General features: G+C 63.9%; 50 protein-coding genes, 1 tRNA gene and 2 pseudogenes. 16 read left to right on the top strand and 37 right to left on the bottom strand.

From position 1 onward, the window contains the following. Positions 1-12 precede the first annotated feature (12 nt). The 18 genes from AB0O52_RS05650 to AB0O52_RS05565 form a co-directional block, all read right to left on the bottom strand. Positions 13-756 (bottom strand): polyprenol monophosphomannose synthase, encoded by a 744-nt coding sequence (locus tag AB0O52_RS05650; RefSeq protein ID WP_364534585.1) that lies wholly within the window; start codon positions 754-756, stop codon positions 13-15. 437 nt (positions 757-1,193) lie between these two features. Then, positions 1,194-2,870, bottom strand: a complete 1,677-nt coding sequence (locus AB0O52_RS05645; RefSeq protein WP_364534582.1) for an amidohydrolase family protein — start codon at positions 2,868-2,870, stop codon at positions 1,194-1,196. A gap of 32 nt (positions 2,871-2,902) precedes the next feature. Next, complete coding sequence (locus AB0O52_RS05640; protein ID WP_364534579.1) at positions 2,903-5,800, bottom strand: DEAD/DEAH box helicase; 2,898 nt, start codon at positions 5,798-5,800, stop codon at positions 2,903-2,905. A gap of 24 nt (positions 5,801-5,824) precedes the next feature. Next, the gene (gene tatC / locus AB0O52_RS05635) at positions 5,825-6,619 is read right to left on the bottom strand and encodes a twin-arginine translocase subunit TatC (protein ID WP_364534820.1); all 795 of its coding nucleotides are present in this window, start codon (positions 6,617-6,619) and stop codon (positions 5,825-5,827) included. Positions 6,620-6,667: 48 nt separating this feature from the next. Further along, complete coding sequence (tatA, locus tag AB0O52_RS05630) at positions 6,668-6,934, bottom strand: Sec-independent protein translocase subunit TatA (RefSeq protein ID WP_364534577.1); 267 nt, start codon at positions 6,932-6,934, stop codon at positions 6,668-6,670. Positions 6,935-6,966: 32 nt separating this feature from the next. Then, positions 6,967-7,317: a hypothetical protein gene (locus AB0O52_RS05625; protein ID WP_364534574.1), complete on the bottom strand. Its 351-nt coding sequence runs from the start codon at positions 7,315-7,317 to the stop codon at positions 6,967-6,969. A gap of 20 nt (positions 7,318-7,337) precedes the next feature. Further along, positions 7,338-9,344 (bottom strand): WYL domain-containing protein, encoded by a 2,007-nt coding sequence (locus AB0O52_RS05620; protein WP_364534571.1) that lies wholly within the window; start codon positions 9,342-9,344, stop codon positions 7,338-7,340. A 95-nt stretch (positions 9,345-9,439) separates the two neighbouring features. After that, complete coding sequence (locus AB0O52_RS05615) at positions 9,440-9,835, bottom strand: FKBP-type peptidyl-prolyl cis-trans isomerase (RefSeq protein WP_059389230.1); 396 nt, start codon at positions 9,833-9,835, stop codon at positions 9,440-9,442. Positions 9,836-9,884: 49 nt separating this feature from the next. Continuing rightward, entirely contained in the window at positions 9,885-10,829 is a 945-nt protein-coding gene (locus tag AB0O52_RS05610; protein ID WP_364534568.1) for an FKBP-type peptidyl-prolyl cis-trans isomerase, read from the bottom strand. Positions 10,830-10,929: 100 nt separating this feature from the next. After that, positions 10,930-12,294, bottom strand: a complete 1,365-nt coding sequence (pafA, locus tag AB0O52_RS05605; RefSeq protein ID WP_364534565.1) for a Pup--protein ligase — start codon at positions 12,292-12,294, stop codon at positions 10,930-10,932. Between the two features lies 1 nt (position 12,295). Next, positions 12,296-13,003: a proteasome subunit alpha gene (gene prcA, locus AB0O52_RS05600; protein WP_364534563.1), complete on the bottom strand. Its 708-nt coding sequence runs from the start codon at positions 13,001-13,003 to the stop codon at positions 12,296-12,298. 1 nt (position 13,004) lies between these two features. Further along, positions 13,005-13,814, bottom strand: coding sequence for a proteasome subunit beta (prcB, locus tag AB0O52_RS05595; RefSeq protein ID WP_364534560.1), 810 nt, complete (start codon positions 13,812-13,814; stop codon positions 13,005-13,007). 78 nt (positions 13,815-13,892) lie between these two features. Beyond that, complete coding sequence (locus tag AB0O52_RS05590; RefSeq protein WP_234749319.1) at positions 13,893-14,096, bottom strand: ubiquitin-like protein Pup; 204 nt, start codon at positions 14,094-14,096, stop codon at positions 13,893-13,895. Positions 14,097-14,218: 122 nt separating this feature from the next. Continuing rightward, positions 14,219-15,835, bottom strand: a complete 1,617-nt coding sequence (gene dop, locus AB0O52_RS05585) for a depupylase/deamidase Dop (protein ID WP_364534817.1) — start codon at positions 15,833-15,835, stop codon at positions 14,219-14,221. A gap of 50 nt (positions 15,836-15,885) precedes the next feature. Continuing rightward, on the bottom strand, positions 15,886-17,700 hold the full coding sequence (arc, locus tag AB0O52_RS05580) for a proteasome ATPase (RefSeq protein ID WP_364534557.1): 1,815 nt from the start codon (positions 17,698-17,700) through the stop codon (positions 15,886-15,888). A 101-nt stretch (positions 17,701-17,801) separates the two neighbouring features. Further along, positions 17,802-18,851, bottom strand: coding sequence for a tRNA (adenine-N1)-methyltransferase (locus AB0O52_RS05575; RefSeq protein WP_364534554.1), 1,050 nt, complete (start codon positions 18,849-18,851; stop codon positions 17,802-17,804). Between the two features lie 118 nt (positions 18,852-18,969). Continuing rightward, positions 18,970-20,139: a site-2 protease family protein gene (locus tag AB0O52_RS05570; RefSeq protein WP_364534551.1), complete on the bottom strand. Its 1,170-nt coding sequence runs from the start codon at positions 20,137-20,139 to the stop codon at positions 18,970-18,972. Beyond that, positions 20,140-20,883 carry an HAD family phosphatase gene (locus AB0O52_RS05565; protein WP_364534549.1) on the bottom strand — a complete coding sequence of 248 codons (744 nt, stop codon included), beginning with the start codon at positions 20,881-20,883 and terminating at the stop codon, positions 20,140-20,142. It abuts the gene before it with no gap. A 119-nt stretch (positions 20,884-21,002) separates the two neighbouring features. Here AB0O52_RS05565 and AB0O52_RS05560 point away from each other — a divergent pair, with 119 nt between their 5' ends. After that, on the top strand, positions 21,003-21,908 hold the full coding sequence (locus AB0O52_RS05560) for a PAC2 family protein (protein WP_364534546.1): 906 nt from the start codon (positions 21,003-21,005) through the stop codon (positions 21,906-21,908). Positions 21,909-22,014: 106 nt separating this feature from the next. Here AB0O52_RS05560 and mshC read toward each other — a convergent pair whose 3' ends face one another. Both mshC and AB0O52_RS05550 read right to left on the bottom strand, forming a co-directional pair. Beyond that, the gene (gene mshC, locus AB0O52_RS05555; RefSeq protein WP_364534543.1) at positions 22,015-23,298 is read right to left on the bottom strand and encodes a cysteine--1-D-myo-inosityl 2-amino-2-deoxy-alpha-D-glucopyranoside ligase; all 1,284 of its coding nucleotides are present in this window, start codon (positions 23,296-23,298) and stop codon (positions 22,015-22,017) included. A gap of 16 nt (positions 23,299-23,314) precedes the next feature. Then, on the bottom strand, positions 23,315-24,148 hold the full coding sequence (locus AB0O52_RS05550; RefSeq protein WP_364534540.1) for an undecaprenyl-diphosphate phosphatase: 834 nt from the start codon (positions 24,146-24,148) through the stop codon (positions 23,315-23,317). Between the two features lie 52 nt (positions 24,149-24,200). On the opposite strand from AB0O52_RS05550, the gene AB0O52_RS05545 reads away from it, so the two are divergent. Next, the gene (locus AB0O52_RS05545) at positions 24,201-25,133 is read left to right on the top strand and encodes an aldo/keto reductase (RefSeq protein WP_364534537.1); all 933 of its coding nucleotides are present in this window, start codon (positions 24,201-24,203) and stop codon (positions 25,131-25,133) included. A gap of 48 nt (positions 25,134-25,181) precedes the next feature. Here the strand turns inward: AB0O52_RS05545 and AB0O52_RS05540 are convergent, their stop codons facing one another. Further along, a complete protein-coding gene (locus AB0O52_RS05540; protein WP_364534534.1) occupies positions 25,182-25,454 on the bottom strand; it encodes a hypothetical protein in 273 nt (90 codons plus the stop codon). 39 nt (positions 25,455-25,493) lie between these two features. Here AB0O52_RS05540 and AB0O52_RS05535 point away from each other — a divergent pair, with 39 nt between their 5' ends. Next, a complete protein-coding gene (locus AB0O52_RS05535) occupies positions 25,494-25,727 on the top strand; it encodes a DUF5703 family protein (RefSeq protein ID WP_059389241.1) in 234 nt (77 codons plus the stop codon). Between the two features lie 43 nt (positions 25,728-25,770). Here the strand turns inward: AB0O52_RS05535 and AB0O52_RS05530 are convergent, their stop codons facing one another. Together AB0O52_RS05530 and AB0O52_RS05525 are read right to left on the bottom strand one after the other, a co-directional pair. After that, positions 25,771-26,931, bottom strand: coding sequence for an acyl-CoA dehydrogenase family protein (locus AB0O52_RS05530; RefSeq protein WP_364534531.1), 1,161 nt, complete (start codon positions 26,929-26,931; stop codon positions 25,771-25,773). Positions 26,932-26,941: 10 nt separating this feature from the next. Continuing rightward, positions 26,942-28,246, bottom strand: a complete 1,305-nt coding sequence (locus tag AB0O52_RS05525; RefSeq protein WP_364534529.1) for a M20/M25/M40 family metallo-hydrolase — start codon at positions 28,244-28,246, stop codon at positions 26,942-26,944. 287 nt (positions 28,247-28,533) lie between these two features. On the opposite strand from AB0O52_RS05525, the gene AB0O52_RS05520 reads away from it, so the two are divergent. Further along, positions 28,534-28,616 (top strand) — tRNA-Leu (locus AB0O52_RS05520). A 128-nt stretch (positions 28,617-28,744) separates the two neighbouring features. Here the strand turns inward: AB0O52_RS05520 and AB0O52_RS05515 are convergent. From AB0O52_RS05515 to AB0O52_RS05505, 3 genes are read right to left on the bottom strand one after another with little or no spacing between them, the layout of a single operon-like run. Further along, positions 28,745-29,656, bottom strand: coding sequence for a MaoC/PaaZ C-terminal domain-containing protein (locus AB0O52_RS05515; RefSeq protein ID WP_364534526.1), 912 nt, complete (start codon positions 29,654-29,656; stop codon positions 28,745-28,747). Beyond that, entirely contained in the window at positions 29,653-31,005 is a 1,353-nt protein-coding gene (locus AB0O52_RS05510) for a 3-oxoacyl-ACP reductase (RefSeq protein WP_364534523.1), read from the bottom strand. Before AB0O52_RS05510 ends, AB0O52_RS05515 begins: the two co-directional genes overlap by 4 nt. Positions 31,006-31,010: 5 nt before the next feature. Next, positions 31,011-32,381, bottom strand: a complete 1,371-nt coding sequence (locus tag AB0O52_RS05505) for an acetyl-CoA C-acetyltransferase (protein ID WP_364534520.1) — start codon at positions 32,379-32,381, stop codon at positions 31,011-31,013. Between the two features lie 68 nt (positions 32,382-32,449). Between AB0O52_RS05505 and AB0O52_RS05500 the strand changes: the two genes are divergently transcribed. Next, positions 32,450-33,172: a TetR/AcrR family transcriptional regulator gene (locus AB0O52_RS05500; protein WP_364534814.1), complete on the top strand. Its 723-nt coding sequence runs from the start codon at positions 32,450-32,452 to the stop codon at positions 33,170-33,172. A 34-nt stretch (positions 33,173-33,206) separates the two neighbouring features. Beyond that, a complete protein-coding gene (locus AB0O52_RS05495; RefSeq protein ID WP_364534517.1) occupies positions 33,207-35,315 on the top strand; it encodes an acyl-CoA dehydrogenase in 2,109 nt (702 codons plus the stop codon). A gap of 179 nt (positions 35,316-35,494) precedes the next feature. On the opposite strand, the gene glgA is transcribed toward AB0O52_RS05495, so the two are convergent. Continuing rightward, positions 35,495-36,694: a glycogen synthase gene (glgA, locus tag AB0O52_RS05490; RefSeq protein ID WP_364534514.1), complete on the bottom strand. Its 1,200-nt coding sequence runs from the start codon at positions 36,692-36,694 to the stop codon at positions 35,495-35,497. 104 nt (positions 36,695-36,798) lie between these two features. On the opposite strand from glgA, the gene glgC reads away from it, so the two are divergent. Next, on the top strand, positions 36,799-38,181 hold the full coding sequence (gene glgC / locus AB0O52_RS05485) for a glucose-1-phosphate adenylyltransferase (protein WP_364534511.1): 1,383 nt from the start codon (positions 36,799-36,801) through the stop codon (positions 38,179-38,181). A gap of 106 nt (positions 38,182-38,287) precedes the next feature. Then, positions 38,288-39,739, top strand: coding sequence for an SDR family NAD(P)-dependent oxidoreductase (locus AB0O52_RS05480; protein WP_364534508.1), 1,452 nt, complete (start codon positions 38,288-38,290; stop codon positions 39,737-39,739). Between the two features lie 25 nt (positions 39,740-39,764). On the opposite strand, the gene AB0O52_RS05475 is transcribed toward AB0O52_RS05480, so the two are convergent. From AB0O52_RS05475 to AB0O52_RS05465, 3 genes are all read right to left on the bottom strand, one after another. Continuing rightward, positions 39,765-40,616, bottom strand: coding sequence for a transglutaminase family protein (locus AB0O52_RS05475; protein ID WP_364534505.1), 852 nt, complete (start codon positions 40,614-40,616; stop codon positions 39,765-39,767). Further along, the gene (locus AB0O52_RS05470) at positions 40,613-41,539 is read right to left on the bottom strand and encodes an alpha-E domain-containing protein (RefSeq protein WP_364534502.1); all 927 of its coding nucleotides are present in this window, start codon (positions 41,537-41,539) and stop codon (positions 40,613-40,615) included. Before AB0O52_RS05470 ends, AB0O52_RS05475 begins: the two co-directional genes overlap by 4 nt. Before the next feature lie 72 nt (positions 41,540-41,611). Next, a complete protein-coding gene (locus AB0O52_RS05465) occupies positions 41,612-43,168 on the bottom strand; it encodes a circularly permuted type 2 ATP-grasp protein (RefSeq protein WP_364534499.1) in 1,557 nt (518 codons plus the stop codon). Positions 43,169-43,203: 35 nt separating this feature from the next. On the opposite strand from AB0O52_RS05465, the pseudogene AB0O52_RS05460 reads away from it, so the two are divergent. The 3 genes and pseudogenes from AB0O52_RS05460 to AB0O52_RS05450 form a co-directional block, all read left to right on the top strand. After that, a pseudogene (locus AB0O52_RS05460) lies at positions 43,204-43,392 on the top strand (hypothetical protein); the annotation flags it as partial. Positions 43,393-43,423: 31 nt separating this feature from the next. Further along, the gene (pepN, locus tag AB0O52_RS05455) at positions 43,424-46,063 is read left to right on the top strand and encodes an aminopeptidase N (RefSeq protein ID WP_364534496.1); all 2,640 of its coding nucleotides are present in this window, start codon (positions 43,424-43,426) and stop codon (positions 46,061-46,063) included. Between the two features lie 513 nt (positions 46,064-46,576). Beyond that, a complete protein-coding gene (locus tag AB0O52_RS05450) occupies positions 46,577-47,194 on the top strand; it encodes a hypothetical protein (protein WP_364534493.1) in 618 nt (205 codons plus the stop codon). A 12-nt stretch (positions 47,195-47,206) separates the two neighbouring features. Here AB0O52_RS05450 and AB0O52_RS05445 read toward each other — a convergent pair whose 3' ends face one another. The 4 genes and pseudogenes from AB0O52_RS05445 to AB0O52_RS05430 all read right to left on the bottom strand — a co-directional run bounded on the left by AB0O52_RS05445 (position 47,207) and on the right by AB0O52_RS05430 (position 49,939). Further along, the gene (locus AB0O52_RS05445) at positions 47,207-48,295 is read right to left on the bottom strand and encodes a biotin/lipoate A/B protein ligase family protein (protein ID WP_364534490.1); all 1,089 of its coding nucleotides are present in this window, start codon (positions 48,293-48,295) and stop codon (positions 47,207-47,209) included. Positions 48,296-48,385: 90 nt separating this feature from the next. After that, positions 48,386-48,643 (bottom strand): type B 50S ribosomal protein L31, encoded by a 258-nt coding sequence (locus tag AB0O52_RS05440; protein WP_009358283.1) that lies wholly within the window; start codon positions 48,641-48,643, stop codon positions 48,386-48,388. Positions 48,644-48,784: 141 nt separating this feature from the next. Further along, positions 48,785-48,910 (bottom strand): annotated as a pseudogene (locus tag AB0O52_RS05435) (TrmH family RNA methyltransferase); the annotation flags it as partial. Positions 48,911-48,997: 87 nt separating this feature from the next. After that, positions 48,998-49,939, bottom strand: a complete 942-nt coding sequence (locus AB0O52_RS05430) for a LysR family transcriptional regulator (RefSeq protein WP_364534487.1) — start codon at positions 49,937-49,939, stop codon at positions 48,998-49,000. Positions 49,940-50,062: 123 nt separating this feature from the next. On the opposite strand from AB0O52_RS05430, the gene AB0O52_RS05425 reads away from it, so the two are divergent. The 4 genes from AB0O52_RS05425 (at position 50,063) to AB0O52_RS05410 (ending at position 53,670) form a co-directional block, all read left to right on the top strand. Continuing rightward, complete coding sequence (locus AB0O52_RS05425) at positions 50,063-51,055, top strand: DUF1852 domain-containing protein (RefSeq protein WP_364534484.1); 993 nt, start codon at positions 50,063-50,065, stop codon at positions 51,053-51,055. A 19-nt stretch (positions 51,056-51,074) separates the two neighbouring features. After that, on the top strand, positions 51,075-52,121 hold the full coding sequence (locus AB0O52_RS05420; RefSeq protein WP_364534481.1) for a methionine synthase: 1,047 nt from the start codon (positions 51,075-51,077) through the stop codon (positions 52,119-52,121). 2 nt (positions 52,122-52,123) lie between these two features. After that, complete coding sequence (locus tag AB0O52_RS05415) at positions 52,124-52,696, top strand: flavin reductase family protein (protein WP_364534478.1); 573 nt, start codon at positions 52,124-52,126, stop codon at positions 52,694-52,696. A 260-nt stretch (positions 52,697-52,956) separates the two neighbouring features. Then, the gene (locus tag AB0O52_RS05410) at positions 52,957-53,670 is read left to right on the top strand and encodes a YoaK family protein (protein ID WP_364534476.1); all 714 of its coding nucleotides are present in this window, start codon (positions 52,957-52,959) and stop codon (positions 53,668-53,670) included. A 186-nt stretch (positions 53,671-53,856) separates the two neighbouring features. On the opposite strand, the gene AB0O52_RS05405 is transcribed toward AB0O52_RS05410, so the two are convergent. Genes AB0O52_RS05405 through AB0O52_RS05395 form a run of 3 tightly spaced genes read right to left on the bottom strand, consistent with a single transcriptional unit; the run spans position 53,857 to position 56,347 of the window. Continuing rightward, positions 53,857-54,750, bottom strand: coding sequence for an RNA methyltransferase (locus tag AB0O52_RS05405; protein WP_364534474.1), 894 nt, complete (start codon positions 54,748-54,750; stop codon positions 53,857-53,859). 6 nt (positions 54,751-54,756) lie between these two features. After that, on the bottom strand, positions 54,757-55,542 hold the full coding sequence (locus AB0O52_RS05400; protein ID WP_364534472.1) for a sulfite exporter TauE/SafE family protein: 786 nt from the start codon (positions 55,540-55,542) through the stop codon (positions 54,757-54,759). Positions 55,543-55,561: 19 nt separating this feature from the next. After that, entirely contained in the window at positions 55,562-56,347 is a 786-nt protein-coding gene (locus AB0O52_RS05395; protein ID WP_364534470.1) for an ABC transporter ATP-binding protein, read from the bottom strand. A 124-nt stretch (positions 56,348-56,471) separates the two neighbouring features. On the opposite strand from AB0O52_RS05395, the gene serB reads away from it, so the two are divergent. Further along, positions 56,472-57,365: a phosphoserine phosphatase SerB gene (gene serB / locus AB0O52_RS05390; RefSeq protein ID WP_364534468.1), complete on the top strand. Its 894-nt coding sequence runs from the start codon at positions 56,472-56,474 to the stop codon at positions 57,363-57,365. Positions 57,366-57,392 lie beyond the last annotated feature (27 nt).

The raw sequence follows: 57,392 nt of genomic DNA, 5'->3' as shown, positions 1-57,392 counted from the left end.
TGTCTGTTCGGCCTACTTCGAAACCGGAGTCTTCTTCCCGGTCAACGTGGCCCAACGGGCCGCCAGGCCCCACTTGGTGACGTTGATCATGGCCTCAACAACAATGTTGCCGCTCATCTTGGACGCCCCGAGCTCGCGCTCAACGAACGTGATGGGGCGTTCGACGATCTTCAGGCCAAGCTTGGCGACCCGCCAGGCAAGGTCAACCTGGAAGCCGTAGCCGACCGAATCGACGTCGTCGAGCTTGAGTGCTTCAAGGGTGCTGCGGCGGAAGGCACGAAAGCCTCCCGTGATGTCCTTGATCTTCAAGCCAAGCATGAGCCGGGCATAAGTGCTGCCCGTGCGTGAAATCGCCTGACGGTAGAGCGGCCAGTTCACAGTGCCGCCGCCCGGGACCCAGCGCGAGCCCATGGCGAGGTCGGCGCCGTCGTTGATGGCCTCCAACAGGAGCGGGAGCTGCTCGGGCTGGTGCGAACCATCGGCATCCATCTCAACGAGGACGTCGTAGCCGGCCGCCATGCCCCATTTGAATCCGGCAATGTATGCGGCTCCGAGTCCTTCCTTGCCCTTGCGGTGCAGGACATGGACCTGGCTGTCCTCGGCGGCGATGCTGTCGGCCAGCTGTCCCGTGCCGTCAGGGCTGTTGTCGTCGACAACCAGGACGTCTGATGCGGGCACAGCCGCACGCAGCCGTCCGAGGGTCTTGGGTAGCGATTCCAGCTCGTTGTACGTGGGGATGATCGTCAGGACACGCAAGAAGAGGCCTTTCCTTGATGGAGCGGTCAGTGGGCCGGAGCAGCAGCGTGGCTGGCATTCAGGCGCAACTCTCCATTATAGGACGACAACTTGACGTACCTGCGGCCACCTGTGGCGTCCGCCACACGGGTCGTGCTTGGCCGCGGGCAGGTCCACTAGCCCAGGTCCAGTGCCGGCCCGTGTGTTGAACTCGCGGCCGAACCGTTTTCTGCGGCACAGTGGACCTGCCCACTACGAGTGCCACGGTTTTGGAAAACGGGTCCGTTGACGGTTTTTGGCAGCAGACCCCACCGCGGCCAGACAACCAGGTGTTCCCTGTGGAAGCCTGTTGACCCTAAATGCTACGGAGTTCACAAATCCTGTCAAGCACCGTCTGAGCTGGGGCTTTATCTATACACGCAGGTCAGGGGCCCGCCGGACCGCCACGCTGCCTGCAACTATGACCGCAAAGTTTCACTCGCGAAGATCTCCTGGCCTTCGCGCACGGTCTGCAGGCAAGCGGGATCGCTACCGCTGTCCAGCGCGGGGAGGAGCGGCGTTCGTGCACGCGGATCGGTGGACCACGACTGGACGCGGTCATCGGCCACCTGCACCATCAGCTCTTCGACTTCCCACACTGCGAAACTCGCAGGGGCCCCGGGGACCAATTGCCCCATGAGCGGATTCCGCTCTTTGCCGGCCCGCCAGCCGGCCCGGGTGTGTCCGAGGAAGGCTGCCCGCGCCGAGATGCGTTGATCCGGATTGCTGTGCTCCAAACATGCCCTGACACTGGACCAGGGGCGCAACGGGGTGACCGGGCTATCGCTTCCAAAGCAGACAGGCACGCCGGTGGAGTAGTAGGAAGCGATTGGGTTCATGGCCAGGCTTCGCGCCCCCAGGCGCTGCTCGTACAGTTTTCCCGCCCCGCCCCACCTGGCATCGAAGGCGGGCTGTGCGCTCACTGTAATCGAATACTTCGCAAGCCGGGCGAGATCGCCGGCATCCGCCATTTCCACATGCTCCAGGCGGTGCGCAGCGGCACGGACGCGCTGCTCCCCTACTTCCGACGCGGCAAGGTCCAAGGCATCCAGCACCGTCTTCAGTCCGGCGTCGCCGATGACGTGGAAACCTGCCTGGATACCAAGCGCTGAACAGGCCGCAATGTGGCCGGCGGCTTCGTCCACGGAGACATAGAGGCTTCCGTGGTGGCCCGGCGCGTCTGCGTAGTCTTCGCTGAGCGCAGCCGTTCGCGAACCGATGGAACCGTCGATGTTCAAATCACCGGCCAAGCCAAGAACGGGTACGCCCAAGCCTTCCAGGATGGCAGCGGCATGCTCGGCCGATGTGGCGAGTTCGCCCCAATAGGGAAGGATCCGGGGGACGCCCGCGCTGCCCTCTTTCCACGATGCGGAGTTCCACGACGAAGACATCCGAAGGTCCTCGACACTGCAAATGTGCGGGGCCGCCATTTCGGCCAATGCGACGTAGCCGTTGGCCGCGGCCTCTCGAAGGGCGAGTTCCTGGTAGCGGCGGCGTTCGGTGTCGGGGAACTGCCGGGCGACCAGCCGGGCCGCGGTGTGGGCAGCCCGCAGGACGTGGGCGGAACCGTCGTACCCATCAAGGCCGTCCAGGCCCGCGTCGGATGCCAAGCAGGATGAGGCGAGGCCAGAGTGCGCGTCGACCCGCGCCAGGTACACCTTGCGCCCGCCCGCGGCCCGGTCGAGCTCCTCCGGCGTGGGGAGCGTCTTGTCCTGCCAAAGCGAGTCATCCCAACCGTGGCCAAGCACGGCGCCGGTGGTGCCAAGAGTCCCGGCGGCCTGCGCGACGGCGTCGAGCAGTTCCCGTGCCGTACGGACCCCGGCGAGCTGGAGGGAATCGGAAGCAATTCCGGTCTCCGTGACGTGCATGTGGGAGTCCACGAAACCGGGCGCCAGCAAGGCTCCCCGGAGATCGATGATTTCCATCGAAGAATCGGCAATCGACGTGGCTGCCTGCTCCGAACCAACCCACGCAACCGTGTCTCCGTCAACCAGCATTGCCGTCGCGAAGGGATCAGCGGCTGTGTAGACGGAGCCGTTCCGGTACATTGTGACCTTGCGGGGCCGGGTATCGGCGGGCACGCCTGGATGAGTCATGGATATGCTCCTTGCTGGGAATCTGTGGTGTGTCAGGAGACGTTGGAGTACGCGACGACGCCGCGGCGGACCAGATCGATCGCATCGCGGCACGTCTTGGTTTGGCGCCGATCAAGCCCTGGAATCTTTGCCATCTGGTCCAGCAAGTCGATGACCTGCTTCGCCCAACGCACAAAGTCGCCTGCAGCGAGGTCGGTGCCGCTGAGGACCTCTTGCAAATGGCGGCCCTTCGCCCATTTGAAGATGGGCCAGACGAGTCCCAGCTCCGGCTCGGCAGTCAACGGGAGCCTGTTCTTGTCCTCGATGTCCTCCAGCGCAGACCACTCACGCACCACGATGTCCACGGACGTTTCAAGCGATACGGACGGCATTTTGGGTCGCAGGCCGCGATCGTCCCGCTTGGCTTGGTAGACCATCGTGCTGGCCAGCGCGGCCAGCTCCGCGGCATCGAGGTCCTTGATGGCCCCCTGGCGGATGGATTGGGAGATCAACAGGTCTTTTTCGCCGTAGATACGGCGCAGGCGCTGCCCGTCCGCGCTGATGGTGACATGGCCGGCGTCGGACGTCTGGAGGTAACCGTAGGCAGCGAGGACATCGCACACGCGGTCGAATGTCTTCGCGATGGTATTAGTACGGCCCTGGATCTGCCGGACGAGCCCGTCAGTCTCATGGCGCAATTTCCACCAGCGCTCGGCCCAGCGGGCGTGGTCCTCGCGTTCGCTGCAGCCGTGGCAGGGATGGGCGCGCAATGCGCGGCGAAGGTCTGCGATCTTCTTTTCCTGGTCCGGCAGGTAGCGGGCACGGCCAAAGTCCTCGCTTCGGTTCGTGCCGCGGGCCGGCGGACGTCCCTCGCGCACAGCGTTCCGCATGGCGGAGGCCAGGTCACGACGGGATTTGGGCAGCTTCGCGTTGAACGATTTCGGAATCCGGATCCAGGACACGGGAGCGACCGGACCTTCGACTTCGTGGGCACCGATCCTGTGCAGCTGGTTGTCTTCCGTGAGGACCGCGGGGCGCGGTTCCCGCGAGTTGGGATCGGCATTGAGCACGACGGCGTAACCCGGCGTGCGTCCGCCCGGAACCTTGACGATGTCGCCGGGCATGAGCCTGGCCAGCGAGTCCACGGTCAATGATTTGCGGGCCCGCGAAGTGCTCCTCGAGGCAAATTGCTCGGCCTCGCTGAGGTCCCGCCGGAGTTTTGCGTACTCGGTGAAGTCGCCCAGGTGGCACTTCATGGATTCCGCATAGCCGGCCAGCGACTCTTCGCGGCTTCGAACCTGCCGGGCCAGCCCCACTACGGAACGGTCCGCCTGGAACTGGGCGAATGAGGATTCGAGGATTTGCCGTGCCCTGGGCCGCCCGAACTGAGCAATCAGGTTGATGCTCATGTTGTAGGTAGGGCGGAAGCTCGAGTTGAGCGGGTAGGTGCGCCGCGAAGCGAGGCCGGCGACGGCGGCAGGGTCGGTACCCGGTTGCCAAAGGACCACGGCGTGGCCTTCGACGTCGATTCCCCGCCTTCCCGCTCGGCCGGTCAATTGCGTGTACTCCCCCGCGGTGATGTTGACGTGGGCTTCACCATTGAACTTGTCGAGCTTCTCCAGGACGACGCAGCGGGCGGGCATGTTGACGCCCAAGGCGAGGGTCTCCGTGGCGAAAACAGCTTTCACCAGGCCATCGGCGAAGAGGGTCTCCACGACTTCCTTGAAGGTCGGCAGCAAACCGGCGTGGTGCGCCGCGAGCCCCCGGAGCAGGCCGTCACGCCAACTCCAAAAGCCCAGGACATCGAGGTCGTCGGCTGGAATCTCGCGGCTCGCCTCATCCACCCGGGACGCGATGATCTGTTGTTCGCGCTCCGTCGTGAGCCACAGCCCGGCGGCGGCACACTGCGCGACGGCCCCGTCGCAGCCGGCACGGGAAAAGATGAATGTAATGGCCGGTAGTAGCCCTTGGCGGTCCAGGCTCGCAATGATCTGGGGCCGGCTGGCCTTGCGCACCGGGCTGCGCTGCTCGCCGGCAGTGTTGTCACGCTGACGGTCCTGCCGGCGGCGGCTGCGTCCGCCATGGCCAAAGCGGCCACGGAAGTTCATCTGGCTTTCCGCCCGGGCCATCGACAGCAGCTCCGGGTTGACCTCGAATTCCCTCCGCAGGGGATTGCGCTCCGGCTCCCGTATTGCCTCCAGCGCGGGCCTTTCGCCGTCTGGTGCCCCTGGAGCGATCTCGTCAAAGCTCGTATCACCCGCGAAGAGATCGACGATCTCACGCCCCACCATGACGTGCTGCCACAAGGGGACGGGACGGTGTTCGGAGACAATCACGTCAGTGTGTCCGCGCACAGTGTCCAGCCACGCGCCAAACTCCTCCGCATTGGACACGGTGGCGCTGAGGGAAACCACTTGCACCTCGCTGGGCAGGTGGATGATCACCTCTTCCCAGACGGCGCCGCGGAAGCGGTCTGCCAGGTAGTGCACCTCGTCCATCACCACGTAGCCAAGGTCCCCCAGGGTGTCCGAGTCCGCGTACAGCATGTTCCTCAGGACCTCAGTGGTCATCACCACAATCGGAGCCTCGCCGTTGATGGTGGTGTCACCGGTCAGCAGTCCCACGCTTGAGGCACCGTACTTCGCCGAGAGTTCGGAGAACTTCTGGTTGCTTAGTGCTTTGATGGGCGTCGTATAAAACGCCTTGAGCCCGCGTTCGAGCGCCAGATAGATGGCGAACTCGCCGACGATTGTCTTCCCGGCGCCCGTGGGCGCCGCCACGAGCACTCCCTTGCCTTCCTGGAGCGAACGGCACGCGTCCCGCTGGAAATCGTCCAGCTCGAACTCCAGTGTCCGGGCGAAGGTACCAAGATAGGTTTTCGACTCAGCACTCCGCTGCGCTGCGGCTTGAAAGGCTTCTGAGGGCGAAAGGGCCCCTGAATTGGAGGACATGCTTCAAGCCTAGTGGCCGTGAGACTACAGATTCTCCAGATCGGAAGCAGGAGTGGCGACGTCGGCCGTGGCTTCCGTCTCGGCGGTAATCTTCGACTGCCGGCGCTCGCGCCGTTTGTCGTTCAAGATGCAGAGTCCGATCGCGGCGAAGAACAGCACCAGGAGGGGACCGGCGAGCATGAACATCGACAGCGCGTCCGCACCGGGCGCGGCCACCGCCGCAAGGACAAACACGAGGAAGACCGTGATGCGCCAGGCCTTGAGGATGGTCCTGCCGCTCAAGACGCCTGCCATGTTGATGCCCACCAACACCACCGGCACCAGGAAGGCGATGCCGAGGAAAAGAAGCATGTGCGTGGCAAACGTCAAGTACTGGGATGCGTCGATGTTGTTGGCACCGTTTTGCGGCGTGAACTGCAGGAGCGCACGCACGACATTCGGGATGACCGTCCATGCAACATACACGCCAACCAGGAACAACGGCACCGCCGCGGCCATGTACCCGAGCGTGTAGCGGCGCTCCTTCTTGGTCAGGCCCGGAGTGATGAATGCCCAGACCTGATAGATCCAGATGGGGCTCGAGAGCACCAAGCCGATCTGGATGGCAATCCGGAGCTTGAAGTCGAACGGATCCCCCACGCTCGCGAAGTTCAGGACCGCGGTCCGTTTGGTCTCCTGAGCGATCTTGATCAACGGATCCGACAGGCTGTTGACCACGGGCTCATAGAGGAACCACCCTGCCACGGCGCCTACGAGAACGCCGATGGCAGACTTGATCAGCCGATTCTTGAGCTCCTTCAGGTGGTCTAGGAGCGCCATCCGCCCTTCGGGGTTGGCTTTGCGGCCCGTCTTCGTTGCCACTACTGCTTAGCTACGGGCTGCAGGCGGAACGTCAGTGTCGTTGCCGCTCTTGTTGGCTTCGGGGTAATTGATCACTTTGCCTTCAACGGGGTCCGAGTCGTCCTTGGCCGCCGGCTTTCCGTCGTTCTTCATTTCCTTGACTTCGGATCTGATGATGCGCATCGACTGGCCGAGGCTGCGGGCCATAGCGGGGAGCTTGGGTGCCGCGAACAGCAGCAGGGCCACGATGATGATAATGACAATTGGCCAAGGGCCATCAAATAGTCGTCCCACGGGAAGTCCTTTCGTTGGAATACATCCTACGTCTAACTGAATTCGATGTCGTGCAGAGACTGGGGTTGACCCCGTTCTGCTTTGCGCTTAACGCGCTTTTGGCGACGCACTTCCCGGCGGGAGGCCTTGGCCGTCACGTAATCATGACGCATCTGTTCCGGTGAGGCAAAAACGGCCGCGCCAAACACTTTCGGCGACGCATCGCCGTCGTCGTCGGCATGTTCGCGAAGGTGCGGGTGATGACCGAGCCGCTCCCCCGCTGCGCTCAGTTCATGGACCGTGGCCATGAACTTCCGGAAAAGCCGGATGCCCAGCAGGACATAGCAGAGCAGCGACACCGCAATCAGCGCGAGCCACAAAAGGATCCAGGACCACCAAGGCATTTGAGTAGTCTAACCAGCCTTCATTTCTTGTACTGCGCAAGTGCGGCAGCCACCCAGGCTTTCGAGGCGTCGGCTAGCTCTGCGGGCTGAAGTATGCGTGCCGCACCGCCGTGCTGCGCCACGAACATCGGCAACCAGTCGGCATTTCCGAACCTGACCTCGGCGAGCAAGCCGCCGTCAGGGAGCACAGCCGTGCGCTCCGCATAATAGTCGTCCGCCAGCCCGACGCCCTGCCGGGTCAATTGGAGGACGACCACGACGTCGTCGTCGTTGGGCGTGTACAGCTTCACCGGGACGCTTTCCCCGGCGCCGGCGGTCTCGGAAACCGGACGCCCGTTGGGCGCGATCTCCTCGATGCGGTCGAGGCGGAAGTTCCGCAGTCCGGCTTTGCTGTGGCAGTACGCCTCGAAGTACCAGGTGTTGTCCAAGGAATAGAGCCGGAAAGGATCGACGTCGCGTTCGGAAACCGAATCGCGTTGCTGTGAGAGGTAGCGAAGCCGCAGTTGATGACTCGACTGGATCGCCCGTGTGATGGTGTCGAACGCCGCGGCGTCGGCCGGGGCCACTGGCGGCCCGGCGACGGCCGCCGCCAAACGGCCGGCCTCCCCCGCCGCGCCGGTGAGCTTCAGGGTCACGGACTCCAGGGCTCCGCTTTGCTCGTCTTCCGACATTCCGGCCTGGGCGGGAAGTCCGCCGAGGGTCGCCAGGCCCGTCAGCAGGGCGCAAGCCTCATCAACGCTGAAGCCGATGGGCCGGTTGAGGTCGAGGTGCTCGCGGATGTAGACGTGCTCGTTCTCCCAATCGATATCGAACAAGTCATCCGGATAGCCTTCGGGGCGACCGGAGCAAATCAGGATCTTCAGGTCCTCGACGAGTTCCTCGCGCGTGACCCCGAAACGGTCCGCCACCTCCTGGATAGGCAGGCCTTGGTTGTGGACAAGGAAGGGAACCAGTTGGAGCATGCGGTTGAGTTGGTCTTCCGAAGTCCGCTTGCGCGTCCGCGGCGCTGGGCCCGTGCCGGAGAAGCGGACCTCGACGGCGGGGCCCGACGCGAACGCGGCGGCAGCTTCAAGGCGGCGGATCACGGCGTCGCGCAGCTCGGGAGGTCCGGCCACGAGCACGTGGGGACCATAGGAGGCAAGTTCTTCGGCGAGCAGCTCACTATCCCGGAAGGGCACAGAGAGGCGGTCCCTGCCCGCTTGGGGGCCGCCGGCGCCGCCGGCTAGGTTGACACTCACCGCGCGCTTGCGAAGACCCAGCAAACGCCCTTCGACCACGTCGAGGTGGGCCTCCTGCAGGGGAAGTTCATTGAGGCTGTCCAGTTCGGCGCGGGTATCAAACCCTGGAGGTGTCTCGAAGTGAAATCCGGTCTCAATTTGGACATCGCTTGTCATCCGGGACAGCCGGAAGAAGCGTTTCGCGTTCCGGTCGCGGTCGAAGCCCACCAGGTACCACTGGCCGAACCGGCTCCCGAGGCCCCACGGCTCTACCATGCGGCGTTCGTCTTTGCCTGTGCTCGCGGCACGGTAGCCGAAACTTACGGGGTGCTGGCCGTTCATGGCCACGATGATGTCGTCAAATGCCTGGCCGGCGGGCTTGATGCGCGGCTGGACGCCGGCGGGGAGTTCGACGTCGGCGAGGTCGCCGGAAGCCTGCAGCTTCCGTAGCGCGCTTGCGGCGGCCGAGCCGAGCGCTGCACGTTCCCACAGCTGCGCGGCCAGGAGCAAGACTGTGCCCTCGGCAGGCGTCAGGTGCACATACGGCAGGCGATTGGATTCCTTGCCGATGCGGTAGCGGGTCGAAGCGGGATCGTCCGAGCCGAACCCGTGGTCAAGGAGTGTTTCGATCTCGAAGCCAAACCGCTTCAGCTCTGACTTGTCCCGTTCAAACATGCGTCCGAACGCGACGTCGCTGTCGCCGGCGTCGTGATAGACCTTCTGCCTGAGAACGGCCCGGGACAGCCCGTATTTCGTGTTCAGAAGGGCGATCAGCAGGTTCAGGAGTCGTTCGGTACGTGATGCGGACACGATGGCTACGTTACTAAATTCCTCCGGCAAAGGCGGAAGGCGCGTCTGCGGCCGGATTTCTCCTGCTGCAGGCGCGCCTTCCCATGCTGTGAAACCTAGCGGACTGCCACGAGGTCCACCACGAAGATGAGGGCTTCGTTGGGCTTGATGGCCCCGCCCGCGCCACGGGAGCCGTAGGCAAGCTCGGAGGGGATTTCAAGGCGACGGCGGCCGCCGACCTTCATGCCAAGCAGTCCCTGGTCCCAGCCCTGGATGACCTGGCCGACGCCCACGCGGAAGTCCAGCGGTGCGCCGCGGCCCCACGATGCGTCGAATTCCTCGCCGGTGGACCAAGCAACGCCGACGTAGTGGGTGGAGACGGTGTCGCCGGCCTGGGCCTCGGCGCCGTCACCAACGATGATGTCCTTGATAACGAGTTCCGTCGGGACGTCGCCCTCGGGGAAATCGATCTCCGGCTTAGTGCGGTCGTAATCACGCTGACCAAATGACATGGGTACTCCTCAATTTGATAGGGACGGTGTTATGGAAGTTTACGGAATGCTACTGGGCGCCCAGGATGTCCACGACGAAGACGAGGTCGCCTGCCGGCTGGCCCTGGGCTGCGGCGGCGTCGCCATATGCGAGGCTCTTGGGGATAACCAGGAGGACACGCGAACCGACCGTTTTGCCGGTGAGGCCTTGCGTCCAGCCCTTGATCACGCCGTTGAGCGCGAAGCTGGCGGTCTGGCCCTTGTCGTAACTGGAGTCGAACTTCTTGCCATCAGCCAAGGTGACGCCGACATAGTTGACCGTCAGGGTGTCCGTTTCCTTGACGACTGCGCCCTTGCCCTTGATGAGGTCCTGGGAGACGAGGGCCTGCGGGGCCTTCGCGCCGTCAACGGAGATCTGCGGAATTCCCTTGTCATCGACCTTGACCGTGGGGAGGCCGGCGGGCGGAGTGACGGTGTCGCCCTCGGGCTTGGCCAGGGGTTTGACTGCGTCCTTGACGCCGGTGATCTTGAAGACCACCAGCTGGGATGACGTTGCCGCTGCTTCAGCCGACGCCGCAGTTCCGGGGACGGCGAAAGCGATGTCAGCGCCCACCTTCGCACCGACGAGCGCGTTGTAGAGCACAGCGCTGCCGGTCTTGAGCTGGTCGCTCAGTTCGACGGGCTGGGACCCTGTCGGGAAGGTGTCTTCGAGGGTCTTGCCGTCCTTGCCGTCGACGGCGATGTAGGTGATCTGCGCCACCTGTCCGGCCTTCACCTTGTCGCCGGTGCCGTCGCTGACCATTTTGATGGTCGGCTGCGTTACGTCCAGCGGCTTGTTGAATTCCAGGCCGGGTGCCTTCTTGTCTCCATTGTCGGAGACCTTGAGGGAATCCAGCTTGGCGACTTCGCCGGCGGACTGACTGGTGGGCTCCGGGGTCGCTGTTGGTGCCGGGCTTCCGCCGCAGGCGGTGACCAGCAAGAGGCCGGGGATGAGAATTGCTAGTAGACGTCGCACAAATTGAACTTTCGTCGGGGCAAAAGGAGGGCATGGCCGGGCCACGCGCGTAGCGGCCTGCTAGAAGGCCAACCTCCAGAGTAGCTGGTGAAGCTGGGAGTCAGCTCATCGAGTCCAGGAGGGCATCTACTCTTTCGTCGACGCTGCGGAAGGGATCCTTGCACAAAATCGTCTGGTGAGCGCGGTCGTTCAGCTTCAGGTGGACCCAGTCCACGGTGTAGTCACGGCCGAGTTCCTGCGCGCGCCGGACGAAGTCGCCGCGGAGTTTTGCCCGGGTGGTCTGCGGCGGCGCATCCACGGCATCCTTGATGTCCGTGTCGGCAACCAGGCGGCGCGCCGCGCCGCGGGACTGGATCAGGAAGAACAGGCCGCGCTTGCGCGAGATGTCGTGATAGGTCAGGTCCAATTGCGCGATCCGCGGGGAGTCGAGGCCGAGTCCATGGCGACGCATGTACCCATCCATCAGCTTCTTCTTGATGGCCCAGTCCACTTCCGTGTCGATTCCGCTGGTATCGCCGCTATCGATCGCGTCCAGCGTCCGTTCCCAAAGATCCAGGATGAGCGGTACGTGCGGATTGTGGGCTCCGTTCGATGCCACAAAGGCACTGACCTTCGCAAGGTACTCGCGCTGGATGTCCAGGGCCGTCAATTGCCTGCCGTTGGCCAGGCGTACCAAGGCCTTGCCGCTGAGATCGTGGGAGATTTCACGGATGCTCCGGATGGGGTTCTCCATGCGCATGTCCCGCATGATCACTCCGGCCTCAATCATGCGCAGGAGCAGATCCACCGTTCCCACCTTCAACAGGGCGGTGGTCTCGGACATGTTGGAATCGCCGACGATCACGTGCAGACGTCGGAAGAACTCGGCATCGGCGTGCGGTTCATCACGGGTATTGATGATGGGACGGGATCTCGTGGTCGCAGAGGAGACGCCTTCCCAAATGTGGTCGGCACGTTGGGAGAATGCGAACGTGGCCCCATGGGGTGTCTTCAGGACCTTGCCCGCACCGGCGATCAGTTGCCGTGTGACGAGGAAGGGGATGAGGATTTCGGCGAGCCGCGAGAACTCACCCCGCCGGGGAATCAGGTAGTTTTCGTGGCTGCCGTAGGAATTGCCCGCGGAATCGGTGTTGTTCTTGAACAGGTAGACCGTTCCGTTGAATCCCTCCGCCGCGAGCCGCGCCTGCGCTTCGTCAACGAGGTCATCGAGAATCAGCTCCCCGGCCCGGTCGTGGGCGATCAGCTGCGCGAGGTCGTCGCATTCCGCCGTGGCGTACTCCGGGTGCGAGCCGACATCCAGGTACAGGCGGGAGCCATTCGTGAGGAAGACGTTGGAGGAACGTCCCCAGCTCACCACTTTGCGGAAGAGGTACCTGGCGACTTCCTCGGGAGCCAATGGCCGCGAGTCGGGGCTCGAGTACGAAATACCGAACTCCGTTTCGATCCCGAATATCCTTTTGTCCATCTCAGGCCTCCCCTGCCAGCAGCTGCGTGATTTCTTCTGCCCTGAGCCGCCGGAAGGCCCGCCGGGATCCGCGCCCGCTTTCCGGGCTTCGGTCCAACACGGCGGCCTCGACTGCGGTGCCGGGCAGGGCGTCCATTTCCTTGTCCGTGGCCAGCGCCTTGACGGCCAGTCGCAGCGCGCCGGCCAGGTTGAGGTCGTTCTTCCATCCGCGGGCCACGGTCTCGGCTACTTGCTCGGCCAAGCCGCCCATCACTACGAAACCGTTCTCGTCGGCAATCGACCCGTCGAAAGTCAGGCGGTATAGATGGTCCTCGGCCTGGGTGTGACCGACCTCAGCCACGGCAAGCTCGACTTCGAACGGCTTTTGTTCCGCGGTGAAGACTGCGCCAAGGCTCTGTGCGTAGACGCTCGCCAGCCCGCGGGCTGTGACGTCTTCGCGATCGTATGAATAGCCGCGGACGTCGGCGTAGCGCACACCCGCTTGCCGAAGACTCTCAAACTCGTTGTATTTGCCCACGGCGGCGAACGCGATCTTGTCGTAGATCTCACCGATCTTGTGGAGCGACGGCGACGGGTTTTCCGCCACGAGCGCGATCCCGTCAGCGCAACTGATCACGACGACGGAACGGCCGCGGGCGATCCCCTTCCGCGCGAAATCCGCGCGGTCCTTCATCAGCTGCTCGGGCGAAACATAAAACTGCTGGGTCACCTCAGGCCTCCCGTCCGGCAACTGTTCGTGATTCGACAATGGATCCGGCGATTGCCGCCAACTCCCGTTCCGGCACCCGGCGGGCACCGGCGCGGTTGACGGTATAAATCACCGGCCAGAGTTGCCGGACCGGGTCCGGACCGCCCGTGGCGGAGTCGTCGTCGGCGGCATCATAGAGGGCTTCAACCGCGACGGCGACAGCCTCGTCCTCGGTGAGGTTCGGCCGCCACAGCTTCTTCAAGGCGCCACGTGCGAAGACGGAACCCGAGCCGACCGAATGATGCTCCAACTCCTCGTACCGGCCCCCGGTGACATCGTAGGAGAAAAGCCGTCCAACTCCGCCTGCCTGGTCGAAGCCCGCGAAGAGCGGGACCACCGCGAGACCCTGCATGGCCATCGGCAGGTTTCCCCGGATCATGGCTCCAAGCCTGTTGGCTTTGCCGTCCAGGCTCAGCAGCGTGCCTTCGATCTTTTCGTAGTGTTCCAGTTCCACCTGGAACAACCGGATGATGTCGATGGCCAGGCCGGCCGTCCCGGCAATTCCCAGGACGGAGTATTCGTCGGCCGGGAAGACCTTCTCGATGTGCCTGCTGGCGATCACGTTGCCCATGGTGGCACGCCGGTCCCCCGCCATCAGGACGCCGCCGGGGTAACTCAGGGCGACGATTGTCGTGGCATGGGGCACCGGCGGAATCTGTCCCGCGGGCAAAGCTTGATTATAGGGAAGGAGTTCAGGCCTGGAGCGTTGCAGATGCTCTATGAACGAAGACGTTGCTTGGGTGGCCAGGTGGCCGGCTGATGGATCCTGCATTGCTGCGCTCCTTCGACTCTGACATCCGATGCCCGGCGGCCTCGCGCCGACCGGGCCCTTGGCTTGGCTGGCGGCTGGCTACTGGCCGCCCTTTTGCACAAATGCCCTGACGAACTCTTCGGCGTTCGATTCAAGAACACCGTCGATTTCGTCGAGGAGATCGTCTACGCCCTGCGTGGCGACCGAGGCCTGTGCCTCCGGCGCTGCGGGCGGCGCCTCGGGGGCGTCGGCCTCTGCCTCGACGTCCCGCGACTGCGGTTGCTGCTGCTCCTGCGCTGCCATTTCTTTCTCCATTCTGTCCATCCCCGGTAACGGGGACTTCCTGTAATGCCATACTGCCACGGGGCGGGCCGTGACGCTGGGGTTTTAAGGGCCCGTTTGGGAGCCTTTGGCCGACTGCCTGTTCAGGCGGGCGGGGCCGGGTCCAGGCCGAGCAATTCCCGGAGGAATGCGCCCGCTGTGGCGTGTTTCCGAAACAGCGGTCCGGTGAGTGCTTCGGTGCCGCGGAGCGGTTCCCGGGTGGGCACACGCTGCAGTTTCCCGATGCCGGGAACATCGAAGATAACCGAATCCCAGCTGGCGCCCACCACGTCCTTGCCGAAGGTGGAAACACACTTCCCCCGGAAATATGCGCGGGTGTCCGACGGCGGTTCGACGACAGCACGGTTGATCGTGGCGTCGTCGACGATCCTCTGCATGCGGTCCCGGGAAAGCATGCGGTAGTACAGGCCCTTTTCCGGCCTCACGTCGGACCATTGCAAATCGACGAGGCCGAGCCGGGCGTCGTTCCATTCGAGGCCGTCACGGTTCCGGTAGCCATCCAGCAGGGACATTTTGGCCAGCCATTCGACGGAAGACGCGGCACCCGCGGGGTTGCTGCCAAGGAGCCCCAACGTCGACTCCCACCGTTCGAGGACATCGCGGGTGTGCCCGTCTCCGCTGAAGGCATCGGAAACCCCGGTTTCCTGGGCAAGTTTGGCCGCTGCCTCGTAGTACATCCACTGGATATCAAGCGCTGTTACGCGCCGTCCGTCGAGAAGCCTGACGGTTGCAGTCAGGGAGGTGTCGTGGCTGATGGCCTGCAGGCCCGCCACAGGCTCATGCACTTCGATCTTCGGAGCCTGGCCGGCCTCGATAAGGCTCAAGACCAATGCCGTGGTGCCGAACTTCAAGTAGTTCGACACCTGGCTCAGGTTGGCGTCCCCGATGATCACATGCAGGCGCCGGTACTTGTCCGCTGTGGCATGCGGTTCATCCCGGGTATTGATGATCGGACGCCGGATAGTGGTTTCCAGCCCGACCTCGGCCTCGAAGAAATCCGCACGCTGGCTGATCTGGAATCCGGGGGTTGAACCGTCCTGGCCCTTGCCGAGGCGTCCCGCACCGCAGATCACCTGGCGTGTGACAAAAAACGGGGTCAGGCCGCGGACGATGTCTCCGAAAGGCACCGAGCGCGGCATGAGGTAGTTCTCGTGGGAGCCGTAGGAAACAGACTTGTTGTCCGTGTTGTTCTTGTACAGATTGATCGCCGGCAGATCAGGATCGGCGGCCACCTTCCGAACCGTGGCCAGGGCGACCAGGTCGCCGGCCGCGTCCCACGCCACAATGTCACGGGGATTCGTGACCTCAGGACTGGAATATTCCGGATGGGCATGGTCCACGTACAGACGGGCCCCGTTGCCGAGGACCATGTTCATCAGCAACGATCCTGACTCGTCGCCGCCGTCGGCTTCCAACTCCTGCCGGCCGTACGCCAACGCGACGGCCTCGGCGTCGAGCACCGGAGGCCTGTCGGTCAGCTGGCTGGGATCGGCTGCGCTACGCTCAACCGTCCAACCGCGTGCGTCATGCAGGGGTTCTTCGTCCGTGTAGTCCCAGCGGGTTTCAGCGCCCCCCGCCGCCCGCTGTCGCGTCAGGGTGGCGTAGGCCTGGATGATCCGCGCGGACATCATCGTGGCGTTCGCCCCTGGCGCAGAAGGCGCGTGGATACCGTATTCAGTTTCCGAACCCATGACCCGCATGGCCCCGCCCACGGGAAGCTTGTCCGAGGGCAGGCCTTCCGGCCGGGCCGTCACAGGTACTGGCCGGTGTTTGGAGTCGTTTCGATCGACTTCCCGGGCTCCTGGCCGGCCTTGCCCTGGACGATTGTGCGGATGTAGGTGATTCGTTCGCCCTTCTTGCCTGAGATACGTGCCCAGTCATCCGGGTTGGTGGTGTTGGGCATGTCCTCGTGTTCGCGGAATTCGTCGACGACGGCGCGCAGGAAGTGGTCGATCCGCAGGCCTTTCTGCTGGGTCAGCAGGAGGTCCTTGATGGCGTACTTCTTCGCCCGGTCCACGACGTTCTGGACAACCGCGCCGGAATTGAAGTCCTTGAAGTAGAGCATCTCGGTATCGCCGTTGGCGTAGGTCACTTCGAGGTACTCGTTGGATTTCTCCGTCGAGTACATGGCTTCAACAGTGCGCTGGATGATGGCGTCGACTGTGGCCTGGACGTCGCCGCCGTGCTCCGCCAGATCCGTTGCGTGGAAAGGTAGGTCGGTGGTGATGTACTTGGCGAAAATGTCGGCGGCCGCTTCGGCGTCGGGCCGCTGGATCTTGACCTTCACGTCAAGCCGGCCGGGACGGAGAATAGCCGGATCGATCATGTCCTCGCGGTTGGAGGCGCCGATCACGATGACGTTGTCCAGCCGTTCGACACCGTCGATCTCGCTCAGGAGCTGCGGGACGATGGTTGTTTCGACGTCGGAGGACACCCCGGTGCCGCGGGTGCGGAACAATGAGTCCATTTCGTCGAAGAACACAACCACGGGGCTGCCATCTGATGCTTTCTCCCGGGCACGGGCAAAAATCAGGCGGATGTGCCGCTCTGTTTCGCCGACGTACTTGTCAAGGAGTTCGGGTCCCTTGATGTTCAGGAAGTAGCTCTTCAGGTCCACGTTGCCGGCCCGTTCGGAGGCTCGTGCGGCAAGGGAGTTGGCAACGGCCTTCGCGATCAGCGTCTTGCCGCAACCCGGGGGGCCGTAAAGCAAGATGCCCTTGGGTGCTTTGAGCCCGTGTTCGCGGTACAGGTCCGGGTGCAGGAACGGTAGTTCCACGGCGTCGCGGATCTGTTCGATTTGCGGGCCCAGGCCGCCGATGTCCTCGTAGGTAATATCGGGGACTTCCTCGAGGACAAGGTTTTCGACCTCTGCCCGGGGCACCTTCTCCAGGGCGTAGCCCGTGCGGGAATCCAACGACAAAGCATCCCCGACGCGCAAGTGCACCTTCTGCAAGGCACCTGAAAGCCTGACGACCCGCTCTTCATCGGCCCTGCCCACGACCAGGGCGCGGTCGGTGCCGAGCATTTCCTTGAGGGTGACGAGTTCTCCCGCCCGTTCGTAGCCCAGGCCGGTGACCACGAGCAGGGCCTCGTTGAGGAGGACTTCCTGCCCGACGGCCAGCTGGTTGATGTTCACGAGGGGGCTCACGCCCACGCGCATCTTGCGGCCGGCATTGAAAATGTCGACCGACTCCTCGGTGGCCGCCTGGCCCGTGCTGCCTGCCGTTGGCTGGCGCCTTGGGTTGATCTGCAAGATGGTCCCGAAGCTGTACGGCGGTTGGCCGTCCTGCTCGAGGGCGCCCTTGAGCCGCAGGATTTCGGCCTTCGCCGTCTCCAGCATGGTCACGAGTTTGGTGTTGTTCTGGGTGGCTGCGGCAAGCTGACGGTCGATGTGGCGCAGCTTGTCTCGAAGGATGTTTATCTGGCGTTCCGCGACAGTGAGTTCCCCCGACTCGTCCACCGGTTGGATTGCCCCACCCCCGTGTCCCGCTTTCCCCCCAGTCACAGCCTTGTTCGATGGCTCCTCCGGCGTTGTTCGCCCGAAGTCATTGTTCGACGTATCCACGAAGCATCAGCTCCTTCCCGCTTTCTATAAATAGACCTTAGCCCTCAAAAGCGTCGGGAAACCTGTGACATCCGGAATGCGGACCAGTTTGTGATCTTTCCTTAGGGAACCGGTGAGGGGTCGTCCTTGACGTTGGTGCCGGCAATCGCATCCCGTGCCGCCCGCCGCAGTTTCTTGTCCGAAACCGCACGCTCTCCTACGGCTCCCGGTGTCCAGGCATTCAGGTCTTCCTCGCTGAACTCGGTCTTGGAAGGACGCCGTTTGACGGAGATCCCGGTCACGCCGGCGGCGAGGCGGCGGGTCACCAAAAGGAAGCCGGTGTGGGCCACCATGCGGTGGTCGGGACGGACAGCGAGGCCTTCAAGGTGCCAGCCGCGGACCAAGGACTCCCACGCGTCCGGTTCCGTGAAACGGCCGTCGGCGCGGATGGCCTCTGCGGTACGGGAGAGCTGGGTCACGGTGGCCACATAGTTGATCCACACGCCGCCGGGGGCCAGGACCGTCGCTACGGCGTCGAGGCATTCCCAAGGAGCGAGCATGTCCAGCACCACGCGGTCCACGGAGCCGGGCTCCTCGCTGCGGACAACTTCCTCCTGGAAGTCGCCCAGCGAGATCTTCCAGGCCGGGTGCGGACCGCCGAAAATGGTTTCCACGTTGCCGCGGGCGATGTCGGCGAATTCTTCGCGACGCTCGAAAGAGTGCAGGTATCCGTTGTCTCCCACGGCACGAAGGAGGGAAATCGAAAGGGCGCCGGAACCAACGCCCGCTTCCACAACCCGCGCACCCGGGAAGATGTCGGCCATGGTGACGATCTGGCCGGCATCCTTGGGGTACACCACCGCGGCGCCGCGGGGCATGGACAACACGAAGTCCGAGAGCAGCGGACGGAGCGTCTGGTACTGCTGGCCGATGTTGTTGGCCACCACCGAGCCGTCAACCTGGCCGATGATTTCGTCGTGGTTCAGGAAGCCGCGGTGCGTGTGGAAGGCGCCGCCTTCCTCCAGGGTGATGGTGTTCATCCGGCCGCGTTCGTCCGTGAGTTGAACCCGTTCGCCCACACGGAACGGCCCTCGGCGCCGTGCCGCACCAGTCGGCTGAATCGCGCTGTTGGCGCCGGTGGCCGTGTAGTTGGCGGCGGTTTCGCTGCTCATCGGTGTTTCCTCGCTCCTGTACGGCTGGGCCGTCATTCGTTGCCGCAGTTACTGCTTAGTGCTGCGCTCTGCCAGCCGGGTTATTTTTCGGCCGGCAGGTAACTCTACCGGGAAGGTCCTACGGGCGTCCGCTCCGTCGGGCTACTTTACCTGTAATGGCTGTCACTACGGCCTGCTGCCGCAGCAAGCCCATGACTGTGCCTGCCTCATCCACTACGGCGTATTCCCCGCCGCTGAGCTGCGCCAAGTACTGGATCAGTTCCTGGCCGCTGGAAGTCCAGGGCACGTAGGCGCCGTCGGCGAGAGGGGTCGAAACCGCCGTCACGACGGTTGTGAATACCTCCGAGGCCGGCACGGCTGCGGCGGCAGCCGGATCGACGAGGCCCTGCGGCCGGCCATCCGGTCCGCAAATCACGACGGCGGGAGCGCCGTAGGGTGCCACGCGCAGGACATCCGCGACAGTGGCCGAGTTCGGAATGCCGACGGCGGGTTCCGCCAGGGCGGAGGCGCTCACCAAGTGGAGCCGGCCGCGGAGCGTCGCCTGCTGAATAGCCCCTGAGGCACCCATCCACAGGAAACTACAAACCAGGACGGCGATGAGTGTCTGAGGGAGATCGGGGCTGTTTCCGCCCAACAATTGCGGGACGATGAAGCTCACAGCCAGGACGATTGCGATGACCCGTCCCGCCCAACCGGCGGCCACCGTGCCTTTCTCCTGGCTGCCCGTCGCCTTCCATACCGCGGACTCCACCAAGCGACCACCGTCAAGGGGCAGTCCCGGGAGCACATTGAAAATGCCGATCAGCAAATTGGCGACCATGAGAATGTTCGTCAGCGTGTCTGCTACCCCGGTGAAGTCATCGGCCGCTCTCAGCAGCCAGGTGGCCCCCGCGAGTGCAAAGTTCGCGGCCGGACCCGCCAAGGCAACAACCACCGAGCGGCCCGGGGAAGCTACGAAGCTCTCGAACTGGGTGTGGCCGCCCCAGAGATTCAAAACGATCTTCTGCGTGGGCCACTTGAAAGCCTTGGCGCTCAAGGCATGGGCGAGTTCGTGGACGAGTACGGACAGCGCGAGGAGCACCGCGTAGGCAAAGGCAACGAAGTAGGCGCCGATCCCCAGGAAGTGGTACCGCACCAGTAGGGGCGGGCCAAACGCGATGACGGTGAACGCCGCGATGATGAACCAGGAGTAGGCAAGGTACACGGGGATCCCCGCGATGCGGCCGAGTGGAATCCCGTCCTTTTTAGCGCTACGCGTGCTATGGCCACGGTTTCCGGGAGTGCTCACTTAGTTTGCCTGTCCAAGGAAAGTCCCGGCCGGCACATTTGCGGATGCCCGCTCCGCAACAAGCGCTTCAAGGTCGGCGACCTTCCGGCCCTCGAGGGTGTCCCAAGTTGCCCGGCGTGGGTCCCGGGGCAGTGGCATCTGGTGCGGAATTCCGACCGTGACCACGCCGGAGGCGATCGCGGACGCAACCCCCGGGACGGAATCCTCGAGTGCGACGCAATGATCAGCGGTCAGCCCGGGGTCGCTGTCCCGGAGCCGCTCGACGGCGGCGAGGTAAGCCTCCGGGTGGGGCTTTCCTTGGCTGACGGTGTCCCCCGTGATGAGGAACTCGAAGTAGGGCTTGGGGAGGTTGGCCACGACTTCGCGCGCCATCGGGCCTTCGGACATCGTCACGAGGGCACAACGGACGCCCGCTTCGTACAGCTCGTCAAGCAATTCCCTGGCGCCGGGCCGCCACGGCACTTGGACGCGGAGACGGTCGATGACCTGGGCGCTCAAGGAGTCAACGATCTCGCGCTTTTCCAGGTTCACTCCAGCCCTTTGGAGTATGCCGGCCGAGTGCATCAGCGACTGCCCGACGAGCTGCATGGCTTGTTCATGGCTCCAGGCGCCGCCGTGGGACTCAACGAGGGTGCGCTCTGCTGCAATCCAGTACGGCTCGGTGTCCACCAGGGTGCCATCCATGTCCCATAGCGCGGCTTTGAGCTCGGCTTTTACAAAGGGCTGGGTGGCTGAAGCAAGCATGCCTAAAGTCTACGTGGAAGGAGGCAGGGCAATTGCCGCTCTACGCCCGGGGCGAAGTCTGGCCACGCCGGTCCGGTTACGCCATGCATCGGTGGCGGTGTTGGACGTAGGGTGAGTGAATGAACAGTTTGGACGGAGCCCCTGACGGACAGGCCGCAACACCCGAGCCTGAGCGCCTTCTCCAGCCTGTAGCCGAAGGCCAGCGCATCACCGTGATGCTGGCGGCTTTCGAGGGTTGGAACGACGCCGGCGAGGCGGCCAGCGATTCCCTTCACTACTTGAACAAGTTGTGGCAAGGAAAGAAAGTGGCATCCGTTGATGCCGACGACTATTACGACTTCCAGTTCACCAGGCCGACTGTACGACGGACGGCAGCCGGAACGCGCAAGGTGAAATGGCCTTCCACGCGCCTGTACAAGGCCAGCGTCCCTGACAGCAACGTCGATGTGGTGTTCGTGCTCGGCACCGAGCCTTCCTACCGCTGGCGTGCCTACACGGCCGAGCTCCTGGTCCACGCCGAAGCGCTCAAGGTCGACTACGTGGTCCTGATCGGAGCCCTTCTGGCCGATGTCCCGCACAGCCGTCCGATCCCCGTCAGCACCACCTCGGACGACAGCGGATTGCGGCAGCGCTTGAACTTGGAGGCTTCGCAGTACGAGGGCCCGGTAGGCATTGTGGGGGTACTGGCGGAATTCGCGCTGCTCGCGGGCTTGCCCACGGTGTCGCTGTGGGCGGCCGTACCGCACTATGTCGCGCAGCCCCCCTCCCCCAAGGCGCAACTGGCCATCTTGAACAGGATCGAGGACCTCCTCCAAGTGCCGCTGGACACCCACGCCCTCAACGAGGAATCGGAGGCTTGGGAGCGCGGCGTGGACGAACTGGCCACCGAAGATCCCGAAATCGCCGCTTACGTGCGGCAGCTCGAGGAGGCCAAGGACACGGCCGACCTGCCGGAGGCCAGTGGCGAATCCATCGCGCGCGAATTCGAGCGCTACCTCAAGCGCAGGGGCAAAGACAAGCCCTGACCGGCTGTCTCCGGGGGTGCGATGCGCATCTAAGCCAACGCGGGGTCACTTACGGCCCATCCAAAGGGACATTATGGGCCGTAAGTGACCCCGCGTTGTTTAAATATTAGAGTTCGACGCCGAGCAATCCGTTGATCGCGTCGCTCACCAGTGCGGAGTCCCGCGCGCTGGGATCGGCGTCGGACGCGTTGCTGAGGGCCGCTGCAGCCCAGGCATCGACGGCGGCGACCGCGCCGGGAGCGTTGAGGTCGTTGGCCAGCTCGGCACGCATCCGCGTCAGCAGTTCCGCCGCGGTTCCCTCGGGAGCAATGTCCCGCGCGGCGCGCCACGTGTTGAGGCGTTCCTTGGCCTGGGCGAAGCCTTCATCGGTCCAGGACCAGTCCGCACGGTAGTGGTTGGCCAGGATCGCCAGGCGGATTGCGGCAGGCTCTTCGCCCGCGGCACGCAGCTTCGACACAAGCACGAGGTTTCCTTTGGACTTGCTCATCTTTTCGCCGTCCAGGCCCACCATTCCGGCGTGGGCGTAGTGGCGTGCCAAGGGAATGCCGCTGAGCGAATAGGCGTGTCCGGCGCCCATTTCGTGGTGCGGGAAGACGAGGTCCGATCCGCCGCCCTGCACAGTGAACGGGGCGGGCAGGTATTTCTGGGCGATGACGGTACATTCAATGTGCCAGCCGGGACGTCCGTCACCGAGGCTTGCGCCGGGCCAGCTCGGCTCGCCGTCGCGGGCTACTCTCCATAGCAGGGGATCAAGGGGATTCCGTTTGCCGGACCGGCCGGGATCGCCGCCGCGTTCGGCGAAAAGCTCCAACATTTCCACTTCGCCGAGCCCCGAGATGTCACCGAGTGTCCACGCGTCCGGGCTATCCGAAGCCTTGCCGGCCGCCTCGACGTCGTAATAGACGTCTCCGTCGGGTTCGCCGCCGGTGCCGTGCACGCGGTAGGCGAGCTTGTCCGCGATCAATTTCTCGATAGCCGGGACAATCATCGGGATCGCCTCGACGGCTCCGATGTAGTGACTCGGAGCCAGCACGTTGAGGGCGTCCATGTCGGTGTGGAAAAGCTCAATCTGGCTCGCCGCCAGTTCCCGCCAATCCACGCCGGTGGCGGTCGCCCGTTCCAGGAGGGGGTCGTCGACGTCGGTAACGTTCTGGACGTACGCAACCCGCTGGCCGCTGTCCCGCCATGCCCGGTTGAGCAGGTCGAAGGCGACGTAGCTGGCCGCATGGCCCATGTGGGTGGCGTCGTAGGGCGTGATGCCGCAGACGTACATGGATTGCTCCGCGCGCGGCTCGACCTCCACGAATGCCCTCAGGGCGGTATCGAACAGCCTCAACGGGGGCATGCTGCCGGGTAGTTCAGGCACAGGGCGGGAGATCCACGATTTCACAGCCTCAACCATAGTGCTAGGCGCTGATGACATTGAAACCGAGCAACACATAGAGGGCCAGTCCAAGGAGAATGCGGTACCACACGAAGACACGGTAGCTGTGGGTGGAAATGAATTTGAGGAACCAGCCAATGATGATGAAGCCGACAACGAAGGCGATAATCGTGGCCAGGGCTGTTTCCGGCAGGCCGAAGGGTCCGGTGATTCCTTCCTTCGACACCACCTTGTACAGCTGGTACAGGCCGCTGCCGAAGACAGCGGGTATGGCGAGCAGGAACGAATACCGTGCGGCAGCTTCGCGCGTGTACCCCATCAAGAGGCCGGCGGTGATGGTTCCGCCGGAGCGCGAGACGCCCGGGATGAGCGCCATGGCCTGGGCCAGCCCGTAAAGGATGCCGTGCTTGAAGGTCAATTGGCTCAGCTCGCGTTTCTGCTTTCCAACGGCGTCGGCCACCGCGAGGATCATGCCGAAGACGATGAGCATGGTGGCGACGATCCACAGGCTGCGCAGGACGGATTCGATCTGGTTTTGAAAGAGCAAGCCGAGGACGATGATGGGCAGGCTGCCGAGGATGACCAACCAACCCATGCGCGCGTCAGGATCGTCCCGGGCGACCTTGCCGCGCAGCGATCCGAACCAGGCGCGGACAATCCTGACGATGTCGCGCCAAAAGAAGACGATCACGGCCGTCTCGGTGCCCAGCTGGGTAATGGCCGTGAAAGCAGCTCCGGGATCCGCCGCATTGGGCAGGAACGAGCCGACAATTCGCAGGTGTGCGCTTGAAGAAATCGGAAGGAATTCTGTCAGGCCCTGCACGAGGCCAAGGAAGGCTGCTTCTATCCAGTTCACGTGAATAGACCCTACGTCATGATCTACCCGATCTCCCCGTAAGCTATCAGCTATGCAGCAGCGTTACGTCGGCAACAGTGGGTTTCGGGTGTCCACCCTTTCCCTGGGCACCATGTCCTGGGCGGAAGAAACAGACGAACAGGATGCTCGGGAGCTGCTCCATACGTTCATCGCAGCGGGCGGCACCATGATCGATACCGCTGCCTCCTACGCAGGCGGACGAGCCGAGGCTCTCCTGGGCTCCATGCTGGGAGACGTCGTGGCGCGTTCGGAGGTTGTCCTCTCCACGAAAGCGGGGGTCTCGACGTCGGACGGCCGGCGCATTGTCGATGCCTCCCGCGGTTCCATGCTGTCCGCACTCGACGCCAGCCTTGCCCGCTTGGGAACCGACTACGTGGACATTTGGTTCGCCCATGCCTGGGACGGCAACGTTCCGCTGGACGAAACGCTTTCCGCACTTGACCTTGCGTTGCGCTCGGGACGCGCACGGTACGTGGGCATCTCCAACTACAACGGCTGGCAGACGGCCAAGGCTGCGGCCATCGCGGGATTCACCGTGGTGGCAAACCAATCCGAATACTCGCTCCTGCACAGGAAGCCCGAAGACGAACTGGTGCCCGCGATCGAGGATGCCGGCCTCGGCCTCATGGCGTGGGCGCCCCTCGGCCGCGGGGTGCTCAGCGGCAAATACCGTGGACAGATCCCCTCTGATTCCCGTGCGGCGGAGGGCCGCCTCAGCGGCTACGTCGAAAAGTACCTCGACGCGCGCGGGGCGCGGATCGTCGAAGCAGCGGCAATGGCCGCGCGCGGATTGGGACGTTCCGCCGTCGACATTTCACTTAGCTGGGTGCTCTCCCGCCCAGGCGTATCCACGGCCGTGGTGGGCCCACGCAATGCGGTCCAGCTCAAGGAGTTGCTGGACGCGCAGCTGTCCCCTCTTCCTGCTGAGATTTCGCGGGCGCTGGAAGACGTTTCAACGATCTGACTCAGCTGTTACTGCGGCATGAGTGGCCGCGGGATTACTGATCGCGCACTACTGGTCGAGGATCTCCAGCTCGTCTTCGTCGAGGAGTTCACTATTGTCCTCGTCCTCATCTTCTTCATCGTCGTCGAACACCTGAAGTGGTGTGACTTCCGAGTAGGCCTCGTATAGTGAGTCCTCATATACCTCGAAGGCATCTGCTACGGCGAAAAACGCTGCCTCCACAGCGGGATCTCCTTCACCCCTGCGGGCGGAAGCGGCAATCAGGTGCTCTTCCAAGGCGGCTGTCAATGACTGAAGCGCGACACGCGGATCGATGCTCATGACTTCACGTTAGCCCGAAAAAGACGAAAATGGAGAGGGATGAGAGAACAATTTCTGAGCAGTTCAGTGGAACGTCAGCGGGACTACGCGAGGCAGTACGAGTATCTCGTGCTGACCGTCAGCCCTGACGATTCCTTGCCCGAGGCGCGACGCCGGCTCGTGGAACACTCCGAATATGGCAAGTGGGAACTGGAGCGGAGCATCCTCTATATCGGCGGCGGTCGCCGGTTCTGGCTGCGCCGCAGGGTACTCAACGTACAGCGCACCGTATAGCAGCGGCGGCGCTTCCCGGTTCCCCCTCCGGCTTTCGAGCGTGTCAGCTTTCGAGCGGGCCAAGCCACGCGTTGGCTACCGTGTTGTGCGCTGATTCGTCATTGGAGGGATGGAAGATCCCGGCCAGCACGTCGCGATACAGCCGTTCGAGTTCGGAGCCCCGGAAGTAGCTTGAGCCTCCGGAAACCCGGATTGCCACATCCACCATGGTCCGGGCGTTCTCCGTTGCCCGCACCTTGAGCCCCACGAACTTAGGGAACCACTGGGCCCCGTGATCAACCAGGCCATCCACGTCACGGGCAACTGACGCCAACTGGGGCTGGATGGAATCCATTGCCATGGCGGCGTCGGCGATCTTCCAGCGGATGTCCGGGTCTTGCGCAAAGCTCCGGCCGCCGTATTTGGCCGAGGTACGGCGTTTGGCCGCCTCGACGGCCAGGGCGAATGCCCGCTCCCCGATGCCCGTGTAGACGGCGGCAAGCAGCGTTTCGAAGCACGCGAAGATCGCGAAGATCAACGGATCCTGGTTGGGCCCTACGGGCAGTTTCCGGAAGATCCGTTCCGGCGGCACTGCGGCGCCCTGCAAAAGCGTGGTGTTCGATTGGCTGGCCCGCATGCCCAGGGTGTCCCAGTCACCCAGTGTCTCGTGGCCTGGCGCGTCGCGCTGGATGAATCCGAAAACCAGCTCTCCACTCCCCTCCCGTGCGCCGCTGTCCTTGCCGAAGATGCCCAGTCGGGTCCATGCCGGCGACAGGCTCGTGAAGATCTTCCGCCCGGTGAAGGTGTACCCGCCGTCCTCCTGCGGTTCCGCCGTGGTCCCTGAATCAAAGAGCATGGAGTCATTGCCGGGCTCGGAAATCCCGAAGGCAAAGATCTCGCCCTGTCCGGACTCCTTGAGGACGAAGTCAAGGGAATCGTCGCCGCGGGCCGCCAGGACGTGCGCGACGCCGGTCCAGACAAGGTGCATGTTGACGGCCAGCGCGGTGGCCGGGGCAGCCGTGGCAAGCCGGCGCTGAAGCGCCGCCGCGGCTTCGAGACCGAGCCCCAGTCCGCCGTCGGACCCGGGGACAAAGATCTTCAGGTAACCCGCCGCGGCGAGCTCCTCAAGGTCCTCGTGGAAGAACGAGTTGTCCTGGTCGTAGCCCGCGGCGCGGCCCCGCATGCGCTCGAGCAACTCGTCCGGCAGGATCTCCTCAGGGATCACGGCGTTCTCCCTAGTAGTTGCTGAGCAGGGTGTTGAGCACCCGGGATCCGAACTTGAGCGAATCGGCCGGAACGCGTTCGTCAACCCCGTGGAACATCCCGGTGAAGTCGAGTTCCTCGGGGAGCATCAGCGGGGCGAACCCGTAGCCTGTGATGCCGATCTTGCTGAGCGACTTGTTGTCGGTGCCGCCGGACAAGGTGTACGGCAGCACTTTGGCGCCGGGGTCTTCCGTGTGCAGGGCGTCGATCATGGCGTCTACCAGGTTGCCGGCAAACGGCACTTCCAAGGACACGTCCTTGTTGACGTAGCTGACGTCCACGCCGTCTCCGGCAAGTTTTTTGACGGTTTCGAAGACCAACTCCTGCTGGCCCGGCAGGGTGCGGCAGTCCACGAGTGCTTCCGCCGATTCCGGGATGACGTTGTGCTTGTATCCGGAGCTCAGCAGCGTGGGATTCGAAGTGTTCTGGAGGGTGGCCCCCACGAAGCGCGCTACGGTGCCGAGTTCCTTCAGGAGGGTCTCGGGGTTGTCCGGATCGAACTCGACGCCGGTCAGTTCCGTGACACCGTCGAGGAACTGCCGGGTGGTGGGGGTCAGTTCGATCGGCCATCGGTACTCGCCGATCCTGGTGACCGCCCCGGCCAGGCGGGTGATCGCATTGTCCGTGTTGATTTGCGAACCGTGCCCGGCACGGCCGTGGGCCACGAGGCGCAGCCAGGAAAGGCCCTTCTCCGCGGTCTGGAGCAAGTAGGTGCGCTGGCCTCCGATCGTGGCCGAGAAGCCACCTACTTCGGAGATCGCTTCCGTAGCTCCGTCGAAGAGTTCCCTGCGGTGCTCGACGGCGTAGCGCGCGCCCTGGTTGCCTCCGGCTTCCTCGTCAGCGAAGAACGCGAAGATGATGTCCCGCTTGGGCTTTCGTCCCGTGCGGGCGAAGTCACGCATGACCGAGAGAATCATGGCGTCCATGTCCTTCATGTCCACGGCGCCGCGTCCCCAGATAAGTCCATCCTTGAGTTCGCCGCTGAAGGGATCCACGGACCACTGGTCCTTGAGCGCCGGAACGACGTCGAGGTGGCCGTGCACCACGAGAGCCCCGGCCGAGGGGTCCTCCCCTGCCATGCGGGTGACGACATTGGCCCGCCCCGGAGCCGACTCAAAGATTTCAGCGTCCAGTCCGACTTCATTGATAAGGGTCGCGGTGTATTCCGCCGCGGCGCGTTCCCCGGGACCGGAATCGTCACCGAAGTTCGAAGTGTCTATGCGGATGAGTTCCTGGCAGATCCGGACTACTTCGTCCTCGGGTCGGATATCAGTCATGGAACTCTCCTTGCTGGCTTGGATGGACGTACTCCGCGGGTGGGCACATGGTCTCCGCGGGTGGGCGGACGCTCCCGCGCGCTTCCCTCAGCCTACCCACCGCAGGCTCGTTTAGCCGCGTGCTTTCCCACGTTTTGGCGCGGAATGGCAGGGTCCAATTGCGGTTGGCGGGCCCCTCTCCGGCTCCGGTTTTTTTATTTCCCCGAATCCGTGTTAGAGTTTTTCTCGCTGCTTCGGAGGAAAGAGAAGCGCCGGGAGGCGCAGAACGAAGGCTCCGAACACCACCTGCGCGGGTGGCGGAATGGCAGACGCGCTAGCTTGAGGTGCTAGTCCTCGAAAGGGGGTGGGGGTTCAAGTCCCCCTCCGCGCACAATTGCAAGGCCTGGAATTATAATAATTCCAGGCCTTGTTTGTTTAAGCTGAATTTGCCTTTGCGGGCAATTTGCGGCGTTCATCACATTTATTAAATTGCATTACCCGCAATTCACCCACGGCGCCCTACAGCGCCGTCACCGATCCGCTGAAGTGCTTCCTGCCGCTCCGTGGGTTCCAGGCCACATAGTCCGATCGCTCCCACGACCCCGACGCGGAGTGGACGGTGCCGATCTCCAGGGCCACCCGCGCCGGGAGGAACACCGGTGCCTCGAAAATCACGTCCCATCGGAACGCTTCCGACTTCACGGAGCCCACGTCGGCCAAGGCCCGGGATGCAAGGTACATGCCGTGCGCGATTGACCGCGGCAGGCCGAGCGCCTTGGCCGAGAGGAGGCTCAAGTGGATCGGATTGAAGTCGCCGGAAACGGCCGCGTACTGGCGGCCGGTATCCACGCCGAGCTGCCACACGGCCGTTGGTGCGGGCGCCGTGAAGTCAGCCGGAGCCGCGGCTGCGGCGGCCTTATCGACTCCCGGGAGGAAGACCCCCTTGGCCAAATACGTCGACACGCCCCGCCAGAGCAGGGACCCGTCCTCGCTCGACCGGACTTCGGCGACGACGTCCAGCTGGGTTCCCGCCCTGTGGCCGCGCATCTCTTCGGCCCAGGACCTGACGTCGAGCGGCTCACTGAACTGAACTGCCCGAAATTGCTCCACATCGTTCTTCAAATGGATCATTCCCAGCAGCGGAAGCGGGAAGTCATCCCGGTTCAGCACGCTCATGGCAACCGGGAACGCGAGGGCATGGATGAAGCCGGCCGGCAGTGCGTCACTCGCAGTCTCGCCGATCAGGTGCTGGTACGCCGTGAGGTTCGCGACGTCGGCCCGCACTCCCCGGACCTCATGGCTCCCGCGGGGCAGCGCAGAGGCAGCCTGGAACCCGAGTAGCCTCCGCCGTGCCGCCGTCGCCGCCGCATTCACGTACAGCTTCGAGAGGGACGGCAGCTCCCCTAGGATCAGCGGTTGTTCGGTGGTCATGCACCCACCAGATTCTGTCCGCAGACCCTGAGCACTTCTCCCGTGATTCCAGCGGCCGCATCGGAGGCCAGGAACGCAATTGCCTCCGCCACGTCGCCGGGCAGGCCGCCCTGCTGCAGGGAATTCAGCCTGCGGGCCACTTCGCGGGTGGCGAAGGGGATCCGTGCGGTCATGTCGGTCTCGATGAAGCCGGGCGCGACTGCGTTGATGGAGCCGCCGCGTTCTGCCAGCAAGGGCGCCGTGGCCCTGACCATGCCGATCACTCCCCCTTTCGAAGCAGCGTAGTTGGTCTGTCCGCGGTTGCCGGCGATACCGCTCGTGGAGGCCACCGACACGATCCGTGGGGTCCTGCGGAGGTGGTCCGAGCCAAGGAGTGCCTCGTTGATTCTCAACTGCGAGGCGATGTTCACGCCGATGACGGAATTCCAGCGGCCCTCATCCATGTTGGCCAACAGCTTGTCCCGGGTGATGCCGGCATTGTGGATGACGATGTCGAGGCCGCCATGGCGTTCCACGGCGTGATCGATGATCCGCTTCCCCGCGTCTTCGGCCGTGATGTCCAATTGGAGGGCAGTGCCATGCACCTCGTTGGCGACGGCGGCTAGGTGGTCCCCCGCAGCGGGAATATCCACCACCACCAGCCGGGCGCCGTCCCGGTGCAGGGTCCGCGCGATCGCCGCGCCGATTCCACGGGCTGCTCCCGTGACGACCGCGACTTTCCCGGCCAAGGGCTTGTCGGCGTCGGCGGGGAGCTGGCCGGCGCCCGAGGTGACTGTCAGGAACTGACCGTCCACGAACGCGGAACGGCCGGACAGGAAAAAGCGCAGCGCACCAAGTGTGCCGGGGCTCGTGGTGCCGGCACCGTCCCCGAGGAGAACGCCGTTGGCCGTGGCACCTGCCCGGAGTTCCTTGGCCAGCGAACGCAGCAGGCCGTCGATGCCTTGACGAGCGGCGGCAACAGCCGGGTTGGCTGCAGAGGCGGAAGTGCGGGAGATCGTGACGACCCGTGCGCCGGGGGCCAGATCGCGGAGCGACGGGGCCGCAGTGAGTACGGGGCCGGCAAGGTCTTCCGGGTGTTCGACGGCGTCAAGCACCAGGATGATCGCCCCCAGCTTTTCCTTGGGCAAGGCGGAACGCCGGACGTCGAGGCCCCACCCCGCGAGGGCGGCAGCCAGCTCGTCGGAGCCGGCGGTTCGGCCGTTGCCGCTCCCGAGCACAAGTACCGGACCCGGAACCAGCGGTTCTCCCGCTTTGTACCTCCGAAGCACGGCAGGTTGGGGCAGGCCGAGCTTTTTGGCCAGGTCCTTGCCGATCCCGTGGCTGACAAACTGTGTGTATTTGTCCGTCATGCCGGCTACCGCCCTTCCGGGGCGGAGTAGGCCTCAAGGATCGCGACGACGCCCTGCCCTCCGGCTGCGCAGACGGAGATGAGCCCGCGCGCGGGACGGCCGTCCACCGGGCCGTTGTCGTGGAGCATCTTCGCCAGCGAGGCGACGATCCGTCCGCCAGTGGCGGCAAACGGATGTCCGGCGGCGAGGGACGAGCCGTTGACGTTGAGCTTGGCGCGGTCCAGCTTGCCGTAGGCACCATCGAGTCCCAGCCGGGTAAGGCCGAACTCCTCGTCTTCCCACGCGGCGAGCGTACTCAGGACGGTGCCCGCAAACGCTTCGTGGATTTCGAAGAAGTCGATATCTTCGAAGGACAGGCCGTTGCGCGCGAGGAGCCGCGGTACCGCAAAGGCCGGCGCCATGAGGAGCCCGTCTTTCCCGTGGACGAAATCGACGGCGGCCGCCTCGCCGTCGACGACGACGGCCAGCTTGGGCAGGCCCCGGACGTCCGCCCATTCCTCAGTACCGAGGAGAACCGTGGAAGCACCGTCCGTGAGCGGGGTGGAGTTGCCGGCCGTCATGGTGGCCTCAGCTCCAAGGCCCTTTCCGAAGACGGGCTTGAGGGTGGCCAGCTTCTCCATGGACGTATCGGGCCGGAGGTTCGAATCACGGCTCAGCCCACGATACGGAGTCACGAGGTCATCGAAGAAGCCACGTTCGTACGCCGCGGCGAGGTTCTGGTGGCTATTGAATGCTATCTCGTCCTGCGCCTCGCGGCTGATCTTCCACTGGGCCGTGGTGAGCGCCTGGTGCTCTCCCATCGAAAGTCCGGTGCGCGGTTCCCCGGTGTTCGGAGCATCCGGGACGAGGTCCTTGGGACGCAGCCGGGAGAGGACCTTGAGCCGCTCGGGCAGGGACTTGGCCCGATTGAGATCAAGAAGGATTTCGCGCAGGCCCTCGCTCACGGCAATAGGGGCATCCGACGCCGAGTCGACACCGCCGGCAATGGCCGAGTCGATTTGGCCCAGCTTGATCTTGTTGGCGAGGCCCAGGACGGTCTCAAGGCCGGTGGCGCACGCCTGCTGGAGATCGTAGGCAGGCGTCTCGGCGGAAAGGGCCGAGCCAAGCACCGCTTCGCGTGTCAGGTTGAAGTCGCGGGAGTGCTTCAGGACAGCTCCTGCGGCGACCTCGCCGATCCGTTCCTCTTGAAGGCCGAAGCGCGCGATCAGCCCGTCCAGTGCCGCCGTCAGCATGTCCTGGTTCGACGATTTGGCGTAGGCGCCGCCGGTCCTGGCGAAGGGGATCCTGTTCCCGCCAACCACCACGGCCCTGCGGAGCGTGCCCTGGGTTGCGGGGGATTCGTTTGGTGCGCTCGCGGAATGTGCTGCTGCAGGCATGCGTTTCTCCTTATGATCACATCGGGTTACTGATACCCAGCGTACCTGATACGCTGAGTATCGTGAACATCCCCAGCCCAGGACTTCCTGCCGAACACGACGCCGGGACCACGCCGCCTGCGGACGGTGAGGCTCCCGCCGTCGACGGCCGTGCCGCCCGCTGGCAGGTCCACCGCGAAGAACGCCGGCGCGATCTCATCAAGGCCGCCCGCAAGGCAGTCCATGCGCTGGGCAGCGAAGCCTCCATGGAGGACATCGCCACCGCGGCCAGTACTTCCAAGTCGGTGTACTACCGCTATTTCGGGGACAAAGCCGGCTTGCAGCAGGCAATGGGCGAAGTCGTGCTGGGCCAGATGCAACGGCGGATGAAGGAAGCGGCAGAAAGTGCGCAGACCCCCCGCGAAGGCTTGTTCGCAATGGTCTCCGCGTACCTTCAGATGGCGGAGTCCAGCCCCGCCGTCTACGCGTTCATCACGCGGCTCTCGCAAGGGGAACCCTCGGCGCAAGACGCCATCGCCGCCTCGGGAGCCCTTGGCCATTTCTTCGAGTCGATCAGTGCCATGATCGCCCGGCCCATGCGGGAACACCTGGGTGCGGAAAAGGAAGCACTGATCGACTACTGGCCCACCGCGGCCATCGGGCTGGTCCGCAACGCCGGCGAGAGGTGGCTCGGCAGTCCCGCCTCCCCCGCCAAGCCCGACCAGGAAACCATGGCGGCCCAAATCACCGATTGGCTGTGCGTGGGTATCGCCCCGGAACTCAAGATCAACTCCCCTGAATATCAGCAATGACTCCACGTTGTTCGGAACCAAAGAAGGAATCACCATGACTGAAGTAGTGGACCGCACGTCCTCCAGCAACCGGGCAGCCGCGGGAACGGCTGCAACCACACAGCCTGCCGCACCCGCCCCTACTGTGGATGTAGCGGCTCTTGGCGAACTGCTGCTCGGCAAGTGGGCCCACGTCCGGCACACGGCGCGCGACCTCGCCGGCCGCCCCGAGGTACACAAGATCGAAGGCTTGACGCATGCCGAGCACCGCAAGCGTGTTTTCGGGCAGCTGAAGTACCTCGTGGACAACAACGCCGTGCACCGGGCTTTCCCCGCCGGCTTGGGCGGCTCGGACGACCATGGCGGCAACATCGCCGGCTTCGAGGAACTCGTCACTGCCGATCCATCACTGCAGATCAAGGCCGGCGTCCAGTGGGGTCTCTTCGGTTCAGCGGTGATGCACCTGGGTACAGAGGAGCACCGGAACAAATGGCTGCCCGGAATCATGAGCCTGGAAATCCCCGGCTGCTTCGCCATGACCGAAACCGGACACGGCTCCGATGTTGCGAGCATCGCCACCACGGCCACGTACGACGAGGCCGCCCAGGAGTTCGTCATCAACACTCCGTTCCGTGCCGCGTGGAAGGACTACATCGGCAACGCAGCCGAGGACGGCCTGGCCGCCGTCGTGTTCGCCCAACTGGTGACCCGCAACGTGAACCATGGCGTCCACGCCTTCTATGTCGAGCTGAGGGACCCGGACACCAAAGAATTCCTGCCTGGAATCGGCGGCGAAGACGACGGCATCAAGGGCGGCCTCAACGGCATCGACAACGGCCGCCTGCACTTCACCAATGTCCGTGTCCCGCGCACCAACCTGCTCAACCGCTACGGCAACGTCTCCCCCGAAGGCGAGTACACCTCGCCGATCGCCAGCCCGGGACGGCGCTTCTTCACGATGCTCGGCACTTTGGTGCAGGGCCGCGTCTCCCTCGACGGCGCCGCTGTTGCCGCAAGCAAGGTGGCCTTGACAGCCGCCATCCGCTACGCCGCAGAACGGCGCCAGTTCAACGCCTCTTCCCCCACGGACGAGGAAGTCCTGCTGGACTACCAACGGCACCAGCGCCGCTTGTTCACCCGGCTTGCCACCACCTTTGCGGCAAGCTTCGCGCACGAGCAGCTGCTCGAAAAATTCGACGACGTCTTCTCCGGCCGTCACGACACCGACGCCGACCGCCAGGACCTCGAGACCCTCGCCGCGGCCCTCAAGCCCATGAGCACCTGGCACGCCCTCGACACGCTGCAAGAGTGCCGCGAAGCCTGCGGCGGCGCTGGATTCCTCATCGAAAACCGATTCGCCTCGCTCCGCGCGGACCTGGACGTCTATGCCACCTTCGAGGGTGACAACACCGTGCTGCTCCAGCTCGTCGCCAAACGCCTCCTCGCCGACTACGCCAAGGAGTTCCGGAACGTCGACTTTGGCGTCCTGGCCCGCTTCGTTGCGGCCCAGGCTGCGGACGTCGCCATCAACCGCACAGGCCTGCGGCAAGTGGCGCAGTTCGTGGCAGACACGGGATCAGTACAGAAAGCTGCCTTGGCCCTGCGGGACGAAGCGGGCCAACGCACGCTCCTGACGGACCGCGTGCAGTCCATGGTGGCTGAGGTGGGCTCTGCGCTCAAGGGTGCAAACAAGCTTCCACAGCACCAAGCGGCGGCATTGTTCAACCAGCATCAGGACGATTTGATTGAAGCCGCCCAGGCGCACGCCGAACTCCTGCAATGGGAAGCGTTCACCGAAGCCCTCGGCAAGGTCGGCGATCCGGGCACCCTGCGCGTCTTGACATGGCTTCGCGACCTGTTCGGCCTTTCGCTCATCGAGAAGCACTTGTCCTGGTACCTCATGAACGGCCGCCTCTCCATGCAGCGCGGACGCGCCGTGGGGGCCTACATCAACAGGCTGCTCGTCAAGATCCGTCCCTATGCCCTGGACCTGGTCGATTCCTTCGGCTACGGTCCGGAGCACTTGCGGGCGTCCATCGCCTCGGGCGCCGAAAGGGAACGCCAGGACGAAGCCCGCGCCCACTTCCGGGCGCAACGGGAAAGCGGCGCGGCCCCCGCGGAGGAGAAGAGCCTCCTCGCCTTGAAGGGGAGGAAATCCAGCTAGCATCCTGCCGTGACAGCCCGGTGAACAGTTGCCGAATCCTTTTAACGACGACGGCGCCGCACTCCTCCTGAGGGGTGCGGCGCCGTCGTCGTTCTTTCCCAACTCACTCGCAGTTGTTGTCGTTATGAGCCCTCAAAACGACACTTACTGCGAGTCAGTTGGGCTCGGTGGTTGGTGGGTCAGGGGGCGAGGACCGAGCGATAGACCTCAAGGGTTGTTTCGGTGATCGACTCCCAGGAAAAGTGCTCCTCCGCCCGGGCGCGCCCCGCGGCACCCATGGCCTTGGCCCGCGCAGGATCGGACACAACCTCGTTGAGGGCGGCGGCGAAATCCGCGACGAACTTTTCTGGATCCAGCGGGGTGCCGGTACCGTCCGTGACCTGCTCCAGCTCCACCAGCAGTCCTGTTTCACCGTGCTGAACCACTTCCGGGATGCCGCCGGTGGCGCTTGCCACCACGGCTGCGCCACATGCCATGGCCTCAAGGTTGACGATGCCGAGGGGCTCGTAGATCGACGGGCAGGCGAAGGCCGTGGCATGGCTGAGGACCTGGATGAGCTCATGCCTCGGAAGCATGCGTTCGATGACCAGGACACCTTCGCGTTTGCTCTGCAGGTCCTCGATGAGCCGGGCCGTTTCCGCTGCCAGTTCCGGGGTGTCAGCCGCCCCCAGGCACAGCACGAGCTGCACATCTTCCGGCAGGCTGCCCGCAGCCTTCAGGAGGTACGGGACACCCTTCTGGCGGGTGTTCCGCCCGACGAAGACCACACTGGGCTTGGCAGGGTCGATGCCGAGGGCGCGAATTGCGTCTTCGCCTTCGTCCGGCTGCCACATGTCGACGTCGATGCCGTTGTGGACCACCCGGACCTTGGCCGGATCCACGTTCGGATAGCTGCGCAGGATGTCCTTCCGCATGCCGTCCGAGACGGCGATGATAGCCGCTGCGGCCTCATAGGCGGTCTTTTCGACCCATGAGGACAACGCATAGCCACCGCCCAGCTGCTCCGCTTTCCAAGGCCGCAACGGTTCCAGGCTATGGGCGCTGAGCACATGGGGTATCCCATGCAACAGCGACGCCAGGTGGCCTGCCATGTTGGCGTACCAGGTATGGGAATGGACCAGGTCCGCTCCGGCGATGTCCGGCACGATGCGCAAATCCACCCCGAGGGTCTGGACGGCGGCATTGGCGGCCCCCAGATCATCCGGTGTGGAATACGACGTCACGGTTGCCCCGTGGAAGTCCGCATCACGGGGCGCGCCAAAGGCCCGCACCTGCAGATCCACGTGCTTCGCCAAGACGCGGCTGAGCTCGGCAACATGCACACCGGCCCCGCCATAGATTTCGGGTGGAAACTCTTTAGTCACAATGTCTACGCGCACGCTACCTAACGTAGTCCTTCCGGAGTATGTGTTCTAGTGTGAAAGGGTCCGGCAACCCGGGCTTTTTTCGGGGGCTACAAAGACGTACAGGGAGAGCAAACACCATGGCGTTGAAGAAAGTATTGTCAATTGTGTTGGCAGGCGGAGAAGGAAACCGCCTTATGCCATTGACGGCAGACAGGGCAAAACCTGCGGTGCCGTTTGCGGGGGGGTATCGATTGATCGATTTCGCTCTCTCGAATCTGGTCAATTCCGGGTACCTCCAGATTGTGGTGTTGACCCAGTACAAGTCGCACAGTCTTGACCGCCACATTTCCGAGACCTGGCGGATGTCCACCCAACTGGGCAGATACGTGGCCTCGGTTCCCGCCCAGCAGCGCGTGGGCAAGAGCTGGTTCCTCGGCAGCGCGAATGCCATCTACCAGTCCCTGAACCTGATCCACGACGCCAACCCCGACATTGTTGTCGTTGTCGGAGCGGACCACGTCTACCGCATGGACTTCCAGCAGATGGTCCAACAGCACGTGGCCAGCGGAGCCAAGGCCACGGTTGCCGCCGTCCGCCAGCCGCTGAACATGGCCAACCAATTCGGCGTGATCGAGGTCGACCAAAACGATCCCCAGAAGATTTCGGCGTTCGTGGAGAAGCCCGCTGAAACGCAAGGCCTCGCCGCCGATCCCACGCAGTTCCTCGCCTCCATGGGCAACTACGTCTTTGACGCCGACGCCCTGGTGGAAGCCCTTCGCATCGATGCGGAGCGCCTGGACACCAAGCACGACATGGGCGGCGACATCATCCCTTATTTCGTCTCCCAGGGTGAGGCCGGCGTCTACGACTTCACGCTCAACGACATTCCCGGTTCCACCGACCGCGACCGCACCTATTGGCGCGACGTTGGCACGATCGATTCGTTCTATGACGCCCACATGGACTTGATTTCGCCGGTCCCCGTGTTCAACCTGTACAACTCGGAATGGCCCATCTACACCCGGCAAAGTATTTCACCGCCGGCCAAGTTTGTCCGGGGCGACAACAACACGGTCGGGACCGCTTTGGATTCAATCGTTGCCAGTGGCTCCGTGATCTCCGGCGGAATCGTGGAAGGGTCCGTGCTCTCCAACGATGTCTACGTGGGAACGGCCACCAGGGTCCAGGACTCGGTGCTGATGGACAAGGTGCGTGTCGGTGCAGGCGCCGTGATCAAACGAGCCATCATCGACAAAAACGTGAACGTCCCTGCCGGGGCTGCCATCGGCTTGGATCCCGACCTGGACCGGGCCCGCGGCTTCAAGGTCACCGAATCCGGAATCACCGTACTCGCCAAGGGCCAGATGGTGCCGGAACCGGAGGCTTCCGAGCTCGCCCTCGCGGCCGAATACCGGCGTTCAGTGCCGGAGGCGATCAAGGCGGCGACGGAGAAGTTCCCCGACATCAGGGACTCCGCGGAGCAGGTCACGAAAATCCAGGCTTCCTCGGTAGAGGTCTGACTGAAACCCTGAACCAGCGCAGCCCCCGGCCTCCCGGGCGACAGCAGGCCTCCCGCCTCTGCCGCCCGGGAGGCTTTGCTGTGTCCGACCCTGTAAAATTGACCCAATGAGCCCCGCCGATTTGACGCCTGAAGAGATCCAGGCCTGCCTCAAGGTCTTGAACACCATCCACGCCTATGACGAGGAGCACCCGGACTACGTCGCCATCCGTCGCGCCACGGGAAAGATGTTCAAGGCCGTCAAGCGCCATCGCCGGGTCACCAAACGGGACGAGATCGCGGAAGCCGACCGCGCTGTCATCGCACTGACCGCCACCGCAGCCCCGGACAGGATCGACGACGAGACCCGCGGCAACAAGCTGGCCACCTCGGCCACGGGCGAAATCGCCGGCCACCTCATCCGGTCCCGCCCCTGCTACATCTGCAAGCAGCACTACACGCAAGTAGACGCGTTCTACCACCAGTTGTGCCCGGAATGTGCTGCCTTCAGCCACAGTAAGCGCGATGCCCGCACTGACCTCAGCGGACGCCGGGCCCTCCTCACGGGTGGACGAGCCAAGATCGGCATGTACATCGCCCTCCGCTTGCTCCGCGACGGAGCACACACCACCATCACCACTCGCTTCCCCAAGGACGCGGCACGCCGCTTTGCCGCCATGGAGGACAGTGCGGACTGGTTGCACCGGCTCAGGATTGTGGGCATCGACCTCCGCGACCCCTCGCAGGTCATGGCCCTCACCGACTCCCTCAACGAAGCCGGCCCCCTCGACATCATCATCAACAACGCCGCCCAAACAGTCCGGCGTTCGGGGAATGCGTATAAACCGTTGGTGGATGCCGAGGACGAACCTCTCCCTGAGGCCCTGCAGGCAGCCAACGGCGGCCCGGAGCTCGTCACGTTCGGGCATGCCCACGACAAGCACCCCCTGGCCATCACCCAAAGCGTCACCGATCATCCTGTCCTGGCGGGCGATGCGATCACCTCGCTCGCTTTGTCCACCGGCTCCGCGTCCTTGGAGCGGATTGCCACGGGCACCGCCATCGACGCCGGCGGCCTGGTTCCCGACCTCGCGGCCATCAACAGCTGGACCCAAGTCGTGGACGAAGTTGATCCGCTGGAGATGCTCGAAGTTCAACTCTGCAACGTCACGGCGCCGTTCCTTCTGGTCAGCAGGCTTCGCGGGGCGATGAAGCGGTCCACCGCCCACAGGAAGTACATCGTGAACGTCTCGGCCATGGAGGGGCAGTTCTCCCGCGCCTACAAAGGCCCCGGGCACCCGCATACCAACATGGCAAAAGCGGCGTTGAACATGATGACCCGGACCAGCGCACAAGAGATGCTGGACAGCGACGGGATCCTGATGACCGCCGTCGACACCGGATGGATCACTGACGAACGCCCGCATTACACCAAGGTCAGGCTCATGGAGGAAGGCTTCCACGCACCGCTCGACCTCGTGGATGGGGCGGCGCGTGTCTACGATCCCATCGTCATGGGCGAAAAGGGCGAAGACCAGTACGGCGTCTTCCTGAAGGACTACAAGCCCTCCCCCTGGTAAATCCAGGCGGAGGGCCGCGGGACCGCTAAGTGAGTCGGGTAATCTCGACGGTCACGGTGAGGCCTGAGCCGCCGCCGCCCGACAGGATGCCTTTCAGGGGAGGAACATCCCGGTAGTCCCGGCCCCGCGCCACGGTGACGTGGAGATCTCCCGCAGGCTTGTGGTTGGTGGGATCCCAGCTGCGCCATTCGCCGTCCCACCATTCCAGCCACGCGTGGGATTGGCCTGCGACCGTTTCACCGATGTCGGCCGTGGGCCGCGGATGGATGTAACCGGAGACGTACCGGGCCGGAATGCCGCAGCTGCGTAGCGAACCGATGGCCAAGTGGGCCAGATCCTGGCAGACTCCCTGGCGCTGGTTCCAGGCTTCCTCGGCGTTGGTGGTGACGCCCGTAGTGCCTTTCACATAGCTCATTTCGCCGCGCATCCATTCGAAAATGGCCATGGCAGTCTCGTGCGGGTTCTTTCCGGCGACGACGGCGGGGATGATGCCGAGGACTTCCTCCCCAGGACCGCTGAGCCGGGACTGCGGCAACCAGTCGCTGAACTGGTCCCTGATCTCGTCGGAAGCCATCACCCCCCAGCCGACAATCTCTTCGTCACGGGCCACCCGTTCCACGCGGTGTACCTCAACGGTGGTGGTGGCCACCACTTCGAGTCGTTCGTGCGGCATCTGCATATCGAAAGCGGTCACGCGGGTGCCCCAATAGTCGCGGTAGGTGCTCACGGCAGCTTGCGACGGCGTGATCTTCAGCGAGGATTCAAGGACCACCTGTTGCGGGTCGGTCAACGGCGTCATGCGTGCCTCGTTGTACGAGAGGGTCACTCTGCGGTTGTATTTGTAGGCCGTCTTGTGGACGATGCTCAGCCGGGTCATGAAACTTCTCCCACCCAGGCCAGTTCATCCGCCTGATTGAAGTACTTACGGGAAATCGCGTCGGAGGCCTGCGTGACAGCCTTCTGTACCCGGTCCATATGCTCGGGCAGCTCGGACATGAGATCGTCCGTGCGATGGAACTCAAGGAAGGTACGGGCCTGGCCGACGATGCGGCGGGCGTCATTGATGAAGCCCACCCGCTGCGCGGACGGATCCAACTTTGCCAGGCACTCGTCAGCGTCGCGCAGGGCGAAGACAATGGAGCGCGGGAACAATCGGTCCAGCAGCAGGAACTCGGCAGCGTGTTGGTCTCCGAAGGCCGCACGGCGGGTCCGAAGGAACGACTCGTAGGCGCCGGCGCACCGCAACATGTTGACCCAGGACATTCCCGCGGAGAGGACATCCCTCGTGGACAGCATCCGCGCGGTCATGTCGGCGCGTTCAAGCGAGCGGCCGAGGACCAGGAAAAGCCAGCTTTCGTCGTGGCTCACCGTGGTGTCCGCCAGGCCGCGGACCATGGCGGTGCGTTCAAGCACCCAGTTGCAGAAACGGTACGTACCCACAACGTCTTTTCGGTGCTGGTTCAGCCCGTAGTACGTCGTATTGAGGCTCTCCCACAATGACGAGGACACAGTCTCGCGCGCCCGCCGCGCATTCTCGCGCGCAGCCCCCAAGGAGCCGGCAATGGACGTGGCGCTGGTCTTGTCGTAGGCGAGGGCATGAAGAAGCTCCGGCAGGCCGAATTCATCACTCTGCGGCCTGGCTCCCATGACAGCCAGGAGTTCCCTTGCCACGCTGCGCTGCTCCTCGAGCGGCAAGTGGTTCAGGCGCTCGAGATGGACGTCCAGGATCCTGGCCGTGCCATCGGCCCGCTCCACGTAACGGCCGATCCAGAAAAGGGATTCAGCAATACGGCTCAGCATGGGGCTGTGCCTCCTTCGGGTCCTGCGTTGTGACGATGAATGTATCCTGCTCCGGCAGCACGGCCTGCCGGATCACTGCTGCTGGTCCGATTGGCGGTCCCGCCAATTGCTTTCCACGGGCCAGACCGAGACCTGTTCGCGGACCGTGATGGAGGAACGGGGCAGCTCGACGGCGGGCAGTTGCGGGGAGTCCGAGAGAACCCAGGTGTCCTTGGACCCGCCGCCCTGGGACGAGTTCACGATCAGCGAGCCTTCCTTCAACGCCACCCGGGTCAACCCGCCGGGCAACACCCAGACGTCGTCGCCGTCGTTGACTGCGAACGGACGCAAGTCCACGTGCCGGGGCCCGAAGCGGTCTCCCGAGAGCGTGGGCACGGTGGAAAGCTGGAGGACGGGCTGGGCGATCCAGCCGCGCGGGTCCGCCAGCACCCGCTGACGCAAAGCATCCAGCTCCTCCCGTGACGCATCCGGGCCGATCACCAGGCCCTTGCCTCCGGACCCGTCCACCGGCTTGACCACGAGTTCCTCGAGCCGGTCCAGGACCTGCTCGCGGGCTTCCTTCTCTTCCAGGCGGAAGGTCTCCACATTCGCGATCACCGGCTCTTCGTGCAAGTAATAACGAATCAGGTCCGGCACGTAGGAATAGACCAGCTTGTCGTCCGCCACCCCGTTGCCCACCGCGTTGGCGATCGTCACACCGCCCGCCCGGGCCGCGTTCACCAGTCCCGGGCACCCGAGCATCGAATCGGAACGGAACTGCAACGGATCCAGGAACTCATCATCGATCCGCTTGTAAATCACATCCACCCGCTGCTCACCGGCCGTGGTGCGCATGTAGACCCGGTTTCCGCGGCAGATCAGGTCCCTGCCCTCCACCAGTTCAACGCCCATCAACCCGGCCAACAAGGTGTGTTCGAAGTAGGCGCTGTTGAACACCCCGGGCGTCAACACCACCACCGTGGGGTCATCCACCCCCGACGGCGCCGTCTTCCGCAATGCCGACAGCAGGCGGCGCGGATATTCCTCGACCGGCCGGATGTGCTGCTGCCCGAACGCCTCCGGCAAACCCTTCGCCATCGCCCGCCGGTTCTCCAACACGTACGACACCCCGGACGGCACGCGGACGTTGTCCTCCAGCACCCGGAACGTGCCCGCGGCATCGCGGACCACGTCGATGCCGGACACGTGCACGCGCACCCCGCCTGCCGGCTCGAAACCATGCACCGCACGGTGGAAGTGAGCACTCGTGGTTACCAATGCCCGCGGCACCACACCGTCGGCAACCACCGCCATCTTCCCGTAGACATCATCCAGGAAAGCCTCCAACGCGCGCACGCGCTGCGCCACCCCGCGCTCCAGCACATCCCACTCGTCGGCCGGAATCACCCTCGGAACGATATCCAGCGGGAAGGGTCTCTCCTCCCCCGCATAATCGAAGGTCACGCCCCGGTCCAGGAACGTCCGCGCCATCGACTCGGCACGCGCACTCACATCGGCAAGCGAAAGCTCGCGGAGTGCGCCGTCCACTTGGCCGTAGGATTTTCGGGCAACGGTGCCTGGGGCGAACATTTCGTCGTAGGCGCCTGAACGGGCGGCCGCCTCGGAGTAATCCCGGAATAGCTCTGACATGGGACTCAGACAATCACCTTTTCGATTACGAACGCATTTCGCGTTCTGCATGTTGCGACACCAAGTGTTCACCGGTCCGCAGTTCGGCGCTTGCCGCTGTAGCGCTCGGTTAGTTAGCTGCAAATATACCGGGCACGGCGGCATGGGCTGCCGGACGCGCCCGTCCGGGCCTGGACTTCGCCGGCAAGCACCACATGCGTGCGGGCATCGCCCTGCTCGGCTTGGGCGCGGTCTTCCTCATGATTAGATAGCTGGGTGTCGAATCACAACTTGGCGCGCGCTGAGGCCGCCACCCGTTCAGCCCTGATCAGCACCCACAGCTACGATGTCTCCCTTGACGTCCGCGAAGCCGCCGATGCGGGCGTGCCGGGGTACACCAGCCGCAGCGTCATCAACTTTTCGGCCGAGCCTGGTTCCTCCACGTTCCTGGATTTCATCCACGGCGGCGTACACAGCGTCTTCCTCAATGGAAAAGGGCTCGACGTCGCCGAGGTTGTGGACGGCGACAGGATCCACCTCCGCAACCTCCAGGCCGAAAATCAGGTCACGGTCACCGGAACCGCCCTTTACAGCCGATCCGGAGAGGGCATGCACCGCTTCGTCGATCCTGCCGACGGACAGTGCTACCTCTACACGCAATACGAACCGGCGGACGCCCGCCGCGTCTTCGCGGATTTTGAACAGCCGGACCTGAAGGCTGAATTCACCTTCCACGTCATGGCGCCTTCCGGCTGGCACGTGGCTTCCAACGGCGCCGAGGTCGCCCGGACGCAACTGACGAGCGATCCGGCCACGAGCCGCTGGGATTTCGCCACCACCAAGCGGATGTCCACCTACATCACCACCGTCCTCGCCGGTCCCTATTTCCGCGCCACGGACCACTGGAGCAAGGCGTTCGACGACGGGAGGAGCCTTGAGGTTCCGCTGGCTCTCTATTGCCGCGCATCCATGCAGGAGTCCTTCGACGCCGCGGAGCTTTTCCGGCTGACGAAGAACGGCCTGGACTTCTTCAACGATCTCTTCGACTATCCGTACCCGTGGGGGAAGTACGATCAGGCGTTCGTGCCCGAATACAACCTTGGCGCCATGGAAAATCCCGGACTGGTCACCTTCACGGAGAAATACGTCTTCACCTCCCGGGCCACCGATGCCCAATACCAGGCCCGCGCCAACACCCTCATGCACGAGATGGCCCACATGTGGTTCGGAGACCTCGTGACCATGACCTGGTGGGATGATCTCTGGCTCAAGGAATCCTTCGCCGACTACATGGGCACCCTCGGCGTGGACAAGGCCACGGACTGGGACAGCGCCTGGGTGAATTTCGCGAACAAACGCAAGTCCTGGGCCTACGTGCAGGACCAGTTGCCGACGACCCACCCGATCGTGGCCGACATTCCGGACCTGGAAGCCGCCAAACAGAATTTCGACGGCATTACCTATGCCAAGGGCGCATCCGTCCTCAAGCAATTGGTGGCCTACGTCGGATTCGAAGCGTTCATCGCCGGCTCGCGGCGGTACTTCAAAGATCACGAGTACGGCAACACTTCACTGGCCGACCTCCTCGAAGCCCTGGGCACGGCATCGGGCCGGGACCTTGGAACGTGGGCCCGGCAGTGGCTGCAGACCTCGGGGATCTCCACCATTGCAGCCGACATCTCCGCGAGCGGCGATTCCATGGCGGCGGTCACCCTGCGCCAGGACTCCGTGGACCCCATCACGGGCAAGCAGGAACACCGCCCGCACAGGCTCAGGATCGGTCTCTACAACTTTGACGACGGCGGCCGGTTGCTCCGCACAGAGGGCGTCGAGCTGGACCTCGAAGGCGCCGGCACGAAAGTAGGGGCTGTCGAGGGAAAGCCACGCCCGGCCCTCCTCCTCGTCAACGACGACGACCTCAGCTATGCCAAGGTCCGCCTGGACGCAGCGTCCGAGGAAACGGTACGTTCCTCCTTGGACCGGCTCAGCGATCCCATGGCCCGGGCGTTGTGCTGGACAGCCCTGTGGGATTCAGCGCGCGACGCCGTTACCCCGGCGGCGCTGTACGTCGCCGCCGTCGAACGCTTCGCCCCTGGCGAGTCAGGAATCGGTGTCCTCCTCAACGTTCTGGGCAACGCGGTAACCGCCGTCGAGCGCTACGTTCCGGCTCCGCAACGCGATGCGGTGCGGGAGAGCCTGATGGCGAGCAGCGCGATGCAGCTGAGGACCTCCGAACCGGGTTCAGACCAGCAACTCGCGTGGGCAAGGACCCTGGCAGAGTTGTCGCGGCATGACAGCGCCTACGTCGAGTTCTTCCGCGGCATTCTCTCCGGAAGCGTCATAGTGGACGGCCTGACGGTGGATGCGGATCTCCGGTGGAGCCTGTGGCAAGCATTGGCAGCCAACGGCGCGGCCGGGCTGTCGGAATTGGATGCCGAACTCGCCCTCGACCACACCGCGGCCGGACGCGAAGGCCATGCACTGGCCGCAGCTGCCCGTCCCGATGCCGCCGTCAAAACGGCCGCATGGAATGCCGCAGTCAACGACACCGGGCTCTCCAACGAGATTCTGAGCGCGACTATCGCAGGTTTCTCCCTTGCCCCCTCAGGGCTCCTGGACGGCTTCACGGAACCGTACTTCGACTGCCTGGAGGACGTCTGGCAGTCCCGGAGCATCGAGATAGCCGGCCGGATTGTGCGGGGCCTGTTCCCCTCAGCCCAGGATCTGCAGGCCGGAATGGCGCCGGAAGATCATCCGGTGCTTCGACGCACGGACGATTGGCTCAGCGCCCACACCGCAGCTCCGCGCGCGCTCCGGCGCATCGTCATCGAGCAGCGCAGCCATCTGTTCCGCGCGCTGACGGCCCAAGCCGCCGGTGCGTCGCAACAAGATGCCGCAGGGCCGCAGCGGGGCTGACGCGGGAGCCGGCGATACGGGGTTGACGGGCTGGGGTGAACCTGGAGCTCGCCGGCATCGTCTTTAGATGCAAGCCCGGCGCTCCGCATGGGCCCTTCTTGAGGACGGTCACCATGAAGTTCCCTCGGCCCGTGCTTGCCGCCGCAGCGCTGGGCACCACCCTTTTGCTCGGAGCCTGCTTCGGCGGACAGCCGGCCGCTCCGGCGCCTGCAACGCCTCCATCCCCAACGGCGAGCACAACGCCCGCCCCAAGCGCGCCGTCACCTTCACTGAACAGCCCGACTCCCACAACGCCGTCGACGAGCCCGACGGAGACACCAACCGCGCCGCCGGCGGTTTCGTCCCCGGCCCCGCCAGCCCCTGTGCCGCCACACCCAGCGCCACCCGCCGTCGTTCCGCCTCCGGTACCGGCGGCGCCCCACATGGTTCCGCCGCCCCCGCGGCACCCCAATGGCGGCGACCGCGACGGCGACGACAACGGCGGACCGGACGACGGCGATGGAAACCGGTAGCGTGCCGCCTCGCCATAGGACAACGCTGCTCGCCGGGCTCTCCCTGGGTACGGCTATGGCGATGATGGCCGTCGCCGCTTGCAGTTCCGCCGTTCAAGGCCCGGATTCCCGCACAGTTCAGTCCGCGGAAGCACCCTTCGCGTGGTTCAACGCAGCAGCGGCCCCGGCAGGGTGGAGAACCATGGAACTTCCAGATGGCACCGGGGTCCTTTCCGTCCCGCCCGATGCCGCTCCTGCGGAAAGCGACCCCGGCAGCGTATCCGCGACTGTCTCGTCGCCAACGGGCGAACTGCGGATATACCTCAACGCCACACCCCGGCAGGGCAGCGAGTCGCTGGACAATTGGAACGCCTTCAGGCTCGATCACCTGGCCGACGAGAACTCCTCGCCACCCACCAAAATCGCCGGGCGAAGCGGAATGGCTTTCCGCGGAGGCACGGGTTCCTGCGTGGAGGACAGCTATATGACCCGCGTCGCCAACAACCGCTACCGTGAGATAGCTTGCATCGTGGCGGGGAGCAAGGGCAGCAGCGTCCTTATCGTCGCGGCTCCCGCCGATTCATGGCCGCTCTACAGTCCGGTCCTGGAGCAGGCGGTGAATGCGTACCGCGCAGGATAGCCCCCGCAGCCCTCACGGAACACGGTGCAGCCATTCTTCGGTGCCGAACTTTGATTGCACCCGCTCCCGGGCCATTGCCAATTCGGCGTCGGTGATGCGGGACTCCGTGGCGCCGTAGCGCTCGGTGAAAACCTCCTGCATGGCTTTGATGATTTCGGTCCGCGCCAAGCCGGTTTGCCGGCGGAGTGGATCCACGCGTTTCTTTGCGCTGCGGGTGCCTTTGTCGGAAAGCTTTTCCTTTCCGATGCGCAGGACCTCGACCATCTTGTCGGCGTCGATGTCGTAGCTCATGGTGACGTGGTGCAGCATGCCGCCGTTGGCGAGGCGCTTTTGCGCGGCGCCGCCGATCTTGCCTTGCTCGGTGGCGATGTCATTGAGCGGGACGTAGAACGCCGTAATGCCCAGTTTTTCCAGGGCAGCCATGACCCACGCGTCCAGGAACGCGTAGGAGTCGGCAAAGCTGATGCCATCCACCAGGCTCTGCGGCACATAGAGCGAATAGGTGATGCAGTTTCCGGCCTCCATGAACATGGCTCCCCCGCCGCTGATGCGGCGGACCACCGTGATGCCGTGGCGCGCGACGCCGTCGGGATCCACCTCGTTGCGGAAAGACTGGAAGCTGCCGATCACTACCGACGGCTCTTCCCAGTCCCAGAAACGCAGGGTGGGGTTGCGAAGTCCCGCGCCGACCTGCTCCGTGAGGACCTCGTCCAGCGCTACGTTGAGGTGCGTGGGAAGGACCGACGGAGGGATGACCTCCCACTGGTGGTCCGCCCACCCGCTGGCCTTGGACAGCGCCCTTCGGACAGCAACAGCGACGGCGTCGGCGGAAAAGCCGAACAGGACAGAGCCGGCAGGCAGCGCGGCGGAGACGGCAGCGGAAATCTCTGCCGGCGTCGAACCTTCCGGAAGGCCCGTGAGCGCCCGGTTGATGTCCATCAGCGCCTCGTCCGGTTCCAGGAAGAAGTCGCCACTGAGTGAGACGTTCGCGAACCGACCGTCCACGACGTCCAGGTCAATTACGACGAGTTTTCCGCCGGGTACCTTGTATTCGCCATGGAGCCGGGAGTCGCCATGTTGGAATGCCATGCTGGAAGTCATGGTTTCCATCCTGCCGGAAAACGCAAAAGCCCGCAGCCGCCGAAGATCCGGCGGGTGCGGGCTTTCACAGAAGCTTGGAGGTGAAGTTGATTACTTCTTGCCGCCGAAGCCCTTGAAGCGAGCGTTGAAGCGCTCGACGCGGCCTGCAGAGTCCATGATGCGCTGCTTGCCCGTGTAGAACGGGTGGGACTCCGAGGAGATTTCGACGTCGATGACCGGGTAGGTGTTGCCGTCTTCCCACTCGATGGTCTTGGAAGAAGACACGGTGGACTTGGTCAGGAACTTGACGCCGGAAGCCAGGTCGTTGAATACAACAGCTTCGTACTTCGGGTGGATATCAGACTTCATAATGGGACCTTTTGTTCACGCAGCTGGATTTTGCCAGCTGCCAGGTATGAATGGATTCGGTCCGCGCACTGAAAACAGGTTCCGGGTGCCGGGCCAACAATCAATCATAGCGGAAACCGCACCTTGCTTGAACCAGCCGCGTCAGTCGCGCGGGCGCAACCCCAAAAAAGCCACGGCAGAAGCGGCAGCGACGTTGAGCGAGTCGACACCCGCGCGCATGGGAATCTTTACCGCGACGTCGACGGCGGCGAGCGTCTCCGGGCTCATCCGCGATATACGGCACCAGCAACCCGCTCGGCTGCAACAAACACGTCCAATCACCGAAAGGGTAAAGACCCGCCCACCCAACTGCAGTCAGTCGAGCAACGCCAGGCCGAACTCAGCGACGACGGCCCGCAATTCCCTGAGGTAGCGCTGCGCTTGGTCGGTGAGCGGAATCGCGGCGTGGCCGATCCAGCCGATCTCGATGCGTTCGTCAACGTCGAGCGGGATGGCGACGATCTCCGGGTCGAGCTCCCCGCTGATGATGCCTGTCGAGATCGTGTAGCCGTGGAGCCCGATCATGAGGTTGAAGATCGTCGCACGGTCAGAGACCCGGATCTCCTGCTTGCTGGACAAGGTGGAGAGAATCTCCTCCGCGAAGTAAAAGGAGTTGTTCGCACCTTGATCGAAGGTTAGCCGCGGCAAGCCGGCGAGATCATCGAGATTCGCACGCACTTTCAAGGCGAGCGGGTTGTTCCGTGCAACGAAAATGTGCGGATCGGCGAGGAAAAGCGGAGTGAACGCGAGTCCGGATTCCCGAAGCAGCTTATCGATGACCTTCCGGTTGAAATCGTTCCGGTAGAGGATGCCTATCTCGCTGCGGAGCGTCCGGACATCCTCGATGATGTCCCAGGTGCGGGACTCACGCAGCGAGAACTCGTATTCGGCCACCTCAGTGGCCTTGACCATCCGGACGAAGGCGTCCACCGCGAACGAGTAGTGCTGCGTTGATACCCCGAGCAGACGTCGTGTCGGTGGCCTGCCAAGGTAGCGTTGCTCGAGGAGAGCGAACTGCTCGACGACCTGCCTCGCGTAGCCGAGGAACTCTGCCCCGTCGGCGGTCAGGGTGACCCCACGGGCGGAGCGAACCAGGAGCGCACGTCCCACCCGGGCCTCAAGGTCCTTCATCGCTGCGGACATTGTCGGCTGCGCTACGTAGAGAAGATCGGCAGCCGCGGAGATCGACCCCTCGGCTGCAACTTCTATGAAGTACCGGAGCTGCTGCAGGGTCAGTCCGCTCGAAAGCTGTGCCATAGGAAAAGTCTATATGAATGCATAGTAACGCCTAGTTACCCGATACCCCCGGGAAGGTTGCACCATGGATACGTCCCCTTCTGAAAGGCCGTCTCCGGCCCATCATCAACGGATTGGCAGCTCATGGCAGACGACTTTACCTTCAGCATCACCACGACCCGCTTCGACGAGGACTACTCCCCGTCGGAAGGCTCGCGGATCACGACGAATTTCGCCAACCTGGCACGGGGCGAGCACCGGCAGGAGAACCTCCGCAACGCTTTGACCATGATTCGGCGCCGATTCAACGATCTCGCAAGCTGGGACAACCCGGACCGGGACCGTTACACGCTTGAGCTTGAAATCGTCTCCGTGCAGATAGAGTTCACTGCGGAAGGTACGGACCGGCAGTTCCCTCTGTTCGAGGTTCTCGACATCCAGATCGTCGACCAGTTGAACGGGGTCCGCCACCAAGGGATCGTGGGGAACAACTTCTCCTCCTACGTCCGTGACTTCGACTTTAGCGTAGTACTGCCAGCCGCAGCAGAGGCCTCTGGCAAGCCCACCATTCCCGAGGACTTCGGCGATCTTCACGGCAAACTGTTCCAGCAATTCCTCGATTCCCCGGCATGCCAGGAACGCTTCCCGCAGCCGCCAGTGGTGTGCATCAGCGTCTCCACGAGCAAGACTTACCGACGAACCGAGAACCATCACCCGGTCCTGGGCGTCGAGTACCAGCAGGACGAGTTCTCGCTGACGGACGCGTACTTCGCAAAGATGGGGCTGCAGGTTCGCTACTTCATGCCACGCGGCAGCGTTGCGCCGCTCGCCTTCTATTTCCGCGGCGACCTGCTCAACGACTACTCCAACCTGCAGCTCATCGGCACGATCAGCACCATGGAGACGTTCCAGAAGATCTACCGCCCAGAGATCTACAACGCGAACTCCGCCGCCGCCGTCGTCTACCAACCGAGCCTGGGAGAGCAGGACTACTCGCGCACCCAGATCGCTTACGACCGCATCGAGCGCAGTCAGCTCGCGATCACGCAGGCGAAGTACACGGAGGAACACTTCATCACGCCCCACAAGGACCTGTTGGACCAGTGGACCGCCAAACACCCCGCTCTCGTCAACTGACCCACGGAGAATGACAATCATGAACACACTTTTGCCCACCACCGTTGTCGGAAGCCTGCCGAAACCCTCGTGGCTCGCACAGCCGGAGACTCTTTGGTCACCGTGGAAGCTGGAGGGAGATGCGCTGGTTGAGGGCAAGGAGGATGCGCTGCGGATCGCGCTCCACGAGCAGAGCCGACGCGGCATCGACATCGTCAGCGACGGCGAGCAAACCCGCCAGCACTTCGTCACGACCTTCATCGAGCATCTCAGCGGGGTCGACTTTGAACAACGCAAGACCGTGCGCATCCGCGATCGCTACGACGCCAGCGTGCCGACCGTCGTCGGAGCGGTGCGCCGCGAGCGGCCGGTATTCGTCGAAGACGCAAAGTTCCTCCGCGCAGCCACCGACCGGCCGATCAAATGGACTCTTCCCGGTCCAATGACGATGGTGGACACGCTCTACGATGACCACTACAAGAGCCGCGAGAAGCTCGCTTGGGAGTTCGCCACGATCCTGAACCAGGAGGCGAAAGAACTGGAGGCGGCCGGCGTGGACATCATCCAGTTCGACGAGCCCGCGTTCAATGTCTTCCTCGATGAGGTCAAGGAGTGGGGCGTGGCTGCCCTTGAGCGAGCGGCGGAAGGGCTTCGTGCGGAGACCGCCGTGCATATCTGCTATGGCTACGGGATCAAGGCGAACAATGACTGGAAGGCGACGCTCGGCTCACAATGGCGGCAGTACGAGGAAACGTTCCCGCTGCTTCAGAGCTCCAGCATCGACATCATCTCGCTGGAATCCCAGAACTCCCACGTGCCCATGGACCTCATCGGGCTCCTCCGGGGAAAGAAAGTCATGCTCGGGGCAATCGACGTCGCAAGCGAGACCATCGAGACCCCGGAGGAGGTCGCCAACACCCTCCGCAAGGCCCTGCAGTTCGTGGATGCGGACAAGCTTATCGCCAGCTCCAACTGCGGCATGGCACCGTTCCCCCGGGATGTCGCACTGGCCAAGCTGAGTGCTCTCAGCGCAGGGACGAACATCATTCGCGAGGAACTCGCCCGCTCCGCCCCCAAGGTGTCATAGCGATGTTTCACGCCTACCCCGCAGACACCTGGCTCGAGGCTCCGAAGCAAAGCTTTCCGTCCTCCCTCTCGGCCGAGGAGTTCAAGGCGCTGTTCCGTGGCCACCCGGGAGGTGTCGCCGTCATCACGGCCGATGCAGGCGAAGGACCGGTGGCACTGACGGTATCGTCGGTGGTGTCAGTGAGTGCGGAACCTCCGTTGCTGATTTTCTCGGTCTCGGCACTGTCCTCTGCGTCCGCGGTGCTTTCGCGCGCCGAAACCGTCGTCGTGCACCTGCTGGACGCGCACGACGTCGACTTGGCGAAGTTTGGAGCGACCCCCGGCGCCGACCGCTTTGACCAGACGCACCGCTGGTCGGCCCTTGCAACCGGCGAAGCAGTGTACGAGGATGTCCGCGCCTGGGTGCGCTGCGCCGTCATCAATCGCATGGAGGTGGGGACCTCCACAATCATCGCCGTTCACGCCCTGGAGTCCCGCGTGATGCGTGACGTCCAAGCGGGCGAACCCGGCGACGCTCTGGTCTACCACAACCGTTCATGGCACCGTCTGGGCGAGCATTCCAAGCTCGAAGGCTGAGCGCCGCGCCAACAATGCGAAACAGGAAGCCGGGCGGCTCACGACGGCGGAAGCATAACTCCCGCCGTCCGCACTTCGTGGTTGGCGGCATGGACGCACAGATTGCACGTCGACGCTACGATGGCGCCCTAGCCGCCGGCGCAGATCCCCGGAGCGACGGCATCGCCGTAGTTGCCAGCCAGTCCATCTAAAACCACCCACAAGCATGTCCGAGGGGTGGTCATAGAAACCACCCCTCACGATGAAGGATCCCTTAAACCATGACATCAGCCGTAGCCAGCTCAGGTACCAAAACCGCCTCTGCCCCGCAAGAAAATGCGTCTCCGGAAAAGTTCCGACTGATGCTCATGATGGCCCTCACGCTCGTTACAGGTGTGGTTGACGCGGTCGGCTACCTTGGACTTGATCACGTCTTCACCGGAAACATGACCGGCAACGTGGTGATTCTTGCGATGTCGTTGGCCGGGGCGGCGAACCTGCCAACTTTGGGCCCACTGGTAGCACTCGGCGCCTTCCTCCTCGGCGCGGCGGTCGCCGGATTTACGCTCCAGTCAAGCCCGAAAGGCTGGAACCGCAGGGTCACACTCCTTCTCACAGCGGGTTGTATCTTGTTGACGGGAACCGCCGCCATCTCTCTCATCGTGGAAGACGTCGGCCGGCAGTCCCTTGGTGTCATTGTTGCCGCCGTTATCGCCATGCACATGGGCTCCCAGGCCCTGATTGCGCGGCATTTGGGCGTACGAGACATGACCACAGTGGTCATTACTTCCACCATGACTTCCCTCGCCGGAGAATCACTTGTGGGCAAGCAACGGCCCCGGTTACTCAACCGACGGCTGGGCGCTGTCCTCGCTATGTTCGCCGGGGCCGCCAGCGGAGTACTCCTGCTCCAGATCCATTTCAGCGTCCCGATCGGCCTCGGCATCGCCATCACTGCCGCTGTGACGGTCCTGGGGAGTCGCCGCTGGCATTGATGCGGTACATCCCACCGGCTATACCGCACCACGGAGCGCGGACGATCCAGGAATCGATCACAGCTTCCCCGACATGTGTCCAGGCGCCGCATTGCTGACCTGCGGTTTCGCCTCAGAAACCAGGGCATCTCCAGCTCTTCAATTGCTCCTGACACCGCGGGCGGGCGGGTGCGTCACGCTCAGCCACTACCTGGTCGCGTAGAAGGCGACCGCCGACGAGGCAGCCACGTTGAGGGAGTCGACGCCGTTCATCATCGGAATCGTCACGCGCGCGTCGAGCACCCGATCGGTCTCAGGTCTCAGCCCCTCCCCCTCGGTGCCGAAGACCAGCGCCAGATGCGGATGGTCCTGGGCGACCAGCTCGTCGAGCGTGATGGCCCCTTCGCCGAGCGACATGCCGGCCACAAAGTAGCCCGCTTCCTTGAGTAGCTCAAGGTCCCCAGGCCACGATTCGATCCGCGTCCACGGCACCTGGAACACGGTCCCCATCGACACCCGGATGGAACGTCGGTAGAGCGGGTCGGCGCACTGGGGTGAGACCAATACAGCGTCGACGCCGATGGCTGCGGCGCTCCGGAAAATCGCACCTACGTTTGTATGGTCGGTAAGGTTCTCAAGGACCGCGATCCGTGATCGTCCTTGCATCTGAGCCCGATCCGGCCCTTGTACTTTGGAACCACCGACATTCGTGTGGTCGACGACGTCCTCCAACCCCGCCACCCGGTGCGCACCGGCGAGAAGTTCCTCGAGCGGCACCGGCGCCGGCCGATGCATGGCCGCCATGGCACCGCGGTGCAAATGGAATCCGGTGATTTCCTCAAGCAGCGAAGCCTTGCCGATGTAGACCGGCACCTCCGGGAACTGTTGGAAAACGTCGTCGAGGTCTTCCAGCCATTTCTCCGCCAGGAAGAAGGACCGGGGCTGGTGGCCGGCCGCGAGGGCGCGTCGCAGGACCCGGGACGACTCGGCAATGTACATGCCCTCGAGGGGCTCGCGGAGCTTGCGGAGGTGGACATCCGTCAGTTGTGTGTAGTCGGCAACACGCGGGTCGTCGGCAGAGTCGAGGTAGTGGAAAGTCACGGGTTCCTATTTCAGCAAGTTGGCGATCATGAAGCCGAGTGCCACGATGCCGAGAGCGAAGATCACGATGCGCAGCGCGAGGGGCTTCAGGCGCCGTCCCACTTTGGAGCCCACCAGTCCGCCGATCAATGAACTTACCGCGATGACTGCAACGACCGGCCACTCGATCCGGCCAAAGGCAAACAGGAGATAGGAGCACGCGGCCACGACGTTGACGGCCAACACCAGGATGTTCTTCATGGCGTTGGCGTTCTGGATGGTACCGGTCATGAAGATACCCAGAATGCCGACAAGCAGGATGCCCTGGGCAGCGACGAAATAGCCGCCATAGACCCCGGCGAGGTACACCAGCACCACAAGGACCACGCTGTGCCTCTTGTCGTGGATGGCGTGCTCCGGGTTGCCGGCCCTGTCCTGGACCCACCGTTGGAGTTTGGGCTGGAAGAGCACCATGATCAGCGCGACCACGATCAGGATCGGGGCGGCGTAGTAGAAGACCTTCTCCGGGAGGTGCAGCAACAGCCAGGCGCCCGTGATGCCGCCAAGCAACGACGCCGGCAAGAGCCTGAGCAACTGCCGGCCCCGGCCCCTGAGCTCGTGGCGGTAGCCCCAGGCCCCTGTCACGTTGCCTGCCACGAGCCCCATGGCGTTGCTGATGGTCGCCGTGACAGGTGCGTAGCCCACGGCAATGAGGACCGGGAACGTCACCAGCGTGCCCGAGCCGACCACGGTGTTGATGGTTCCGGCCCACAAGCCCGCGAAAAAGATCAGGATGCCGCTAAGGATCTCCACAGTTTCTCGCCGCCCCGGCCTAGTGGCGGGCGGTGGCCGTGTAGCGGCCGGAGTTTTCGGTCACGTCCAGGGGCAGGCCGAAGGTATTGCTCAGGTGTTCTGCGGTCAGGACTTCCCCTATGGGTCCCGCCGCAACGACCCCGCCGTCGCGAAGCAGCATGGCATGGGTGAATCCCGGAGGAACTTCTTCGAGGTGGTGCGTCACGAGGACCATGGCGGGAGCGTCCTCGTCGCGGGCGAGCTCACCGAGCTTATGGACGAGCTCTTCCCGTCCGCCCAGGTCCAGGCCGGCGGCCGGCTCGTCGAGCAGGAGCAGCTCGGGATCGGTCATGAGGGCCCGGGCGATCTGCACGCGCTTGCGCTCGCCTTCGGAAAGCGAGGAAAAGGAGCGGTTCAACAGCGGGCCCATCCCCCATTCGTTGAGAAGGCCGAACGCGCGGCGTTCGTCGTCGCGCTCGTATCCTTCCCGCCAGCGGCCGGTCACACCGTAAGCAGCGGTGACCACAACGTTCAGAACGTTCTCCTGCTCCGGGATCTGGGTGGCCAGGGCCGCGGAGGAAAGGCCGATGCGCGGACGGAGCTCAAAGACGTCCACCCGGCCCAGCGTCTCGTCAAGGATCCCGGCTTTCCCGCTCGTGGGATGCATCCGGGCGGCGGCAATCTGGAGCAGAGTGGTCTTGCCGGCACCGTTGGGACCGAGGATTACCCAGCGTTCGCCTTCATTGACCTGCCAGTCAACCTTGTCCAGCAGGGTCTTGGTACCTCGGACAACGCTGACGGAAGCCAATTCAAGAACATCACTCATAGGAGTAGACACTAGGACAAAAACAGGGGCGATAGATAACCGGAACCCGGTCACACAGATTGCGCGATGCCTTGAACGAAACACAAGTTCGGGCGGCGGTTCGGCGCTCGCTAAGATTGCAGCCATGAGTTCGAACTTGACCGCGGTCAGCTATGGCGTGAATTTGTCCCCTTCGGAGCTTGAACACCTGCGAAAGGTACTGTCCGGCTCGGGCGCTTCCCTCACGTCGGAGTCGCGCTCGGGGGACGAGCGTTTCGGGGTCTACACCATCAGCCTGGCCGTTGACGGGGCTACCGTCGCCGACTTATCGGGCCTTCGGCGCAGGGTCGCGGACTCCGCAGCACCGGGCATGGACACCGCGATCGTCGCCGACACGCTGCGTGACGCCTCGCGAAAGCTGCTGATCATGGATGTGGACTCCACTCTGATCCAGCAGGAAGTGATCGAACTGCTTGCCGCGCACGCCGGCAAACGCGAGGAAGTAGCAGCCGTCACGGAGGCCGCGATGCGCGGTGAACTGGACTTCGCGCAAAGCCTTCACGCCCGGGTGGCGGTCCTCGCAGGCCTGCCGGCCGCCGTCGTCGACGACGTCCGTGCCGAGGTGCGCCTGAGCGAGGGCGCCGCGGAACTCGTGGCTGCGTTCAAAGCCGCCGGCCATGCGGTGGCGGTGGTGTCCGGCGGCTTCAACCAGATCCTGCGGCCCATCGCTGAGGAACTCGGGCTGGACTACTGGATCGCAAACGAACTTGAAATCGTCGACGGCTTCCTCACGGGCAAGGTCCTTGGCGACGTGATCGACCGCGCCGCCAAGGAGAAGTACCTTCGCGAGTGGGCAGCCGCCGAGGGAATCGACCTGGAGCACACCATCGCCGTGGGCGACGGCGCAAATGACCTCGACATGCTGGGCGCCGCCGGCATCGGTATCGCGTTCAACGCCAAGCCTGCCGTCCGGGCGGTAGCTGACGCAGCCATCAACATGCCGTACCTGGATGCGGTCCGGCATATCGCCGGCGTTTAGCCCGACGTCATGCGCCATGAAAAAGCG

This window comes from Arthrobacter sp. NPDC080073 (assembly GCF_040686575.1).
Lineage (GTDB): Bacteria > Actinomycetota > Actinomycetes > Actinomycetales > Micrococcaceae > Arthrobacter.
The sequence above is the reverse complement of the archived record's forward strand: the minus strand, read 5'-3'. Positions and strand labels throughout refer to the sequence as shown.

Excerpts from the sequence above, each read along its gene's own strand:
- AB0O52_RS05645 (WP_364534582.1), bottom strand. The coding sequence starts at position 2,870 with ATGACTCATCCAGGCGTGCCCGCCGATACCCGGCCCCGCAAGGTCACA.
- AB0O52_RS05640 (WP_364534579.1), bottom strand. The coding sequence starts at position 5,800 with ATGTCCTCCAATTCAGGGGCCCTTTCGCCCTCAGAAGCCTTTCAAGCC.
- tatC (WP_364534820.1), bottom strand. The coding sequence starts at position 6,619 with ATGGCGCTCCTAGACCACCTGAAGGAGCTCAAGAATCGGCTGATCAAG.
- AB0O52_RS05625 (WP_364534574.1), bottom strand. The coding sequence starts at position 7,317 with ATGCCTTGGTGGTCCTGGATCCTTTTGTGGCTCGCGCTGATTGCGGTG.
- AB0O52_RS05615 (WP_059389230.1), bottom strand. The coding sequence starts at position 9,835 with ATGTCATTTGGTCAGCGTGATTACGACCGCACTAAGCCGGAGATCGAT.
- pafA (WP_364534565.1), bottom strand. The coding sequence starts at position 12,294 with ATGGACAAAAGGATATTCGGGATCGAAACGGAGTTCGGTATTTCGTAC.
- prcB (WP_364534560.1), bottom strand. The coding sequence starts at position 13,814 with ATGCAGGATCCATCAGCCGGCCACCTGGCCACCCAAGCAACGTCTTCG.
- AB0O52_RS05590 (WP_234749319.1), bottom strand. The coding sequence starts at position 14,096 with ATGGCAGCGCAGGAGCAGCAGCAACCGCAGTCGCGGGACGTCGAGGCA.
- dop (WP_364534817.1), bottom strand. The coding sequence starts at position 15,835 with ATGCGGGTCATGGGTTCGGAAACTGAATACGGTATCCACGCGCCTTCT.
- AB0O52_RS05575 (WP_364534554.1), bottom strand. The coding sequence starts at position 18,851 with ATGAGCAGCGAAACCGCCGCCAACTACACGGCCACCGGCGCCAACAGC.
- AB0O52_RS05565 (WP_364534549.1), bottom strand. The coding sequence starts at position 20,883 with ATGCTTGCTTCAGCCACCCAGCCCTTTGTAAAAGCCGAGCTCAAAGCC.
- AB0O52_RS05560 (WP_364534546.1), top strand. The coding sequence starts at position 21,003 with ATGAACAGTTTGGACGGAGCCCCTGACGGACAGGCCGCAACACCCGAG.
- AB0O52_RS05545 (WP_364534537.1), top strand. The coding sequence starts at position 24,201 with ATGCAGCAGCGTTACGTCGGCAACAGTGGGTTTCGGGTGTCCACCCTT.
- AB0O52_RS05540 (WP_364534534.1), bottom strand. The coding sequence starts at position 25,454 with ATGAGCATCGATCCGCGTGTCGCGCTTCAGTCATTGACAGCCGCCTTG.
- AB0O52_RS05535 (WP_059389241.1), top strand. The coding sequence starts at position 25,494 with ATGAGAGAACAATTTCTGAGCAGTTCAGTGGAACGTCAGCGGGACTAC.
- AB0O52_RS05525 (WP_364534529.1), bottom strand. The coding sequence starts at position 28,246 with ATGACTGATATCCGACCCGAGGACGAAGTAGTCCGGATCTGCCAGGAA.
- AB0O52_RS05515 (WP_364534526.1), bottom strand. The coding sequence starts at position 29,656 with ATGACCACCGAACAACCGCTGATCCTAGGGGAGCTGCCGTCCCTCTCG.
- AB0O52_RS05510 (WP_364534523.1), bottom strand. The coding sequence starts at position 31,005 with ATGACGGACAAATACACACAGTTTGTCAGCCACGGGATCGGCAAGGAC.
- AB0O52_RS05505 (WP_364534520.1), bottom strand. The coding sequence starts at position 32,381 with ATGCCTGCAGCAGCACATTCCGCGAGCGCACCAAACGAATCCCCCGCA.
- AB0O52_RS05495 (WP_364534517.1), top strand. The coding sequence starts at position 33,207 with ATGACTGAAGTAGTGGACCGCACGTCCTCCAGCAACCGGGCAGCCGCG.
- glgC (WP_364534511.1), top strand. The coding sequence starts at position 36,799 with ATGGCGTTGAAGAAAGTATTGTCAATTGTGTTGGCAGGCGGAGAAGGA.
- AB0O52_RS05480 (WP_364534508.1), top strand. The coding sequence starts at position 38,288 with ATGAGCCCCGCCGATTTGACGCCTGAAGAGATCCAGGCCTGCCTCAAG.
- AB0O52_RS05475 (WP_364534505.1), bottom strand. The coding sequence starts at position 40,616 with ATGACCCGGCTGAGCATCGTCCACAAGACGGCCTACAAATACAACCGC.
- AB0O52_RS05470 (WP_364534502.1), bottom strand. The coding sequence starts at position 41,539 with ATGCTGAGCCGTATTGCTGAATCCCTTTTCTGGATCGGCCGTTACGTG.
- AB0O52_RS05465 (WP_364534499.1), bottom strand. The coding sequence starts at position 43,168 with ATGTCAGAGCTATTCCGGGATTACTCCGAGGCGGCCGCCCGTTCAGGC.
- AB0O52_RS05445 (WP_364534490.1), bottom strand. The coding sequence starts at position 48,295 with ATGACTTCCAGCATGGCATTCCAACATGGCGACTCCCGGCTCCATGGC.
- AB0O52_RS05440 (WP_009358283.1), bottom strand. The coding sequence starts at position 48,643 with ATGAAGTCTGATATCCACCCGAAGTACGAAGCTGTTGTATTCAACGAC.
- AB0O52_RS05430 (WP_364534487.1), bottom strand. The coding sequence starts at position 49,939 with ATGGCACAGCTTTCGAGCGGACTGACCCTGCAGCAGCTCCGGTACTTC.
- AB0O52_RS05425 (WP_364534484.1), top strand. The coding sequence starts at position 50,063 with ATGGCAGACGACTTTACCTTCAGCATCACCACGACCCGCTTCGACGAG.
- AB0O52_RS05420 (WP_364534481.1), top strand. The coding sequence starts at position 51,075 with ATGAACACACTTTTGCCCACCACCGTTGTCGGAAGCCTGCCGAAACCC.
- AB0O52_RS05415 (WP_364534478.1), top strand. The coding sequence starts at position 52,124 with ATGTTTCACGCCTACCCCGCAGACACCTGGCTCGAGGCTCCGAAGCAA.
- AB0O52_RS05410 (WP_364534476.1), top strand. The coding sequence starts at position 52,957 with ATGACATCAGCCGTAGCCAGCTCAGGTACCAAAACCGCCTCTGCCCCG.
- AB0O52_RS05395 (WP_364534470.1), bottom strand. The coding sequence starts at position 56,347 with ATGAGTGATGTTCTTGAATTGGCTTCCGTCAGCGTTGTCCGAGGTACC.
- serB (WP_364534468.1), top strand. The coding sequence starts at position 56,472 with ATGAGTTCGAACTTGACCGCGGTCAGCTATGGCGTGAATTTGTCCCCT.